Source organism: Vulcanococcus sp. CPBay_Sum15L08_68, from assembly GCF_017855895.1.
GTDB lineage: Bacteria > Cyanobacteriota > Cyanobacteriia > PCC-6307 > Cyanobiaceae > Vulcanococcus.
Genome location: NZ_JAFMFX010000006.1, coordinates 1 through 48,510, shown reverse-complemented (window position 1 = coordinate 48,510; position 48,510 = coordinate 1). Strand labels below are relative to the sequence as shown.

At 64.2% G+C, this 48,510-nt stretch carries 45 protein-coding genes and 2 tRNA genes; 24 read left to right on the top strand and 23 right to left on the bottom strand.

All coding sequences use genetic code 11. The features are described from left to right. A partial coding sequence (locus QZ189_RS02225; protein WP_296420756.1) for an ATP-dependent Clp protease adaptor ClpS occupies positions 1 to 201 on the bottom strand: 201 nt, incomplete at its 3' end. A gap of 45 nt (positions 202 to 246) precedes the next feature. After that, positions 247 to 1,497 carry an LL-diaminopimelate aminotransferase gene (locus tag QZ189_RS02220; RefSeq protein ID WP_296418724.1) on the bottom strand — a complete coding sequence of 417 codons (1,251 nt, stop codon included), beginning with the start codon at positions 1,495 to 1,497 and terminating at the stop codon, positions 247 to 249. A 110-nt stretch (positions 1,498 to 1,607) separates the two neighbouring features. On the opposite strand from QZ189_RS02220, the gene QZ189_RS02215 reads away from it, so the two are divergent. The 3 genes from QZ189_RS02215 to QZ189_RS02205 all read left to right on the top strand — a co-directional run bounded on the left by QZ189_RS02215 (position 1,608) and on the right by QZ189_RS02205 (position 7,307). Next, entirely contained in the window at positions 1,608 to 4,271 is a 2,664-nt protein-coding gene (locus tag QZ189_RS02215) for a TIGR03960 family B12-binding radical SAM protein (protein ID WP_296416230.1), read from the top strand. Positions 4,272 to 4,677: 406 nt separating this feature from the next. Continuing rightward, a complete protein-coding gene (locus tag QZ189_RS02210; protein ID WP_296420754.1) occupies positions 4,678 to 6,717 on the top strand; it encodes an Rne/Rng family ribonuclease in 2,040 nt (679 codons plus the stop codon). A 14-nt stretch (positions 6,718 to 6,731) separates the two neighbouring features. Next, a complete protein-coding gene (locus tag QZ189_RS02205; RefSeq protein WP_247476270.1) occupies positions 6,732 to 7,307 on the top strand; it encodes a ribonuclease HII in 576 nt (191 codons plus the stop codon). On the opposite strand, the gene QZ189_RS02200 is transcribed toward QZ189_RS02205, so the two are convergent. Next, positions 7,304 to 7,831, bottom strand: a complete 528-nt coding sequence (locus tag QZ189_RS02200; RefSeq protein ID WP_010314612.1) for a DUF1997 domain-containing protein — start codon at positions 7,829 to 7,831, stop codon at positions 7,304 to 7,306. The genes QZ189_RS02205 and QZ189_RS02200 overlap by 4 nt on opposite strands. Before the next feature lie 52 nt (positions 7,832 to 7,883). Here QZ189_RS02200 and pheA point away from each other — a divergent pair, with 52 nt between their 5' ends. Continuing rightward, positions 7,884 to 8,708 (top strand): prephenate dehydratase, encoded by an 825-nt coding sequence (gene pheA / locus QZ189_RS02195; protein ID WP_010314614.1) that lies wholly within the window; start codon positions 7,884 to 7,886, stop codon positions 8,706 to 8,708. Here the strand turns inward: pheA and QZ189_RS02190 are convergent. The 9 genes from QZ189_RS02190 to QZ189_RS02150 all read right to left on the bottom strand — a co-directional run bounded on the left by QZ189_RS02190 (position 8,705) and on the right by QZ189_RS02150 (position 17,487). Next, on the bottom strand, positions 8,705 to 9,691 hold the full coding sequence (locus QZ189_RS02190) for a methyltransferase domain-containing protein (RefSeq protein WP_296420751.1): 987 nt from the start codon (positions 9,689 to 9,691) through the stop codon (positions 8,705 to 8,707). The genes pheA and QZ189_RS02190 overlap by 4 nt on opposite strands. Before the next feature lie 5 nt (positions 9,692 to 9,696). After that, positions 9,697 to 10,368 (bottom strand): LON peptidase substrate-binding domain-containing protein, encoded by a 672-nt coding sequence (locus tag QZ189_RS02185; RefSeq protein WP_247476265.1) that lies wholly within the window; start codon positions 10,366 to 10,368, stop codon positions 9,697 to 9,699. Positions 10,369 to 10,492: 124 nt separating this feature from the next. Beyond that, on the bottom strand, positions 10,493 to 10,813 hold the full coding sequence (rpsJ, locus tag QZ189_RS02180) for a 30S ribosomal protein S10 (RefSeq protein WP_006910513.1): 321 nt from the start codon (positions 10,811 to 10,813) through the stop codon (positions 10,493 to 10,495). A gap of 167 nt (positions 10,814 to 10,980) precedes the next feature. Beyond that, on the bottom strand, positions 10,981 to 12,180 hold the full coding sequence (tuf, locus tag QZ189_RS02175; RefSeq protein WP_296420749.1) for an elongation factor Tu: 1,200 nt from the start codon (positions 12,178 to 12,180) through the stop codon (positions 10,981 to 10,983). 39 nt (positions 12,181 to 12,219) lie between these two features. Continuing rightward, a complete protein-coding gene (gene fusA, locus QZ189_RS02170) occupies positions 12,220 to 14,295 on the bottom strand; it encodes an elongation factor G (RefSeq protein WP_010314624.1) in 2,076 nt (691 codons plus the stop codon). 89 nt (positions 14,296 to 14,384) lie between these two features. After that, the gene (gene rpsG, locus QZ189_RS02165; protein ID WP_010314628.1) at positions 14,385 to 14,855 is read right to left on the bottom strand and encodes a 30S ribosomal protein S7; all 471 of its coding nucleotides are present in this window, start codon (positions 14,853 to 14,855) and stop codon (positions 14,385 to 14,387) included. A 42-nt stretch (positions 14,856 to 14,897) separates the two neighbouring features. Beyond that, a complete protein-coding gene (rpsL, locus tag QZ189_RS02160; protein WP_010314630.1) occupies positions 14,898 to 15,272 on the bottom strand; it encodes a 30S ribosomal protein S12 in 375 nt (124 codons plus the stop codon). 69 nt (positions 15,273 to 15,341) lie between these two features. Next, positions 15,342 to 15,710: an AIR synthase gene (locus tag QZ189_RS02155; RefSeq protein WP_296418528.1), complete on the bottom strand. Its 369-nt coding sequence runs from the start codon at positions 15,708 to 15,710 to the stop codon at positions 15,342 to 15,344. Positions 15,711 to 15,741: 31 nt separating this feature from the next. Further along, entirely contained in the window at positions 15,742 to 17,487 is a 1,746-nt protein-coding gene (locus tag QZ189_RS02150) for a phosphodiester glycosidase family protein (protein WP_296420746.1), read from the bottom strand. Positions 17,488 to 17,686: 199 nt separating this feature from the next. Between QZ189_RS02150 and gltB the strand changes: the two genes are divergently transcribed. Together gltB and QZ189_RS02140 are read left to right on the top strand one after the other, a co-directional pair. Next, entirely contained in the window at positions 17,687 to 22,270 is a 4,584-nt protein-coding gene (gene gltB / locus QZ189_RS02145) for a glutamate synthase large subunit (protein WP_296420743.1), read from the top strand. Positions 22,271 to 22,401: 131 nt separating this feature from the next. After that, on the top strand, positions 22,402 to 22,587 hold the full coding sequence (locus tag QZ189_RS02140) for a hypothetical protein (RefSeq protein ID WP_043705403.1): 186 nt from the start codon (positions 22,402 to 22,404) through the stop codon (positions 22,585 to 22,587). A gap of 7 nt (positions 22,588 to 22,594) precedes the next feature. Here QZ189_RS02140 and lipA read toward each other — a convergent pair whose 3' ends face one another. Beyond that, on the bottom strand, positions 22,595 to 23,464 hold the full coding sequence (gene lipA / locus QZ189_RS02135; RefSeq protein ID WP_296416224.1) for a lipoyl synthase: 870 nt from the start codon (positions 23,462 to 23,464) through the stop codon (positions 22,595 to 22,597). An 83-nt stretch (positions 23,465 to 23,547) separates the two neighbouring features. Here lipA and QZ189_RS02130 point away from each other — a divergent pair. Beyond that, a tRNA-Pro gene (locus QZ189_RS02130) sits at positions 23,548 to 23,621 on the top strand. Between the two features lie 3 nt (positions 23,622 to 23,624). Here the strand turns inward: QZ189_RS02130 and cobJ are convergent. Beyond that, the gene (gene cobJ / locus QZ189_RS02125; RefSeq protein WP_296420741.1) at positions 23,625 to 25,406 is read right to left on the bottom strand and encodes a precorrin-3B C(17)-methyltransferase; all 1,782 of its coding nucleotides are present in this window, start codon (positions 25,404 to 25,406) and stop codon (positions 23,625 to 23,627) included. Next, positions 25,403 to 26,518 (bottom strand): hypothetical protein, encoded by a 1,116-nt coding sequence (locus QZ189_RS02120; protein WP_296420739.1) that lies wholly within the window; start codon positions 26,516 to 26,518, stop codon positions 25,403 to 25,405. Before QZ189_RS02120 ends, cobJ begins: the two co-directional genes overlap by 4 nt. 684 nt (positions 26,519 to 27,202) lie before the next feature. Here QZ189_RS02120 and psaA point away from each other — a divergent pair. Both psaA and psaB read left to right on the top strand, forming a co-directional pair. After that, positions 27,203 to 29,506, top strand: a complete 2,304-nt coding sequence (gene psaA, locus QZ189_RS02115) for a photosystem I core protein PsaA (RefSeq protein ID WP_247476247.1) — start codon at positions 27,203 to 27,205, stop codon at positions 29,504 to 29,506. A 19-nt stretch (positions 29,507 to 29,525) separates the two neighbouring features. After that, positions 29,526 to 31,736, top strand: coding sequence for a photosystem I core protein PsaB (gene psaB, locus QZ189_RS02110; RefSeq protein ID WP_247476245.1), 2,211 nt, complete (start codon positions 29,526 to 29,528; stop codon positions 31,734 to 31,736). Between the two features lie 104 nt (positions 31,737 to 31,840). Here the strand turns inward: psaB and QZ189_RS02105 are convergent, their stop codons facing one another. The 5 genes from QZ189_RS02105 to QZ189_RS02085 are packed head-to-tail and all read right to left on the bottom strand — an operon-like array spanning position 31,841 to position 35,223. Beyond that, on the bottom strand, positions 31,841 to 32,011 hold the full coding sequence (locus tag QZ189_RS02105; RefSeq protein WP_010314664.1) for a hypothetical protein: 171 nt from the start codon (positions 32,009 to 32,011) through the stop codon (positions 31,841 to 31,843). A gap of 6 nt (positions 32,012 to 32,017) precedes the next feature. Continuing rightward, positions 32,018 to 32,605, bottom strand: a complete 588-nt coding sequence (locus QZ189_RS02100) for an L-threonylcarbamoyladenylate synthase (RefSeq protein ID WP_296420737.1) — start codon at positions 32,603 to 32,605, stop codon at positions 32,018 to 32,020. Then, positions 32,602 to 33,504, bottom strand: a complete 903-nt coding sequence (gene prmC, locus QZ189_RS02095) for a peptide chain release factor N(5)-glutamine methyltransferase (protein ID WP_296420733.1) — start codon at positions 33,502 to 33,504, stop codon at positions 32,602 to 32,604. Before prmC ends, QZ189_RS02100 begins: the two co-directional genes overlap by 4 nt. A gap of 24 nt (positions 33,505 to 33,528) precedes the next feature. After that, positions 33,529 to 34,728: a DNA-processing protein DprA gene (locus QZ189_RS02090; RefSeq protein ID WP_296420731.1), complete on the bottom strand. Its 1,200-nt coding sequence runs from the start codon at positions 34,726 to 34,728 to the stop codon at positions 33,529 to 33,531. Positions 34,729 to 34,752: 24 nt separating this feature from the next. After that, on the bottom strand, positions 34,753 to 35,223 hold the full coding sequence (locus tag QZ189_RS02085; protein WP_247476237.1) for an acyl-CoA thioesterase: 471 nt from the start codon (positions 35,221 to 35,223) through the stop codon (positions 34,753 to 34,755). 66 nt (positions 35,224 to 35,289) lie between these two features. On the opposite strand from QZ189_RS02085, the gene QZ189_RS02080 reads away from it, so the two are divergent. Next, a complete protein-coding gene (locus QZ189_RS02080) occupies positions 35,290 to 36,138 on the top strand; it encodes a universal stress protein (RefSeq protein ID WP_247476235.1) in 849 nt (282 codons plus the stop codon). Positions 36,139 to 36,302: 164 nt separating this feature from the next. On the opposite strand, the gene psbM is transcribed toward QZ189_RS02080, so the two are convergent. Next, a complete protein-coding gene (gene psbM / locus QZ189_RS02075) occupies positions 36,303 to 36,407 on the bottom strand; it encodes a photosystem II reaction center protein PsbM (RefSeq protein ID WP_010314676.1) in 105 nt (34 codons plus the stop codon). Positions 36,408 to 36,455: 48 nt separating this feature from the next. After that, positions 36,456 to 36,914, bottom strand: coding sequence for a 2Fe-2S iron-sulfur cluster-binding protein (locus tag QZ189_RS02070; protein ID WP_247476233.1), 459 nt, complete (start codon positions 36,912 to 36,914; stop codon positions 36,456 to 36,458). A gap of 278 nt (positions 36,915 to 37,192) precedes the next feature. Between QZ189_RS02070 and psbB the strand changes: the two genes are divergently transcribed. The 12 genes from psbB (at position 37,193) to QZ189_RS02010 (ending at position 46,434) form a co-directional block, all read left to right on the top strand. Further along, the gene (gene psbB / locus QZ189_RS02065) at positions 37,193 to 38,752 is read left to right on the top strand and encodes a photosystem II chlorophyll-binding protein CP47 (RefSeq protein WP_010314680.1); all 1,560 of its coding nucleotides are present in this window, start codon (positions 37,193 to 37,195) and stop codon (positions 38,750 to 38,752) included. Between the two features lie 18 nt (positions 38,753 to 38,770). Continuing rightward, the gene (locus tag QZ189_RS02060; protein WP_010314684.1) at positions 38,771 to 38,866 is read left to right on the top strand and encodes a photosystem II reaction center protein T; all 96 of its coding nucleotides are present in this window, start codon (positions 38,771 to 38,773) and stop codon (positions 38,864 to 38,866) included. A 239-nt stretch (positions 38,867 to 39,105) separates the two neighbouring features. Further along, a complete protein-coding gene (gene nrdR / locus QZ189_RS02055) occupies positions 39,106 to 39,588 on the top strand; it encodes a transcriptional regulator NrdR (protein WP_010314686.1) in 483 nt (160 codons plus the stop codon). Between the two features lie 114 nt (positions 39,589 to 39,702). Beyond that, positions 39,703 to 40,767: a 30S ribosomal protein S1 gene (locus QZ189_RS02050; RefSeq protein ID WP_247476231.1), complete on the top strand. Its 1,065-nt coding sequence runs from the start codon at positions 39,703 to 39,705 to the stop codon at positions 40,765 to 40,767. A 9-nt stretch (positions 40,768 to 40,776) separates the two neighbouring features. Then, positions 40,777 to 41,577, top strand: a complete 801-nt coding sequence (locus tag QZ189_RS02045; RefSeq protein WP_010314691.1) for an HAD-IA family hydrolase — start codon at positions 40,777 to 40,779, stop codon at positions 41,575 to 41,577. 15 nt (positions 41,578 to 41,592) lie between these two features. Then, the gene (gene metK / locus QZ189_RS02040; protein ID WP_010314693.1) at positions 41,593 to 42,828 is read left to right on the top strand and encodes a methionine adenosyltransferase; all 1,236 of its coding nucleotides are present in this window, start codon (positions 41,593 to 41,595) and stop codon (positions 42,826 to 42,828) included. Then, the gene (locus QZ189_RS02035; protein WP_296416218.1) at positions 42,825 to 44,084 is read left to right on the top strand and encodes an FGGY-family carbohydrate kinase; all 1,260 of its coding nucleotides are present in this window, start codon (positions 42,825 to 42,827) and stop codon (positions 44,082 to 44,084) included. Before metK ends, QZ189_RS02035 begins: the two co-directional genes overlap by 4 nt. 152 nt (positions 44,085 to 44,236) lie before the next feature. Beyond that, on the top strand, positions 44,237 to 44,506 hold the full coding sequence (locus QZ189_RS02030) for a DUF2470 domain-containing protein (RefSeq protein ID WP_247476228.1): 270 nt from the start codon (positions 44,237 to 44,239) through the stop codon (positions 44,504 to 44,506). 79 nt (positions 44,507 to 44,585) lie between these two features. Then, positions 44,586 to 44,658: transfer RNA gene (locus QZ189_RS02025), tRNA-Phe, on the top strand. Between the two features lie 43 nt (positions 44,659 to 44,701). Next, positions 44,702 to 44,938: a hypothetical protein gene (locus QZ189_RS02020; protein WP_247476226.1), complete on the top strand. Its 237-nt coding sequence runs from the start codon at positions 44,702 to 44,704 to the stop codon at positions 44,936 to 44,938. A gap of 38 nt (positions 44,939 to 44,976) precedes the next feature. After that, the gene (locus QZ189_RS02015; RefSeq protein ID WP_247476224.1) at positions 44,977 to 45,570 is read left to right on the top strand and encodes a chromophore lyase CpcT/CpeT; all 594 of its coding nucleotides are present in this window, start codon (positions 44,977 to 44,979) and stop codon (positions 45,568 to 45,570) included. A 117-nt stretch (positions 45,571 to 45,687) separates the two neighbouring features. After that, on the top strand, positions 45,688 to 46,434 hold the full coding sequence (locus QZ189_RS02010; RefSeq protein ID WP_296420727.1) for a phycobilisome rod-core linker polypeptide: 747 nt from the start codon (positions 45,688 to 45,690) through the stop codon (positions 46,432 to 46,434). Here the strand turns inward: QZ189_RS02010 and QZ189_RS02005 are convergent, their stop codons facing one another. Next, complete coding sequence (locus tag QZ189_RS02005; protein ID WP_247476222.1) at positions 46,435 to 46,863, bottom strand: hypothetical protein; 429 nt, start codon at positions 46,861 to 46,863, stop codon at positions 46,435 to 46,437. 186 nt (positions 46,864 to 47,049) lie between these two features. Between QZ189_RS02005 and QZ189_RS02000 the strand changes: the two genes are divergently transcribed. Together QZ189_RS02000 and QZ189_RS01995 are read left to right on the top strand one after the other, a co-directional pair. Further along, positions 47,050 to 47,895: a phycobilisome linker polypeptide gene (locus QZ189_RS02000; protein ID WP_247476221.1), complete on the top strand. Its 846-nt coding sequence runs from the start codon at positions 47,050 to 47,052 to the stop codon at positions 47,893 to 47,895. 37 nt (positions 47,896 to 47,932) lie between these two features. Further along, positions 47,933 to 48,148 carry a phycobilisome linker polypeptide gene (locus tag QZ189_RS01995; protein ID WP_247476220.1) on the top strand — a complete coding sequence of 72 codons (216 nt, stop codon included), beginning with the start codon at positions 47,933 to 47,935 and terminating at the stop codon, positions 48,146 to 48,148. Positions 48,149 to 48,510 lie beyond the last annotated feature (362 nt).

The window sequence follows — 48,510 nt, the reverse complement described above, 5'->3', positions numbered from 1 at the left end:
CATCACGGCGATGGCGTCCTGCTCACTCAGGGAGGGCACCACCTGCCGCAGGGTGGTCACCACGTATTCCATGGTGTTCACCGGGTCGTTGTGGAGCAGCACCTTGTAGCGGGGCGAGGGTTTGCGCACCCGCTCCGGCGCTTTTTCCATCACAGCGGCGCCGCCGCTCTCGCGGCCAGGCGCCTGAGTTGATCGGATCATCCTGATCAGCTCCGGTATGACGAGGTAGGGACTTTAGTCAGCGCTTTAGGCCGCAGCGGCAGCAGGGGCGAGGGCGGCCTTGATCCGGCGCATGGCTTCGTTGACGTTCTCGCGGCTGTTGAAGGCCGAAAGACGGAAATAGCCTTCGCCCGCGGCACCAAAACCACTGCCGGGGGTGCCGACCACGTTGGCTTGGCTCAAGAGCAGATCGAAGAAGCCCCAGGAGTCCACGCCGGCCGGGGTCTTGATCCAGACATAGGGAGCCTGCTCGCCGCCGTAGACCGTCAGGCCCGCACCGCTGAGTTCGCGGCGAATGATCGCGGCGTTCTCCATGTAGAAGCTGATCAGTCCTTTGACCTGGGCTTGGCCGTCTGCGGAATAAACGGCCTCGGCGCCGCGCTGGACGATGTAGCTGACACCGTTGAACTTGGTGCACTGGCGGCGGTTCCAGAGGCCCCAGAGTTCCACCTTCTCGCCATTGGCGGCCGTGCCCATCAGGCCACGGGGCACCACGGTCAGGGCGCAGCGGGTGCCGGTGAAACCGGCGTTCTTGGAGAAGGAGCGGAACTCGATGGCGCAGTCCCGGGCCCCCTCGATCTCGTAGATGGAGTGCGGCAGCGAGGGGTCCTGGATGAAGGCCTCATAGGCCGCGTCAAACAGGATCAGGGCATCGTTGGCGCGGGCGTAGTCCACCCAGGCCTTGAGCTGCTCCTTCGTTGCCACCGCCCCCGTGGGGTTATTGGGGAAGCAGAGGTAGATCAGATCCACCTTCTCGCTGGGGATCTGGGCGCTGAAGCCGTTCTCGGCGCTGATGGGCAGGTAGGTCAGGCCGCCGTACTGGCCCGCGTCATCGGCATCGCCCGTGCGGCCCGCCATGACGTTGCTGTCGACGTACACCGGGTAGACGGGATCGGTGACGGCAATGCGGTTGCCGGTGCCCAGGATGTCGAGGATGTTCGAGCTATCGCACTTCGAGCCGTCGGAGACAAAGATCTCCTCGGCGCTGATCTCGCAGCCGCGGGCCTGGAAATCATGGGTAGCGATCTTCTCGCGCAGCCAGGCGTAGCCCTGCTCGGGGCCGTAGCCATGGAAGCCCTCCCGGGTTCCCATCTCGTCGATGGCCGCCTTCATGGCATCGCGGCAGGCCTGGGGCAGGGGCTCGGTGACATCGCCAATGCCCAGGCGAATGATCGGAGCGTTGGGGTTCGCTTCGCTGAAAGCCTTGACGCGACGTGCGATTTCAGGGAAGAGGTAGCCCGCTTTGAGCTTGAGGTAGTTGCCGTTGACCTGGGCCATCTCAGCGAAGGGTCGCGCGGACCCGGTTGTACTGGCCGGATTGTCCTATGCGGAGGGGGCTCCCCTGGGGTGCCTCTGCATACGATCGAGTCAGTGCAGGGCCTGCTGTTGTGACCGCCGTTTTCGATGCACCGGTGGATTTCGACGCCCTGGTGGATCGCAGCATCGCCAAGCCAGGCCGGTATCTCGGCAACGAGTTGGGGGTGCAGGAGCGGGACTGGGATCAGGTCTGGCCGGCCGCCGCCGTGCGCTGGGCCCTGACCTATCCCGAGATCTACGAGGTCGGCTCGAGCAACACCGGCCACATCATTCTCTATTCGATCCTCAACAGCGTTCCGGGTCAGCTGTGTGACCGCAGTTACCTGCCGGGCCCGGATCTCGCCCAGCGTTTGCGTGAGCGGGGGCAGCCCCTCTTCGCGGTGGAAAGCCGCCGGCCGCTGCCCGCCTTCGACATTCTCGGCTTCTCGCTGAGTTACGAACTCGGCGCCACCAACATCCTGGCGATGTTGGAGTTGGCCCAGGTCCCTGTGCGGGCGGCCGATCGCGGTGATCTCCCCCTGGGCGATCCAGAGGCCCCGCCGCTGATTTTTGCCGGCGGCCCCACCGCCACCAGTAACCCCGAGCCCTTCGCCGCCTTTTTCGATTTCATCGTCCTGGGGGACGGCGAGGAGGTCCTCCCCGAGCTCGGCTTAGTGGTCGCGGAGGCCAAGGCTGCGGGCCTCAGTCGCCGCGCGCTGCTGTTGGATCTGGCCCAGGTGCCAGGGGTCTATGTCCCCTCCCTCTATGGGCCTGGCCCCGACGGGGTGAGCCAGCAGCCGCTGCATCCCGGGGTCCCCAAGCGGGTGATGCGCCGCACCGCGACGCCCATGCCCCACTACGCCATGGGTTTGGTGCCCCATATCGAGACGGTTCACGACCGCCTCACCGTGGAGATTCGCCGCGGCTGTACGCGGGGCTGCCGCTTCTGCCAGCCAGGGATGCTCACCCGTCCTGCCCGGGACGTGGAACCACAGGCCGTAGTGGAGGCCATCGAAACAGGCATGGAGCGCACGGGCTATTCCGATTTCTCCTTGCTGTCCCTGAGCTGCTCGGACTACCTGGCCCTGCCGGCGGTGGGGGTGGAGCTGCGCAACCGCCTCGCCGATAAGAACGTCACCTTGACCCTGCCCAGTCAGCGGGTCGACCGCTTCGACGAGAACATCGCCCACATCCTGGGCGGGACCCGCAAGGCGGGCTTGACCTTTGCGCCCGAGGCCGGCACCCAGCGCCTGCGGGACATCGTCAACAAGGGCCTGACCGACGCCGAGCTGCTGCGGGGGATCCGCACCGCCATGGAGAGCGGCTATCGCAAGGTCAAGCTCTATTTCATGATCGGCCTGCCGGGGGAGACCGATTCCGACGTCCTGGGCATTGCTGAGACCTGCCGCTCCTTGCAACAGCAGTGCCGTGATCTGGGGCGGTTGGAGCTCAACCTCACCATCAGCAATTTCACCCCCAAGCCCCACACCCCCTTCCAGTGGCACAGCGTCAGCACGGCTGAATTTGTTCGCCGGCAGCAGCTCCTGCGGGAGGCCCTGCGCCAACTGCGCGGGCTGAAGACGAATTTCACCGATGTGCGCCTCTCGGCGATGGAGGACTTTGTCGGGCGGGGGGACCGGCGCCTCGCGCCCGTGATTGAGGCGGCCTGGCGCGCCGGGGCCGGGTTGGATGCCTGGTTTGAAGCGGCGGATCGCACCTATCAGGCCTGGACCGATGCGATTGAGGCGGCCGATCTGGGCGGGCGCTACCGCGAGCTTGAGATGGGGGAGTGGAGCTCCGCCGAGGGCATGGACCCCAGTGATCTGGCGGCCTTCTGCGCTCAGCCCCTGCCCTGGGACCACATCGATTCAGGGGTCGAGAAAACCTGGCTGGCCGAGGACCTGCGCAATGCCCTGGCTGCTGCGGTGGTGCCGGACTGCTCCTTTGAGGGCTGCAGCAGCTGCGGTGTCTGTGGCCCCGAGTTGGGGCACAACGTGGTGGTGGCCCCTCCGCAGATTCCTGAGCCGAGCCCCCAGCGGCCTCCCGCCAGTGAGCGTGTGCAGCGCCTGCGCTTCCGCTTTGCCAAAACAGGGTCCTTGGCCCTGCTGAGTCACCTGGATTTGGTGCGCCTGATGGAGCGGGCCCTACGCCGTTCGCGTTTGCCGGCGAGCTTCACCGGGGGCTTCCATCCCCTGCCTCGGGTGCAATTTGCCTTGGCTCTCCCCCTGGGCGCCGAGGCCGATGGGGAATGGATGGATATCGAGTTCACGGCCACGCTCGATCCTGAGCAAGCCCGCCAGCAGTTGCAACGCCAACTTCCCCCTGGGTTTGCGCTGCTGGAGGTCTACCCCGTGGAGGTCTTCGGCTCAAGCTTGTCCCAGGAGCTCTCGGGTGCGACCTGGGCTGTGCAGTGGCGCGTCGAGCAGGGCCAGGCCATGGCTGCTCCCGAGGTGTGGGACGAGGCGGTCTCCCAACTGCTGGCTCAGGAGTCCTGGATTTGGGAGGACACCGATAAGAAAGGTCGAGCGAGGCAGCGGGATTTGCGGCCCTATCTCCAGCAGGTTGAACGGCGTCCCCGCTCGGCCGAGGACCCGGATCTTCAGGAGCTCCTGTACAGCGCGGTTGTCGATCCTGCAGGCCGCAGTTTGAAGCCGGAACAGCTGCAGCAGTGGTTCTCAACCAGCTTGGGTTTGCCGCTGGCCATGGTCGGTTTGCGGCGGCGTTCATTACTGCTGCAAAGCCCTTCTGGCTCTTGAAATCAACCGTGCTAGCTTGCGTTCAGGACGGCAGATGATTGACCGAAGTCGGTTGATTGATCTCTCCCTCGCCCGGCCAGCCGATGTTGGCTAAGAGCGATCGGAACTTCCTCAGCAGCTTTCACGAGTTTCCCTTCCTGAAAGTCGCTCCAGGCGGCGCTGTTCAGACGGGCACCAATTGGCACCCGCAACTCTTTCGTGTTCAGCCTCGATGGTTGAACGCCCCCACCTTTCGCCGCAGCTTCAGCCTCGGCGTCGCGCTCTGAGCTTTTTTCACATCCCACGGGCAGGAGTCACCCGGCATCGGCGATGCCGCGATCAGATCTCTGTCTCAGGCCAACGCGCTGCGTTGGGTTCGTCATTTCTTATCCCCTCCTGCCCTGCGCAGGTCATCTCCTGACCTTCCATGCCCCAGCAGATCGTCATCGCCGAGCAACTGCGGATTGCCGCTGTTCTCACCGATGAGCGTGTTGACGAGCTTGTCGTCGCACAGGGTCGCTACCAAATCGGCGACGTGTATCTCGGGACGATCGAGAACGTCCTGCCCGGCATTGACGCGGCCTTCGTCAACATCGGAGAGGGCGAGAAGAACGGCTTTATTCATGTCACCGACCTCGGTCCCCTTCGCCTGAAGAAGGGCACCGTCGGCATCACCGAATTGCTCGAGCCCCGCCAGAAGGTGCTGGTTCAGGTGATGAAGGAGCCCACGGGCACCAAAGGGCCCCGTCTGACCGGAAATCTCACCCTGCCGGGTCGTTTCTTGGTGCTGCAGCCCCACGGCCAAGGGGTCAATATTTCGCGCCGGATCACGGCTGAGAGTGAGCGCAATCGCCTCCGTGCCCTTGGCGTCCTGATCAAGCCCCCTGGGGCTGGCCTGCTGATCCGTACCGAAGCGGAGGGCATCAGCGAAGAGCAGCTCATTGACGATCTCGAGGCGCTGCTGCGCCAGTGGGAGGCCATTCAGACGGCCGCTGAGGCAGCGACGCCCCCGGTGCTGCTCAACCGGGATGACGACTTCATCCATCGCATCCTGCGCGATCACTACACCCCTGAGCTGGCGCGGATCGTGGTGGACGCGCCCGACGCCGTCGCCCGGGTCAACACCTTCTTGGGTAGTGACCATCAGCAGGTGCTGGTGGAGCATCACAGCGAGCCCACCGAGATCCTTGAGCACTACAAGGTCAATGCGGCGATTCGCGATGCCCTGAAGCCCCGGGTGGATCTGCCCTCGGGCGGTTACGTGATCATCGAGCCGACCGAGGCCCTGACCGTCATTGACGTCAACTCGGGTTCCTTCACCCGCTCGGCCAATGCCCGCGAGACGGTGCTCTGGACCAACTATGAGGCGGCGACAGAAATTGCGCGTCAACTGAAGCTGCGCAACATCGGTGGTGTCGTGATCATCGACTTCATCGATATGGAGTCCAGGCGCGATCAGCTCCAGCTGCTGGAGCACTTCACCTCTGAGGTGCGCTCCGATTCGGCCCGTCCCCAGATCGCCCAGATCAGCGAACTGGGCCTGGTGGAACTCACCCGCAAGCGCCAGGGGCAGAACATCTATGAGCTGTTTGGCCGGGCCTGCCCCAGTTGCGGCGGTCTGGGTCATGTGGTGGTGCTGCCTGGACAGGACACCCTCCAGCCCCTGGCCAGCGTCTCCGGCTTGGTTCGCTCGGCCGCCTCGGCCCGTGCTGAAGCTTCAACCCCGGCGGCACTGGAGAGCGGCAGTGGTGGCCGCCGCCGCGGACGTGGTCGCGGTGGCCGCGGCTCCGAGGGCGAGGTTGTGGCGGCCTACGAGGACAGCGTCTCGCTGGTCACCGGCCAGGCTGAGAGTCCTGCTGCCGCTAGCTCGGAAGGCCACAACCGCCGGCCTGAGCCTGAATTGGTCGCTGTGCCGATGGAGCCTGAGCAGGAGTTGGTCTACGGCTGGTTGGGTCTGAACCCAGCGCTGCTCCTGGATCCCGCCCCCAATCCCGACAACCTGTTGGTGCGGGTGGTGCGTCCAGGTCAAGACGCCGAGGCGGTCCTCGAGGAGGCCCGTCAGCAGTTGGCGGCTGCCGGTCCCCGCCGCCGCCGCCGTGGTCGCGGCGGAAGTACTGCCAACAGCAACGGCCATGGCGCGACACCCGCTCCGGTGGCTGTCGCCCAGGCCGAACCCACGGGTGTGGCGATCACACCCCTGCCGACGGTCTCGATTACAGAAGTGGCCATCACTGAGGCCCCGCTGCCGGCGGTGGCGATCGTTGATTCCGCGGCTTCACCCGCTCCCGCAGACGAGGCTCCGGCCCGCGCAGGCCGCACTCGGACGCGCACCCGCAGCAGTGCGGTTGCGGTCACCGAAGAAGCCCCTGTTGCTGCAGCCTCGGTCGTTGCTGTTCCTGTTGCGGAGGAGGTCGACGACAACGGTGAGCCCCGCCGCCGCCGCCGCCGTTCCTCGGCGAGCGACTGAGGCCCAAGCGGGCGATGCGGATCGCTGGGGTCGATGAAGTGGGACGGGGCTGTTGGTTTGGCCCCGTCTTCGCCGGTGCCGTCGTGTTGAGCGATGCAGCCCGGGAGACCCTCTCGGCGGCTGGACTGACCGACAGCAAGGCCCTTTCCGCGAAGCGCCGCTCGCAGCTGGTCCCTTTGATCCTGGAGCAGGCCGAGTCCTGGGCCCTGGGCCAGGCCTCGGCCCAGGAAGTCGATGGCTTCGGGATTCGCAGTGCCACTGAACGGGCCATGCTGCGGGCCCTGCAGCGTCTGGGCTCCCCGGCCCCAGATCACGTCCTGGTGGATGGCAACCTGCCCCTGCGCCTGTGGTCCGGCTCCCAGGAGACCGTCGTGCGCGGGGACAGCGCGCACCTGGAAATTGCGGCGGCCAGCGTCCTGGCCAAGCAGGCGCGGGATGCCCTACTGGTGCGGCTCGCGCAGCGCTATCCCGGCTATGGCTTCGAGCGCCACGCTGGCTATGGAACCGCCCAACACCGCGCCGCCGTCCTCTCCCTTGGGCCAACGCAGCTGCATCGCCGCAGTTTTCTGCGCAAGGTCTTGGCGGCCTAGGCCTCGACGCTGGCGTGCTGCTTGCACCAGCGCTGAAAGTCGTTGATCAGTTGCTGTCCCACCCGGGTTTTGATCCCCAGCAGGATGCCCGCGAGCAGTGAGCGCCCCGTGGCCTCCAGGACTTTGGTGGGGATCAGCTTCAACAGGCTGGGTTGGCTGACACTGACGGCCAGGCTGGCCTCCCCGACCAACTCACCGCCGCGGGCCTCCAGCCAGGAGCCCAGGCTGAGTTGGAAATCATCGACGACCCCGAGGCCTTCGAGCTGGCAGTCGATGGCCTCCAGTTCGATCCGGTTGGGGCTCCGCCGCGCCACCAGGTCCACCACCGGTTGAATCTGCAGTTGGAAGACCTGCAGCTTGGTCACCGTGTAGCGGTAGCGCCCAGGAGCGATCTTGCTGAGTTGCTGGGCCTCGAGCAGGGCTTCAATCACCTGCTCTTCATCGTCCAGGTAGGCACCCAGACGCTCGGCGTTCTGCTGCACCGGCAACTGCAACGCTTGGCTGGCACTGAAGGCCAGGGGCATCAAAAGGCGGCCGGGGCGGCATGATCCTATCGAGCACGGCCCGATCAGCCCCATGCGCATTGCTTTTCTTGGTCCGGTGGGCACCTATGGGGAGCAGGCGGCCCAGGCCTTCGCCAAGCTCGAGCAGTGGGAGGCGCCTGAACTGCTGCCCCAGACAGGAATTCGTGCGGTGATTCAGGCCCTCGCCGCCGGTCGGGTGGATGCCGCGGTGGTTCCCGTCGAGAACTCCGTCGAGGGCGGTGTCACGGCCTGTTTGGATGCGCTCTGGGAGCACCCAGAACTGGAGATCTCCCGGGCGGTGGTGTTGCCGATTCGCCATGCCCTGGTCGGCAGCGGCAGCGTGGAGGGGGTCAGCGAAGTCCTCTCCCATCCCCAGGCCCTGGCGCAGTGCAGCCTCTGGCTGAGCACCAACCTGCCCAATGCCCTGCAGCTGCCCACGAGCTCGACCGCAGAGGCGGCCCGCATGGTGGCCGGCAGTCACTTCCGTGCGGCCATCGCTTCCCAGCAGGCCGCCAAGGAGCACGGCCTCAAGGAGTTGGCCTATCCCATTAATGATGTGGCGGGCAACTGCACCCGCTTTTTGCTGCTGCGTCAGGGCGAGCGCAACTGGCATGGCGAGCTGGCCAGCTTGGCCTTCTCACTGCAGGCGAACCAACCCGGTGCTCTGCTCAAGGCCCTGGCTTGCTTTGCCCATCGGGACCTGAACATGAGCCGCATTGAGTCCCGCCCCTCCAAGCGGGAGATGGGCGAGTACATCTTTTTTGTGGACCTGGAGCTGCCCAGCGGACCCGAACCGCTGCAACAGGCCATGGAGGAGCTCAAGCCCCTATGCGAGCACCTGGCGGTGTTTGGGGCCTATCCGATGACCCAGCTCTAGGCCGCCGGTTTGCGGGTTCGGAAGACACCGAACTGCATCATCCCGGTGGCGAAGCCCCAATGCATCAGCAGCAGGGTGGGTGACTCACGCAGCCCCATCAGCACAGCTTTAGGACCCAGGCCGAGGACTGCTTTGGGCCTGCGCACCCCTTCGAGGATGGATTCAATCCAGGAGGGCAGGGTCTCGCGACTCCAATCGCCGGTCTCCACGAGGGCGCCGCTGCTCCAGGGGCTTTGCTCGAGGTTGCGGCGGAAACCCGGGATGCTGGCGAATTCCGGGTGGGCCCACTGCACCAGGAGCTGGTGCATCACCCAGCGCTCCTTGCGGTTGAGGGGTTTGACCTCCGGATCGCGGCGGTTCCAGTCGGCCACGGCCAACAGACCACCGGGTTTGAGCACCCGCAGCAGTTCATCGGCGTAGCGCTGCTTATCAGGCATGTGAGGGCCTGCTTCCACGCTCCAGACCGCATCAAAGCTGCCGTTCTCCAGCTGCAGATCGAGGGCATCCATCACCGCGAAGCGGCAGCTCAGGCCCTCGGGGGTGAGCTCCTGCGCCCGTTGAATTTGGCCTGGGCTGATGCTGATGCCGAGCACGTTCAGGCCGTAGTCGCGGGCCAGGATCCGGGCACTGCCACCGATGCCGCAGCCGACATCCAGGACGGTGCTGCCCCGGGGCAGCTGATCCAGCCCGCTCCAACGCGCCAGTTCGTGGACAAAGTCAGCCTTGGCGGCCCGAAAGTCCCGGGCTTGTGGGGGCGAGCCGTAATGCCCCAGGTGGACGTGGTCGCCCCAAAGCCGCTCCAGCAGTTGGTCGTCGGTCCAGCGGTCGTAGGCCTCCGCCACGCTGGCGGTGCTCTCGAAGGCCCGATCGCGCGCTGACCAAATCGCCAGGCCAATGAGTAACAGGACCGCCGCCACGGCGGCCGCCAGCATCAGGCCGCTCGCCCAGGGGCTGAGCAGCGCCAAAACGGCAGGGGTGGGCATCTGTCTCAGTCCTCCTCGCTCTCGCCCGTCTTCAGGTCGCGCAGGGTCGACTCCAGGACCGTTCGAGCGGCCAGCTGGCGCCGGGTCTCATCCAGCAGTTCGAATTCCTGCCGCAGCCGCTCTTCGGTGTTCGTGATCTCCAGCAGGGCCTGCTGTTGATCAGCCACGGGACCGCCCAGGTGGGAGCCAATCCAATAGGAGAGCTCCCTGGGCAGGTCCGGAAGGTCGCTGGGGAGGCTGGTGGGTTTTCCCATCAGCTTGCCGGTCAGTTCCACCACGTCCTTGAGGGCACTGCTGACCTCTCCGGAGAGTTCCTGAAGCCCGCTGTGGTCCTCGGGCTGCTCGTCCTCAATCCAGCTCACCAGGCCGACCTTGAAGGGGGCTTCGCGCACCACCTCCAGCAACCTGAAGCGCTGTTGTCCCATCGTGACGATGTAGCTGCGGTCGTCGTCCTGGGTTTGGCACTGCAGGATCTCAGCGCAACAGCCCACGCTGGCCATCGTGCCTTCCTGGGGGTCCCAGCGGACCACCCCAAAGCGCCGGTCACTCTCCAGAACCGTGCGCAGCATCATGCGGTAGCGCGGCTCAAAGATGTGCAACGGCAGCACTTCCTGGGGGAAGAGCACCACATCCGGCAGCGGGAACAGCGGTAGTTCTCTCACGGCCAGTTGCGTCACGTCGTTGCACTTCTGCCTGAGGAGGGCGAATCCTAGGCAGTGATGATTCGCTCTCGTGTGGATCGAACACACAAAAAAACCCGCCCTGAGGCGGGTTTTGGGGATCCAGCTGCAAAGCGAGGAATCAGAGCTTGACTTCGATGTCGACGCCGCTGGGCAGGTCGAGCTTCATCAGAGCGTCGATGGTCTTCGCCGAGGGGCTGTAGATATCGATAATCCGGCGGTGGGTGCGGGTCTCGAAGTGCTCACGGGAATCCTTATCCACGTGGGGCGAGCGCAGCACGCAATAGATCTTGCGCTTGGTGGGCAGGGGAATCGGACCGATCGCAGTTGCAGCGGTGTGATCAGCCGTTTCGATGATTTTTTCGCAGGACAGATCCAGCATGCGGCGGTCAAACGCCTTCAGGCGGATGCGGATCTTCTGCTGGGCGATAGCGGTGGACATGGAGTGTCTGACGTCGTTAAGCGTTCAACGGTTCTGGCTTGATCCTTGCGGGACAAGGCACAGGAAGGGAAGCGCTGGGTGCCGGGAACCGGAACAAACCCAAAGCAGCTGGATTGTCGAGGTGCGTGAGAGAGGGGTGGAGACGAGCTCCACCCCTCAACCCTAGATCAGGCGATGATCTTGGAGACCACGCCAGCACCGATGGTGCGGCCGCCTTCGCGGATAGCGAAGCGCATGCCTTGCTCGATGGCGACGGGGCAGATCAGCTCGCCGGTCATCTTGATGCGGTCACCGGGCATCACCATTTCCACGTTGGAGCCGTCGTCGGCGGTGAAAGCGGTGATTTGACCGGTCACGTCGGTCGTACGGATGTAGAACTGCGGGCGATAGCCAGCAAAGAAGGGGGTGTGGCGGCCGCCTTCTTCCTTCTTCAGCACGTACACCTCACCCTCGAACTTGGTGTGGGGCTTGATGGAGTTGGGCTTCACGAGCACCATGCCGCGCTCGATGTCTTCCTTCTGGATGCCGCGCAGCAGCAGACCCACGTTGTCGCCGGCCATGCCCTCGTCGAGGAGCTTGCGGAACATCTCCACGCCGGTGACGGTCGTTTCGCGGGTGTCCTTGATACCCACAATCTGGACGGTTTCACCCACCTTGACCACACCGCGCTCGATGCGGCCAGTGGCCACGGTGCCGCGACCGGTGATGGAGAAGACGTCTTCGACAGCCATCAGGAAGGGCTTGTCGACCTCACGCTCGGGCTCGGGGATGGCGCTGTCAACGGCGTCCATCAGCTCGTCGATCTTGGCTTCCCAGTCGGCTTCGCCTTCGATCGCCTTGAGGCCGGAGACCTTCACCACGGGGATGTCGTCGCCGGGGAAGTCGTAGCTGCTGAGCAGTTCACGCACTTCCATCTCGACGAGCTCGAGGATTTCCTCGTCGTCGACCATGTCGCACTTGTTCAGTGCAACCACCAGAGCGGGAACGCCCACCTGCTTGGCCAGGAGGATGTGCTCCTTGGTTTGGGCCATGGGGCCGTCGGTGGCTGCCACCACCAGGATGGCGCCGTCCATCTGGGCAGCACCGGTGATCATGTTCTTCACGTAGTCCGCGTGACCGGGGCAGTCCACGTGGGCGTAGTGACGACCGGCGGTCTCGTACTCAACGTGGGCGGTGTTGATGGTGATACCGCGCTCACGCTCTTCGGGAGCACCGTCGATGTCGGCGTAGTTCTGAACTTTGGCCTGACCCTTCTTGGCCAGCACGTTGGTGATGGCGGCGGTGAGGGTGGTCTTGCCGTGGTCAACGTGGCCGATGGTGCCGATGTTGACGTGGGGCTTATTCCTTTCGAACTTCTCGCGAGCCATGATGAAAAAGAATCGGGGGGTAAATGGGTAGGGAAAAGATCAGGAATTGCCCTGATTCTTGGAGATGATGGCTTCTGCCACGTTGCGAGGAATTTCCTCGTAATGGCTGAATTCCATCGAGAAGATACCCCGACCCTGGGTCATGGATCGGAGCTGGGTGGCGTAGCCGAACATCTCGGCCAGCGGCACCTTGGACTGGACTTTGGACTGACCATTGTCGATGGACTGTCCTTCGACCTGACCGCGGCGCGATGAGAGGTCACCGATGACGCTTCCGAGGAAGTCCTCAGGAACCTCAACTTCGACCTTCATCATGGGCTCAAGAAGTACGGGATTGCACTTCTTGACGCCGTCTTTGAAGGCCATGGAGCCGGCGATCTTGAACGCCATCTCCGAGGAGTCGACGTCATGGTACGACCCGTCGATCATGGTGACCTTCACATCGATCATCGGGAATCCTGCAATCACACCGGACTGGCAGGTTTCCTTCATGCCGGCTTCAGCCGGACCGATGTACTCCTTGGGCACGACGCCGCCAACAATCTTGTTGACGAACTCGAACCCGGAACCCGGCTCGCCGGGCTCCATTTCGATCACCACGTGGCCGTACTGGCCCTTACCACCGGTTTGACGGGCAAATTTGCCCTCGCCCTTGGCGCTGGCGCGAATGGTTTCGCGATAGGACACCTGAGGAGCACCGATGTTGGCCTCCACCTTGAATTCGCGCAGCATGCGGTCCACCAGGATCTCCAGGTGGAGTTCGCCCATGCCGGCGATCACGGTTTGGCCGGTCTCTGCATCCGTGCGAACCCGGAAGGTCGGGTCCTCTTCGGAGAGGGACTGCAGGGCTTTGGAGAGTTTCTCCATGTCGCCCTTGGTCTTGGGCTCGACAGCCACCGAGATCACGGGCTCGGGGATGTAGAGCGATTCCAGGATGATCGGATCGGCGTCGACGCAGAGGGTGTCGCCGGTGGTGGTGTCCTTAAGACCCAGAACGGCGCCGAGATCGCCGGCGCGGAGTTCGTCCACTTCCTCACGATCGTCGGCCTTGAGGACGATCAAGCGAGAGATGCGCTCTTTCTTGTCCTTGGTGGAGTTCAGCACGTAGCTGCCCTTCTGGAGCACACCCGAGTAGATGCGCACAAAGGTGAGCTTGCCGAAGGGGTCAGCCATGACCTTGAAGGCCAGTGCGCTGAAGGGGGCGTTGTCGTCGGCGGGACGCACCGCTTCGCTGCCATCAGCCAGAAGACCCTGGATCGGGGGCACATCCACCGGGGCGGGCATGTAGTCCACCACGGCATCCAGCAGCAGCTGAACGCCCTTGTTCTTGAAGGCGGAGCCGCAGAGCATGGGCACCAGGCCGTGCTTCAGCACGCCCTCGCGGATGCCCTTGGCCAGTTCTGCCTCGCTCAGCTCGCCTTCCTCGAGGAACTTCTCGATCAGCGCTTCATCGGTTTCAGCGATGGTCTCCATCAGAGTGGCGCGCCACTCATCAACGAGATCCTTCATGTCCGCAGGGACATCGGTCTCTTCGATGTCCTTGCCGAGGTCGTCCTTGTAGATGAAGGCGCGGTTCTTGACCAGGTCGATAATCCCGCTCAGTTCACCCTCAGCGCCGATGGGCAGCTGAATCGGAACGGCGTTGGCCTTCAGGCGGTCCTTGATTTGACCGTGCACCTTGAGGAAGTCAGCGCCGGTGCGGTCCATCTTGTTGACGAACACCATGCGCGGAACGCTGTAGCGGTCCGCTTGACGCCAGACGGTTTCCGACTGGGGCTGAACACCACCGACGGCGCAGAAGACGGCGATCACGCCATCGAGCACACGCATGGAGCGCTCCACCTCAATGGTGAAGTCCACGTGGCCGGGGGTATCAATGATGTTGATGCGGTGATCGTTCCAGCTGGTGGAGATCGCCGCAGCAGTGATGGTGATGCCCCGCTCGCGCTCCTGGGCCATCCAGTCGGTCACGGCGGCGCCGTCATGCACCTCACCGATCTTGTGCACCACACCTGAATAAAACAGGATTCGTTCAGTGGTGGTGGTTTTACCGGCATCAATGTGTGCCGCAATACCAATATTTCTGACGCGTTCCAGGGGAATAGCGCGAGCCACGGGGCAGGTCTCCGGAGGGTGGAATCGACAAAAAAGCGGGCGTCACTCTACAAGTCGGTCACATCCGACCTGAGATGCCGCAGTTCCGCTTAGTAGCGGTAGTGAGCGAAGGCCTTGTTGGCTTCGGCCATCTTGTGGGTCTCTTCGCGCTTGCGAACGGCGCTGCCAGCTTCGTTGGCGGCATCCATCAGTTCGCCGGCCAGCTTCTGGGCCATGCTCCGGCCATTGCGGGCGCGCGAGAAATTCACGAGCCAGCGCAGGGCCATGGCGGTGCCACGCTCCTGACGGACTTCCATGGGCACCTGGTAGGTGGCACCACCGACGCGGCGGGCACGCACTTCCACGAGGGGAGTGGCGTTCTTCACCGCGGTTTCGAACAGCTCGAGGGCGTCACTGCCGGTCCGCTCGTTGATCAGCGTGAAGGCGTCGGAAAGAATCCGCTGAGCGGTGGACTTCTTGCCGTGCTTCATCAGACGGGCAACCATCATGGTTGCCAGACGGCTGTTGAACTGGGGATCGGGAAGAACCGGGCGCTTCTCGGCGGCGTTGCGGCGTGACATAGAGCTAAGGGGAGGAAGTCAGAAACGAACGTCGAAAGGAAATCAATCCTTGGGGGTTTTGGCGCCGTACTTGGAGCGGGACTGACGACGGTCCTTCACACCCGCGGTGTCGAGGGTGCCGCGAATGATGTGGTAGCGGACACCGGGCAGGTCCTTCACACGACCGCCGCGGATCATCACCACGGAGTGTTCCTGCAGGTTGTGGCCGATACCGGGGATATAGGCGGTCACCTCAAAGCCGGAGGTCAGGCGCACACGGGCCACCTTCCGCAGAGCCGAGTTCGGCTTCTTCGGGGTTGAGGTGTACACGCGGGTGCAGACACCACGGCGCTCAGGGCAGGAGCGCAGTGCGGGCGACTTGGTCTTGCGGGTAAGGCGCGTCCGCTCACTGCGGATCAGCTGCTGAATCGTGGGCATCGAGGGCCGGGAGTTTTCGAGGGGCCGGAAGCGAGGTCGGAGAGCCGACCGTTTCGACAATCCGCCACATTACTTTGTCGAGGTGCTGCCACCCAGAACGGGTTCGTCAGCGGGGCCAAAGGCCGCACCACAAGCGCAAACGCGGTGCTCTCGGCCGGTGCGGATCAAGAATCCGCCCCCGCTGAGGTCACCTCGATAGTCGAGCTCGAGGGTGTTGAGTCGCTCGCCCTGGTCGCCGGGGGCAAACAGAGTGATCCCGTCGGCGCGTGCCACGGGAACTCCGGCCAGACGGCCCGGACGAATGCGAATCACCCAGCGCTCGCAGGTGCCATCCACCAGGTCAAGGTGCATCATCCCCGGGGTGCCGGCGACGGCCGCTTGGCGGCCGAGCTCTGCGGCAGCCGCTGCGGTGAGTTGCATGCCTTGGCCCTTGGGCATGGCAAAGAAAAGGCTGGGTCGACCCAGTGTGTCAGGGCGGGCTGGAGGCCAGCCGCGCCGGCGGACGGTTGGGCCGTGGCATCGGTGCGCGGGGGATCAAGCCAATGCCGTTGTGGACCGAACCAGCGATGCCCCGCCCTTTCACGGTTTGGACATCCGCCAGAACCAGGCCGGTGGAGCTGCCTCCGTCGAGGTTCAGCGCCTCCTTGAGGCCGCGCTGTTTCAGGAGTAACGCCGTTTCCATCAAGGTCGGCCCGGCGTTATTGACCCCCTGCAGGGTGATCAGCCACAGCTGACGTCCGTCGCTGGCGATCACGGTTCTTGGGGCGCCCTGACGGATGAAGCCAGGGCTGAATCCCTCCGCTTGGCCGTTGAGGGCCACCAGCCCAGAGCGCAGCAGCAGCGGGCCACCGCCGACCACAAAGGGTTTGTCCCCAACGACGGAAGTCGATCGGCTGCTGAGCACGAGGCGTTCTCCCGGCTGCCAGTCGACCTGAACCCCGCCGCGGGCCACCAACAGTTCATCCCCGGCGCGCAAGGGGACCCCGGGTTGGGGAATGCCCTCGATGCGCTGTTGCACAACGCCATTGCGGAGCACGAACCCCAGTTCTTGGCCGGTTAACGGCTGATAGCGCGGACCCCAGGCTTCGGTGTAGCGGGCCAGTCCCTTCTGGACGTAGCCGCTGTTCAGGCTGATCAGCGACCAGCGCCGTTGGCGTGGATCGAGCACGCTCTCCTGAAGCCTGAGTCGATCGAACTGGGGAAGTTCACCATCGCCCCAGCCCACCGCCCCCCGATTCAGGATCGGTCCTGAGAGCCACTGGCCGTTGTCCTTGAGCGCCCCCAGGGGAAGCCGGTTCACGCGATTGAAAAAGCCGCCATTGATGGCGATCAGGGCCGATTCATTGCGGGCCAGCTGACTGAGGCTGCTGAGGCCCTTCATCCCGTTGCTTCGGTTGAGCGGGCGCAGGTCGACCGGGACTCGGCGTGGATCGAGCTGGACGCTGTTGATCAGGACCTGGCGGTTGCCGATGCGGTCCACCGTTCGATTGAGGGCTAGCCCCTGGCGCTGCAGGCTCGCAAGGGCGGTGTTGGGGCTGGTGCCGCTCGGGCGATTGAGGCTGGTGAGTGCGGTGTCGCTGGGCAGGTCGAGGACCAGGCGCCAAGGCCGGCCCAGGGTTAGGCGTTCCCCTTTGGCCTCCAGCTGCAGCCAGCCGTTCTCTTGACGGGGTTTCAGCCCCAGCCCTGCCAGTTGCCGCAGTTGCTCTGGGTTGCCTTCGGCACTGATGGCCAGTTGGCCGTCATCGCTGCGCACCAGCGCCGGGGCCTTGAGGTCAAGGACCACGCGCCGGCCGCTGATGCCGTTGTCCCTGGCGCGGATCGCTTGCAGGGGGCGAACCGGGAGCTCCAGGCTCAGTTCGTTTTTCCCGAAGGGCTCAAAGCTCACGCCGACGCGGCGCAGCAGGTCGCTGACTGGAACAGCGACCTCATCCCCCAGGCTCTGTTGTCGCCTGGCGGGAAGGCTGATTTCGCTGCCAAACCATTCCAGTTGCAGCATGCCCCGCTCTCCGCTGGAGCGCTGGACGCCGAGCTGGTTCTCCAGGAATTCGAGGGTGAGCCAGAGCTCGCCCCGTTCGATGCGCCAGCGGGCTGGTTGCGTGCGTCCGTTGGCGCGAATCAGTGACCCTTCCGCCTGCCGGATCGGTCTCACCTCGGCCGGTGGCGGAGGCGGTGGAATGAGCGGGATCCCGGGATGCAGGGCTGCCAGGACGGGCATCAAAGCCATGAAGCAGCCCGCTCAGTCTCGAAACGCTAGCGACCTTGGAGCGGTCCGCCAGCACTTGCTTGAGTTGCAGGTGGTCCAGCTTTTAGATTCAGAAGCTCGCAGCGGGACCGAGGTTTAGGGCGATCCGTCGCCTTCCGTTCGGTCGACCCGGCTGCTTCGTTACTACCGATAGACCTGTTGTCGCTGGGCTATGCCGCTGTCTTCTCGTCCTGTTTGGCCCCATTGCGACAGCCCCGCCCCGGCAGAGGTGGCCGGCGAGAAGGATGCCTGCGGCGTTGGTTTTCTGGCGAACCTCAAAGGTGAGACCAGCCACTGGGTCCTGAAGCAGGCCCTGCGCGGTCTGGACTGCATGGAGCACCGCGGCGGCTGCGGCGGCGATGGCGATTCCGGCGATGGCGCCGGTGTGCTCTGCGGCATCCCCTGGACCTATCTCGAGGCGGTTTGGCCTGAAGCTGCCGCCGCCTCAGCTGCAACCCGTGGTTTGGGCATGGTGTTCCTGCCTGCCGAGGCGGGCAAGCGCGATCAAGCCAAGGCCTTTTGCGATGAGGAAGCCCAGGCCCTGGGACTGCGCAGCCTGGGCTGGCGCAGCGTTCCCGTGGACCCCAGCGTCTTGGGTCCCCTGGCCCGCGGCACGGCTCCAGTGATTGAGCAGTGGCTGCTCGCTGCCGATTGCGATGGTGACGCCCTCGAGGCCCTGCTGTTCCGCCTGCGGCGCCGCTGCGGCGATCGTGCGCGCAGTGTCTGGGGTGCCGTCCCAAGCGACCTTTACTTCGCGTCCTTGAGCAGCCGGACGGTTGTCTACAAGGGCATGGTCCGCTCGGAGGTCCTCTCCGCCTACTACGGGGACCTTCGCGATGAACGCTTCGCGGTCAGTTTCGCGGTTTATCACCGTCGTTTCAGCACCAACACGCTGCCCCGCTGGCCCCTGGCCCAGCCGATGCGTCTCCTGGGCCACAACGGCGAGATCAACACCCTTCTGGGCAACCTGAATTGGGCCCGCGCCGCCGAGGCTGATCTCGATGCGGTTTGGGGCGAGGCCGCTTCGGACCTCAAGCCGGTGGTGAATTCCGCCTTCAGCGATTCGGCCAACCTTGATGCCACCCTCGAGCTGCTGGTTCGCAGTGGTCGCCCGATCACCGAGAGCCTGCTGACCCTGGTGCCGGAGGCCTTCCGCGATCAGCCGGCCCTGGCTGACAAGCCAGCGGTCCAGGCCTTCTATGAGTACTCGGCCTGCACCCAGGAGCCCTGGGATGGCCCAGCGCTTCTGGTCTTCGCCGATGGCCGCAGCGTTGGCGCCACCTTGGATCGCAATGGCCTGCGCCCGGCTCGCTACTGCATCACCAGCGACGGCTTTGTGGTGATGGGCTCGGAAACCGGCGTGGTGGAGCTCGAGGAAAGCCGGATCATCGAGAAGGGTCGCCTGGGCCCCGGCCAGATGTTGGCCGTTGATCTGGAGAACGGTCGCCTGCTTCATAACTGGGACGTCAAGCAAGAGGTGGCCGCGCGTCACCCCTACGGCCAGTGGTTGGCGGAGCACCGCCGCACCCTGACGGCCCAGCCCTGGACCCAGGAGCGCCAGCTGGCTGACCTGGAGCTGCTCCAGCAGCAAACCGCCTTTGGTTTCACCGCCGAGGACTTCGATCTGGTGATCGAGGACATGGCCGGTGCGGCCAAGGAGCCCACCTACTGCATGGGTGATGACATCCCCTTGGCGGTGCTCTCCGATAAGCCCCACCTTCTGTACGACTACTTCAAGCAGCGCTTCGCCCAGGTCACCAACCCGCCGATTGACCCCCTGCGGGAGAAGTTGGTGATGAGCCTGGAGATGCATCTGGGCAAGCGGGGCTCTCCCCTGAAGCCCGAGGCCTCCGCGGCAGCGGTTCTGCATCTCAACAGCCCGATTCTCAATGAGGCCGAGTTGGCGGCGGCCACCCAGCAGGGCATTGCCAGCCGCACGCTCTCGACCCTGATGCCGATCACCGGCGGACCGGCCGGCCTTGAGGCGGCACTGACCCAGCTCTGCAGCGACGCTGAAGCCGCCGTGCGCAGCGGCAACCAAATCCTGGTGCTCTCTGACCGGGGAATCACGGCGACCACGTCCTATATCCCCCCGCTCCTGGCGGTGGGTGCGGTGCACCATCACCTGCTGAACCAGGGACTGCGCCTGCAGACCTCCCTGGTGGCTGAGACCGCCCAGTGCTGGAGCACCCACCACCTGGCTTGCCTGATCGGCTACGGCGCCAGCGCTGTTTGCCCCTGGCTCACCTGGGAGACCACGCGTCATTGGCTGGCCCATCCCAAGACGCAGAAATTGATTGAGCGGGGCAAGCTCCCCGCCCTGACCCCCGATCAGGTCCAGGCCAATGTGCGCAAGGCCCTCGAAGACGGTCTACGCAAGATCCTCTCCAAGATCGGTATCTCCCTGCTGGCCAGCTACCACGGAGCCCAGATCTTCGAGGCGATCGGTGTCGGTGCCGATCTGATCGAGCGGGCCTTCAAGGGCACCACCAGCCGCGTGGCTGGTCTGAGCCTGGCGGAATTGGCCAGCGAGACGCTGACCTTCCACGCCAAGGCGTTCCCAGAACTCAACCGCACCAAGCTCGAGTTCATGGGCTTTGTGCAGTACCGGACCGGCGGGGAATACCACCTCAACAGCCCGGAGATGACCAAGGCGCTCCATGCGGCGATCAAGCAGGGGCCCGGCTACGACCACTTCTCCACCTACAAAACCCTGGTGGAGAACCGTCCGGTGACGGCCCTGCGGGACCTCCTGGAGCTGCAACCCGCCGCCACTCCGCTGCCCCTCGATCAGGTCGAGAGCATCGAGAGCATCTGTGAGCGCTTCTGCACCGGCGGCATGAGCTTGGGTGCGCTCTCGCGCGAAGCCCATGAAGTCTTGGCCGTCGCGATGAACCGCATCGGCGGCAAGAGCAACAGCGGTGAGGGCGGCGAGGACCCGGCTCGCTTCAAGGTCCTGGGGGATGTGAATGCGGAGGGCCTCTCCGCCACCCTGCCCTCGATCAAGGGTCTGAAAAACGGGGACACCGCCTGCTCTGCGATCAAGCAGATCGCCTCGGGCCGCTTTGGCGTGACCCCCGAGTACCTGCGCAGCGGCAAGCAGCTCGAGATCAAGGTGGCCCAAGGGGCCAAGCCCGGTGAAGGCGGCCAGCTCCCCGGTCCGAAGGTCGATCCCTACATCGCCTGGTTGCGCAACAGCAAGCCTGGGGTGGCCTTGATCTCACCGCCGCCTCACCACGACATCTATTCGATCGAGGATCTGGCGCAGCTCATCCATGACCTGCACCAGGTGCATCCCGCCGCCAAGGTCAGCGTCAAGCTGGTGGCTGAGATCGGCATCGGCACCATCGCGGCAGGTGTGGCCAAGGCCAATGCCGATGTCATCCAGATCTCTGGCCATGACGGCGGCACCGGTGCCTCGCCCCTGAGCTCGATCAAGCATGCCGGCGGTCCCTGGGAACTCGGTCTGACCGAGGTTCACCGGGCTCTGCTGGAGAACGGCCTGCGTGATCGCGTGCTGCTGCGGGCCGATGGCGGCCTGAAGACCGGCTGGGACGTGGTCATCGCCGCCCTGCTGGGCGCTGAGGAATACGGCTTCGGTTCGATCGCGATGATCGCCGAGGGCTGCATCATGGCCCGCGTTTGCCACACCAATAACTGCCCGGTCGGCGTGGCCACCCAGAAGGAGGCCCTGCGCAAGCGCTTCACCGGTCTGCCTGAGCAGGTGGTGAACTTCTTCCTGTTCGTCGCCGAGGAAGTGCGTCAGCTGATGAGCGTGCTGGGCGTGGCCCGTCTGGAGGATCTGATTGGTCGCTCGGACCTGCTGAAGCCCCGCGCTGTGCAGCTGGCTAAAACCAAGGCCCTGGATCTCTCCTGCCTGCTGGATCCCATCCCCCAGGCGGCCGATCGCGCCTGGTTGCGCCACGCCGAGGCGGCCCATGGCAACGGCGTGATCCTTGAGGATCAGCTGCTGGCTGATGCCGAGCTGATGGCGGCCATTGAGAACCACGGCCAGCTCGCCAGGACCCTGCCGATCATCAATACCGATCGCAGCGTCTGCGCCCGTCTGGGCGGTGAGATCGCGGCTCGCCATGGCAACACCGGCTTCCAGGGACAACTCGACCTCACCTATGAGGGTGCGGCGGGACAGAGCTTTGGCGCATTCACCGTTCAGGGCATGAATGTGCGCCTGGTGGGTGAGGCCAACGACTACGTCGGCAAAGGCATCAACGGTGGTCGCATCACCGTCGTTCCCCCTGCCGGTGGCAATGATCCCGGTGCCCAGGTGATCCTGGGGAACACCTGCCTCTATGGCGCCACCGGTGGTGAGCTCTTTGCCCTCGGCCGTGCCGGTGAGCGTTTCGCTGTGCGCAACAGCGGCGTCAAGACCGTGGTGGAAGGCGCCGGCGACCACTGCTGCGAATACATGACCGGTGGTGTGGTCGTGGTGCTCGGCAGCACGGGCCGCAACGTGGGCGCCGGCATGACCGGTGGCGTCACCTTCATCCTCGATGAGAACGGTGGTCTGCGCGATCGCGTCAACCCTGAGATCGTCGAGATCTGTGAGCTCACGACCCCTGAGCAGGAGGCCATGCTCAAGCCTCTGCTCGAGGCCCATCTCGCGGCCACCGGCAGCAGCAAGGCGTCCACGATCCTGGGCGACTGGTCCAGCTGGAAAGGGCGCTTCAAGGTGCTGGTTCCCCCCAGCGAGAAGGCCAACGTCGGCCTGGCGGAGCGGGAGGCGGTGGCGGCCTGAGCCGCCGGTTCTCCGCTCCTTCGGGTTCGGTTGCTGCACCACTGGGTCGGCTCACCCCACCCTTTGGTTCGGCTGGCCCGACCGCTGCAATCCGAGACCGTCCATAGCGTTTGGGCAACCGCAACGGAGCCATGCCTCCTGAGTTCGCCCAACCCTTTCAACAGCTCTTTGCCCGCCAGATGACCCTGGCCCTGCTCGAGCACTGTGTCCGCCTGGATGCTCCCGTGAGCCTGGTGAACCAGCGCCTGGATGCCCTTGGGGACTGCCCTGAGGCCCAGGCTCTGGAAGCTGAATTTCTGCTGGAGCCCCAGGCTTAAGCCAGGCCTAGCGGGGGTGCAGCTGCATCAGGCGCTGCACCTCACCGGCGTGATAGCTGCTGCGGGTCAGGGGAGTGCTGACCACCTGCAGGAAGCCCAGCTCCTGCTCGCCGTGGAGACGGAAGCGCTCGAATTGCTCGGGGGTGACGAACCGATCCACCGGCAGGTGCTTCGGCCCCGGGGAGAGGTACTGGCCGATCGTGACGATGTCGACCCGGTGTTCCCTGAGATCCAGCAGGGTCTCGATCACTTCCTCGTCGCTTTCCCCAAGGCCGACCATCAGGCCGGACTTGCTGTAGGCCTTCGGCCAGCGCTCCCGCACCTGCAGCAGCAGCTCGAGCGAGCGTTCGTAGATCCCCTGGGGTCTGGCTTTTTTGTAGAGCCTGGGCACCGTCTCGATGTTGTGGTTCAGCACATCGGGGCCGGCCTCCATCACCGTGGCCAGGGCATCCCAGTCCCCGCAGAAATCAGGGATCAGCAGCTCAATGGTGGTCTGGGGAGAGCGCTGGCGGACCGCCTCGATGCAGGCCACAAATTGGCTGGCTCCGCCATCGCTCAGGTCGTCGCGATTCACCGAGGTGATCACCACATGCTTCAGGCCCAGCCGCGCGGTGGCTTCCCCCAGGCGCTCGGGCTCGGTCGGATCGAGGCTGCGGACGCTCTTATCGAAATCGATGTCGCAGTAGGGGCAGGCCCGGGTGCAGCCCGGCCCCATGATCAAAAAGGTCGCCGTGCCCCCGGCGAAGCACTCGCCGATGTTCGGGCAGCTGGCCTCCTGGCAGACGGTGTTGAGCTTGAGATCCAGCAGCAGATCGGCCACTTCCCCGATCCGTTCCCGCTGGGGAGCTTTGACGCGCAGCCAGTCGGGTTTCAGCAAGGGATGAGGAGCGCGCCGAAGGCACCAAAGGGCTGGCTGACTCTAGGAAGCGACTGGTCCACCATCTCCTACACTCCGCCCATCGGGATGTAGCGCAGCTTGGTAGCGCACTTCGTTCGGGACGAAGGGGCCGCAGGTTCGAATCCTGTCATCCCGATTCTTATTGCAGCTCTGCGCCTGGATATCCCCTCGGGGTGACCATTCGGCCGTCCTCGGCGCGACTGCTGCTGTTGCCGATCAGCACCAGGGTGAGCATGTCCACCTGCTCGATCGGAAGACCGCCGAGTTCGTGCAGGGTCACCTGCTCTTCGGGGCGCCCGAGTTGGCGAGCGAGGACCACAGGCGTGCTGGCAGGCCGTCCGGAGAGCAGAAGCTGCTGGGCCCGCTCCAGCTGCCAATCCCTGCCCTTGGAGCGCGGGTTGTAGAGGGCGACGACAAAGTCGCCTGCCGCCGCTGCCACCAGGCGCTTTTCGATCACCTCCCAAGGGGTCAGACGGTCGCTCAGGCTGATGGTGCAGAAGTCGTGCATCAACGGTGCTCCGGCCCGGGCCGCGGCAACCTGCAGGGCTGAGATTCCGGGATGGACCTCGAAGCCCGGACGGTCCAGGGGATCGAGCTCGAGCCAGAGCTCCAGGGCCAGTCCCGCCATCCCATAGATGCCGCTATCCCCCGAGGAGACCAAGGAGACGGTCTGTCCCTCGCAGGCCAGGCGCAGCGCCTGCCTGCAGCGTTCTCGCTCTTGGGTCAGCTGACCGTCACTGCGCAGTTGATCGGGGCGGCGCAGCGGTTCAAGCAAATCCAGGTAGAGCCCGTAGCCGACCCAAACGCAGCTCTGGCTGAGGGCCGCTTTGGCGTCCGGGGTCAGGAGGTCCAGCCGTCCTGGCCCACTGCCGATCAGATGCAACTGGCCGCGATGGGGTGCCCATTGACTGGCGGCCAGGGCCAGGGCTGCAGTCGCCGCTCCCTGCTCCCCTGCTTCGGCGCGGCTGATCTGCTTTTCGGCCAGCAGCGTTGCCTCCGGGCCTGCCGCCAGAAGGGCCGAGGCCTCCGCCACGCTGGCGGTTCCCAGTTCGGCCGCGACCACCGCCGAGGGGTTGGGAACCTCCACCGGTGCCAGGCGCTCAGCGCTGAAGCAGCGCAGGGGCCAGCCGCGCTGTTTGGCCAGCGCCAAGAGCGCCGGCTCATCCGCTTTGCGATCGGCACTGGCCAGGCCTGCGATCGCCTCCGGTGCGATCTGGTGTTGCGCGATTAATTGGTCGCAGCAGCGCTCCAGCAGGCTCAGGCTGGTGTTGCGCTCGCAGCCCATTCCCAGCCAGACGCTGGGCGGGTGCCAGCGGCAGCCCGGATCCGCCCCGACCCCGACTGAAATCCTTTGTGTGGCGGCCTCGGCCCCTGGCGCCAGGCCGGGGAGTTCTTGCCAGCGGGAATTGCCCTGCAGGTGTTGGGCCTCCAGCGCCTCGCCGCGGGCGGCGGCCTTCATGAGCGCGTCCCAGGGGCCGTTGTTGCGTCTCCAGCCCCAGGCCTGACCAAAGCTGTCCAAGGCAACCCGGCCCTCGCCATGGGCGGCACCGGTGATCACCGCCTCCCCCTGGCAGCGGGCCGCCAGGGTCTGAGCCAGGGCCTCGCCACCAGCCCCGTGGCCTCCCAGTAGGGGGATGGCAAAGCGTCCGCTTGGATCCAGAACGACCACCGCTGGGTCGCTGGCCTTGCTCTCGAGCTGAGGCGCGATCAGTCGGGTGATGGCCCCACAGGCCCCGACGGCCACAAAGGCCCGACTTGTGCTCCAGTTGGCCTCGAGCAGGGCCTGCAGTTCCCCAGGCCCCCAGTGGTTTCCATCGGCCGGGCTGGCCAGACGGTCAATCTCACCTGATTGCAGGAGGCGTCGCAGCAGCGGGAGGCCGCTGGCGCTGAGGCTGAATCCCCAAATCAGGCTGTCGTTCATCCCCCCAGCTTCGCCTTCAGGCCGGCCAAGGGACCCTTGGGCTGCGCTTCGATCAGGGACCCGTCACTGCTGACCAAATCCCGCGCCGATCCACCCAGGCGACTGCTCGGAGCTGTGCGCTCTGCGGGCACAGTTGTTACTGGTGCTGGCGTGGGTGCCACCGCAGTGGCTGCAGGGGGCGCCGGTTCTTGTTCGGGTACCGGGCGGGGCTCCGCAGGAGCAGGTTCCGGCTCGGGATCGGCTGGGGCGGGTGTCGCCTCAGCTGCCATTGGCAGTTCGGTGGGATCCGGGCGTGTCTCCTCCAGGGGAGCTGGCTGGGGCTTAGGGCGCTCCGGTTCGCTCGCTTCAGGCGGCGCAGCCTGAGGTGGAGCGGCCTCGGGTTCCTTGGTCTGAATCTCGGCGGCTGGCGGCTCGACGGGTTCTGGCTCCGGGCTGCCACTGAGGGCCGCGAGGCCTTGAGCGCTGAGGCTGGCCTGTTGCCAGCTCGGCCTGGGGCTGGAGTCGATCACCACCTCACGCACCACGCTGTTGAAGGGTGGGTTGAGGGGGTCTCCTCGGCCGTCCAGCAATTCCAGTTGCACCGCATTGCTGCCCCGCTTGAGGCCCTTGAGCCAAAGCGGTGTCTGCCGGTCCACCAGAAAGCTGTCGCCGTTCACGCTGACCCGCAGGCGCCAACGGGCATCGTCATCGCGCAGGTGCTGCAGCGGTGCGTCGATCAACAACCAGTCGATCAGGACCGGCTCGTTGTGCTGCAGGTCCGAGGGACTGGCCGCAATCAGCTGCGGGGAGCCCGAGGCCGGCAGTTGGGACGGATTGCGGGCGACCCGATGCAGTCGCAATTGCTGACTGGCTCCTGGGGCTTTGACCACTTCCCCCCAGGGCCTGGCGGCGAAGACCGTCAGGCGATGGCTGCCAGGGCTGAGCTCCGGCATGGAGAGTCCCTGGGCTTCGGCTGCGCTGCTGATGCGCCTAGGGGGTTGATCGTCGAGTTGAACGACCAGGTGGGGGCCCAGTCCGTTGGTTTCGTCGTCGTAGAGGGGCCAGTCCTGAACCTTCAGCTTCAGCGTCCAGGGGCCGGCCGGAAGAGTGCTGTCATTTGCAGGGGACAACACCTCGATCTGTGGCGCCAGGTCGTTCAACCTTTCGCGGACTTGTTGCACTGCTCCTGGTGGGGCAACTTCCTGCAGCTGTCCACTTGGTTTGGAGCTGGTGACTGGAGAGGGTTCTGAGCTGCTCCCTCTTGCGCTGGTCCCGGATGTGCAGCCACTGGCGACCATGAGCAACACCGAGAGCACCACGGCCGAGATGGCCTTTAGTGCTGACTGGCGCATGCGCTTGCCTCTCCCCACTCGTTTGGGCGAATGACTGAACACATTCTGCAGGTTTGCGGACTATTTGACCGGAAGGACTAGCGGATTCTCGATAAATAGGGCTATGGAAATGGCCTTATTTGCTTAACAAGACGGGGGCAATCTGAGAAAACTTGATGATTCTTTGCTCCCGCGAGAACTCAGTCCCTGACTGGTCCGACTCCGGGTTGAACCTTTGTAACTGCTGGGCCGAGAGGCTTGGATTCCGCTTTTATACTTCCGCCAGCGGTCCCCTTATTGGGGCCCAAAGCGCCAGTCAGGAAGAGCAGTTTCGACCTCGGTCGAAGCGGGTTTTCTTGGCCCGGCGCCCATGGCGCGAGTCCTTGGCTTGCGTCCGTGGCTCCACTGGAGATCCCTCGCTTCGTCGAAGGATCAGCCCAGAAGGGTGGACCTCCACCTCGACCCCGTCCCTCGAGGAACCTCTCGATGACCATCAGCCCACCAGAGCGTGGGAAAACGGCGAAGGCCCAGGTCGACCGGGTGAACAACCCGGCCACCTTCGAACTGTTCGGTAAGCCCGGCCATTTCGATCGCAGCCTTGCCAAAGGTCCCAAAACCACAACCTGGGTTTGGAACCTCCACGCCAACGCTCACGACTTCGACAGCCACACCAGCGATCTCGAAGAGGTCAGCCGGAAGATTTTTTCGGCCCACTTCGGTCACCTGGCTGTGATCTTTGTTTGGCTGAGCGGCGCCTTCTTCCACGGTGCTCGCTTCTCCAACTACTCCGGCTGGCTCGCCGACCCCACGCACGTGAAACCCAGTGCGCAGGTGGTTTGGCCTGTCTTTGGCCAAGAAATCCTTAACGGCGATGTGGGTGCCGGCTTCCACGGCATCCAGATCACTTCAGGCCTCTTCCACGTGTGGCGGGCCTGGGGCATCACCACTGAAACCCAGCTCATGGCCCTGGCCATCGGTGCTCTGGTGATGGCCGGTTTGATGCTCAATGCGGGCGTCTTCCACTACCACAAGGCAGCTCCCAAGCTCGAGTGGTTCCAGAACGTTGAGTCGATGCTCAACCACCATCTGGCCGGTCTGCTTGGTCTGGGTTCCCTGTCCTGGGCGGGTCACTTGATCCACGTGTCTCTGCCCACCACTGCGCTGATGGACGCCATCGATGCCGGCAGCCCCCTGTCGCTCAATGGCAAGACCATCGCCACCGTGGCGGACATCCCCCTGCCCCACGAGTTCTTTAACCAGGACCTGCTGGCTCAGCTGTTCCCCGGTTTCGGCGCTGGCATCAATGCCTTCTTCACCGGTAACTGGGCGGCCTACAGCGATTTCCTCACCTTTAAAGGTGGTCTGAATCCTGTGACCGGCAGCATGTGGATGAGCGACATCGCTCACCACCACCTGGCGATCGCCGTGCTCTTCATCGTTGCCGGTCACATGTACCGGACCAACTGGGGCATCGGCCACAGCATCAAGGAGATCCTCGAGGGCCAGAAGGGCGACCCCCTGCTCTTCCCCGCCAGCAAGGGCCACGACGGCCTTTACGAGTTCATGACCACCAGCTGGCACGCCCAGTTGGCTGTGAACCTGGCGCTGCTGGGCTCGCTGAGCATCATCGTTGCTCAGCACATGTACGCGATGCCTGCGTATCCCTACATCGGCATCGACTACCCCACGCAGCTGTCGATCTTCACCCACCACACCTGGATTGGTGGCTTCCTGATCGTTGGTGCTGGCGCCCACGCCGCCATCGCCATGATTCGCGACTACGACCCCGCCAAGCATGTGGACAACGTGCTCGACCGGGTGCTCAAGGCTCGCGATGCCCTGATCAGCCACCTGAACTGGGTGTGCATCTGGCTGGGCTTCCACAGCTTCGGCCTCTACATCCACAACGACACCATGCGTGCCCTGGGCCGTCCCCAGGACATGTTCAGCGACTCCGCCATTGCCCTGAAGCCCGTCTTCGCGCAGTGGATCCAGGGTCTGCACGCTGCTGCAGCCGGTAGCACCGCTCCCAACGCCCTCGCTGGCGTGAGCGAAGTGTTCAACGGCTCCGTGGTTGCCGTCGGCGGCAAGGTGGCCGCCGGTCCGATCCCCCTGGGGACGGCCGACTTCATGGTCCACCACATCCACGCCTTCACGATTCACGTGACGGTGCTGATCCTGCTGAAGGGTGTGCTCTATGCCCGCAGCAGCCGTCTGGTTCCCGACAAGGCGAACCTCGGTTTCCGCTTCCCCTGCGACGGCCCCGGCCGTGGCGGTACCTGCCAGGTGTCGGCTTGGGACCACGTGTTCCTGGGCCTGTTCTGGATGTACAACTCCCTGTCGATCGTCATCTTCCACTTCTCCTGGAAGATGCAGAGCGACGTGTGGGGCACCGTCAATGCTGACGGCTCCGTCTCCCACATCACCAATGGCAACTTTGCCAATAGCGCACTGACCATCAATGGCTGGCTGCGTGACTTCCTGTGGGCTCAGGCCGCACAGGTGATCAACAGCTATGGCTCTGCCACCAGTGCCTATGGCCTGATGTTCCTGGGTGCCCACTTCGTTTGGGCGTTCAGCTTGATGTTCCTGTTCAGTGGCCGCGGCTACTGGCAAGAGCTGATTGAGTCCATCGTCTGGGCTCACAACAAGCTGAAGGTTGCTCCCGCCATTCAGCCGCGGGCGCTCTCCATCACCCAGGGCCGTGCCGTTGGTGTTGCCCACTATCTGCTGGGCGGCATCGCGACCACCTGGTCGTTCTTCCTGGCCCGCATCATTGCGGTCGGCTGACCTCTCCTGACCTTTCCCAATGGCAACGAAATTTCCTTCGTTCAGCCAGGGTCTGGCACAGGACCCGACAACCCGTCGTATTTGGTACGGGATCGCCACGGCTCACGACTTCGAGAGCCATGACGGAATGACGGAGGAAAAGCTTTACCAAAAGCTTTTCTCCACCCATTTCGGTCACCTCGCGATCATCGGCCTCTGGGTTTCGGGCAACCTGTTCCACGTCGCCTGGCAGGGCAACTTCGAGCAGTGGGTCGCCGATCCTCTGCATGTCCGTCCCATCGCTCACGCGATCTGGGATCCCCACTTCGGCCAAGGCGCCATCACTGCCTTCACCCAGGCAGGCGCCTCCTCCCCGGTGAACATTGCGTACTCCGGCGTGTACCACTGGTGGTACACGATCGGCATGCGCACCAACGCCGAGCTGTACCAGGGTTCCATCTTCATGATGATCCTGTCGGCTTGGGCCCTGTTCGCTGGCTGGCTCCACCTTCAGCCCAAGTTCCGGCCTTCCCTGGCCTGGTTCAAGAACGCTGAGTCCCGCCTGAACCACCACCTCGCGGTGCTGTTCGGCTTCAGCTCCATCGCTTGGGCCGGTCACCTGGTTCACGTGGCCATTCCCGAATCCCGTGGTCAACACGTGGGTTGGGACAACTTCCTGAACGTGCTGCCTCACCCGGCAGGCCTGGCTCCCTTCTTCACTGGTAACTGGGGCGTCTACGCCCAGAACCCCGACACCGCCTATCAGGTGTTTGGTACCTCAGAAGGCGCTGGCACCGCGATCCTCACCTTCCTCGGTGGTTTCCACCCCCAAAGTGAGGCCCTCTGGCTGACCGACATTGCCCATCACCACCTGGCGATTGGCTGTCTGTTCGTGATCGCCGGTCACATGTACCGGACCAACTTCGGTATCGGTCACTCGATCCGCGAGATCCTCGAGGCTCACAACCCCCCCAACGGCACCCCTGGTGACCTGGGCGCTGGCCACAAGGGTCTTTACGACACCATCAACAACTCGCTCCACTTCCAGCTCGGTCTGGCCCTGGCTTCCCTGGGCGTTGTGACCAGCCTGGTGGCGCAGCACATGTATTCGATGCCGTCCTACGCGTTTATCGCCAAGGACTACACGACGCAGGCTGCCCTCTACACCCACCACCAGTACATCGCCATCTTCCTGATGTGCGGTGCCTTCGCTCACGGTGCGATCTTCTTCATCCGTGACTACGACCCCGAGGCCAACAAGAACAACGTTCTTGCTCGGATGCTCGAGCACAAAGAAGCGATCATCAGCCACCTGAGCTGGGTCTCCCTGTTCCTCGGCTTCCACACCCTGGGCCTCTACGTCCACAACGACGTGGTTGTTGCCTTCGGTACCCCCGAGAAGCAGATCCTGGTTGAGCCCGTCTTCGCACAGTTCGTGCAGGCCGCCTCTGGTAAGGCCATGTACGGCTTCGACGTGCTCCTCTCCAATGGCGCTAGCGCCGCTAGCAATGCCAGCGCCGCCTACATGGGCGGTTGGATGAACGCCATCAACGACGGTGGCAACGATCTGTTCCTGCAGATCGGCCCTGGTGACTTCCTGGTGCACCACGCCATCGCCCTGGGTCTGCACACCACCACCCTGATCCTGGTCAAGGGTGCTCTGGATGCCCGTGGCTCGAAGCTGATGCCCGACAAGAAGGACTTCGGCTACTCCTTCCCCTGCGACGGCCCCGGCCGTGGCGGTACCTGCGACATCAGTGCCTGGGACGCCTTCTACCTGGCTGTCTTCTGGGCCCTGAACACCGTGGGTTGGCTCACCTTCTACTGGCACTGGAAGCACCTCGCCATCTGGCAGGGCAACGTGGCTCAGTTCAACGAATCCAGCACCTACCTGATGGGCTGGTTCCGCGACTACCTGTGGCTCAACTCCTCTCAGCTGATCAACGGTTACAACCCGTTCGGCACGAACAACCTCGCCGTCTGGGCCTGGATGTTCCTGTTCGGTCACCTGATCTGGGCCACCGGCTTCATGTTCCTGATCTCCTGGCGCGGTTACTGGCAGGAACTGATCGAGACCATCGTCTGGGCTCACCAGCGCACCCCGCTCGCCAACCTGGTGGGCTGGCGCGACAAGCCTGTGGCTCTCTCGATCGTTCAGGCCCGTGTGGTTGGTCTGGCTCACTTCACCGTGGGCTACTTCGTGACCTACGCCGCCTTCTTGATCGCTTCCACCTCTGGCAAGTTCGGCTGATCCATAGCGATCACCCGCACACTTGCATCCCTTGAGGGACGACCAAGCGCCCCCGGCTCAGCCGGGGGCTTTTTTTTGGCTTCTCTCGCGGTTTGGGGCCTGAGCTAAGGCTTCGCAGTCGGTCCGTTGCCGGCGAGTAGCCAGGCCAGGCCAGCAAGGATCAGCCAAGGCAGCGGCCTGAGTTCAAACACAGCAGCGCTGAGCACCAGCAGGGGCTGAAACAGCCATTGATGCAGGCTCAGCAGGACCACCAGTAGAAGGGGCAACCAAGCCATGGCCGCTTAGCTCAGGAGCTCTTGGGGCATCACAGCACCAGCGCGCAGCAAGCGCCAACCGCCTCCTGGCTCCAGTGCGATCACTGTGCTGGCCTGCCCCGAGGGCGCTGGCCAGGGTTCGGGGGCCAAGCGCAGCAACTGGGGGAATCGCGCCTGCACCTCTTCAGCGCTTGTGCAGGGGTCTTCTCCCGAGCGATTGGTGCTCGTGGTGGCGAGGGGTCCGCTCAATCGCAGCAGCTCTCGGGCCTGCTCGCAGGCCGGAACGCGAAGGCCCAGGGCTGATCCCCCCGGATTGAGTTGCTCCAGCCGCTCCCCTTCAGCCGGTACCACCAGCGTCAGGGCTCCGGGCCAGTGCAGTTCGATTAGCCGCAACCAGCTCGGTTCAGGCGTCATCCCCAGGTTGCTGAAGAGCTGTTCAGCATCAGCACCCATCAGGATCACCGGCTTGTTTTGAGGCCGCTCCTTGATTGTCCAGAGCAGCGAGGCGTGCTCTGGTCTGGTGGCCAGCGCCGGCAGGGTGTCCGTCGGGAAGACCCCGGCTTGGCCTTGCTGCAGTTCAGCGGCGAATTGACCGGCCTCAAGGGATTGGTTCATGGCCGGTTCTGCTCTGGTTGGAGCGGCCGCTGCGCCCTGGCGAAGCGCTGCACCCCCTCGAGGTCTTTGTGGGCCTGCACATTCACCAGTCCAGCCGCTTCGAGCAACTCCAGTACAGCCTTGCTCTGGTCGTAGTGGTGCTCAAGCAGTAGCCATCCCCCTGGCGCTAGGCCAAGTGCTGCTCCGCCAGCAATGGTTCGTAGGGCCTCCAAGCCATCGCTGCCCCCATTGAGTGCAAGTTCGGGCTCGTGCTCACGCACCACAGGTTCGAGCTGCGCCCAGACCGCAGCCGGGATGTAGGGCGGGTTGCTCACCACCAGATCCAGCTGGCCCCACTGATCTCGGATCGCGTCCCACCAGTCACCTTCTCTGAAGTCCAGGCAGGCCGAGCCCAGGATTGCTCTGGCGTTCCTCTCTGCCTGACGTAGCGCTTCGGCAGAACGATCGACGGCGAACCCCTGGGCGTTCGGTAGTCCCTTCGCCAGAGCGATGGCGATGCAGCCCGAGCCAGTGCCGAGGTCCGCCCAGCGCGGGGCTGAACCCAGTTGATCCCCCTTGGCACAGTCCAAGGCCAGATCAACCAGCACTTCAGTTTCTTGCCGAGGGATCAGCACGCCTGGTGCGACTTCGAGTTCGATGTCCCTCCAGGGACAGCGGCCAACGAGGTACTGAAGGGGGATGGCCTGCTCGAGGTGTTGCCTCCAGATCTGCTCGAGCGTGCCGAGGTCCTGCTCCAGCACAATCTCGGATTCGGGGTAGAGCCTGAGCGCCTGTAACTGCTGCCAGCGCAGCCCGCCCTTGAGATCGAGTAGCCAATCGAGCGCGCTGCTCTCGCCTCCCTGGCCGAGCATCGCCTGCCTCCAGCTCAGCACTGCCTTAGCCGTGAGCAACTCAGCCATTGGATCAGCCTATGAAGCCCTGTCTCAGCAGGGATGCCACCACAGCCCCGGTGCGCTGCGCACCAATCCGGCCAGCTCCAGTTGCAGCAGCCGTTGACTGATTCCCACCGGGCTCAGCCGCAGTGAATGGCAGAGCTGCTCAAGCGTTGCACCCTGACCGAGGGCTCCCATGAGGGCCGCTTCGCGCTGCAGCAACGTCGCGTGCGCCCTTGGCATCGCGGGTCGAACCGGCTTGCTCCTCGGCCCAGATCCCAGATGCTTGACCAGGTCCGCTGGATCCAGCAGGGGCGTTCCCCCTCTGGCCAGCAGGCGATTGCTGCCTGCCGCACTGCTGCGTCCGGCATCGGCGGGGACGACCCAAAGTGGAATCCCTTGCGCCCAGCCCAACTCCGCGGTGTGGAGTGCTGCGCTCTGCTGCGGGCATTCGACCAGGACCAGGGCCTGCACCAGGCCCACCTCCAGGCGTTGTCTCAAGCTGAAGTGGGCAGCCCGTGATGCCGTCCCCTCAGGCCATTCGGAGAGCAACAGCCCCTGGGCTGAGATGTCCTGTTGCAACCCGGCCAACCCCCGTGGCGATGACTGATTGATCGGTGTTCCAAGGACAGCCACCGGCGTTCCACCCGCCTGGAGGCAGCTTTGATGGGCCGCCGCCTGAATGCCCTCCGATAGCCCAGCCACCACCGGCCATCCCGCCTGCGCTAGGGCTCGGCCAATGGCCTGGGCCATGGCGAGCCCATGTTTCGACGGGCGCCGGGTTCCGAGGACGGCAACGGCGCGGCGCTGCCGCAGCGGAGCCCAGATGCTCCCTTGCCCGGCCCAATGCAGGGCCAGAGGGGGTTGATCGATCTCACCCAAAGTCCGTGGAAAAGCGGGATCTCCAGGCATGAGGCAGCGCTGGCCGCCCCACCGACGCCGTTCATTGGGGGTGGGTGGATCGCTCAGGGGGGCTGGCCCGAGCTGTTGGCGATAGAGCTCGATGCGCTGCAGATCTCTGGCGTTGATCTGCGTTCCGCTCAGGGCGTGTTCCAGCTCTTGGCCGGTTGCCTGCCAAGCCTGATGCAGGCTTCCAAACAGGCCTTCGAGTTGCTCCAGCCGCCGCCGGCCCACACCGGGACAGCGGCTCCAGATCGATCGCCAGAGCCGGGAGGTCTCCCCCGAGTGGATCCTGAGGGGCCGCCCTCGCTCCTGGCTGGCGCAGAAGGGGGCATGAACGAGCTGACCCACCTGAATCGCTGCAGTACGTCTGTACTATAGCGAGACGGTTGAGTCTGGTCCTGGGCCTGCCCTGAGTTGCGCGAGGGCCTCGCGCAGATCTTCAGGTGCCCTGCGCAGCAATCGCCGCTGCCCTGGGCCTTGGCTGAGGTCCACCAGGACCAGCTCCACGCGCGCCTCGGCGGCGACGCTGCCGTCCGTCTTGATGAACTGGCTGCGCCAGGGCAGCTTGACCCCCTGTTGCGGCAGAACCCAGCTCAGCACTTGTACGTGCTCGCCATGAAGGAGGGCTTGGCGGTAATCGATCTGCAGTGAGACAACCGGCAGTTCCAGGCCGCGCTCAGAGAGGGCGCTGTAGGCCAGTCCCGCCTGACGGAGGGCTTCGACCCGGGCTTCCTCAAGCCAGGCCAAGTAGCTGCCATGCCACATCACTCCGGCATGGTCGGTGTGTTGCGGCAGGACCGAGCGCTTGAGGCGCCAGGGGCGGTCATGTTGCTGCTCCGTCACGGTCTCTGGCACAAGTCGAGGTTGCGCGCAATTCAGCCATAGGCTGCCCCAACGCGCTCCTGGGATGTGTTTCGCAATCTTCTGATCGCCGATTCAGGCAAAGGTCACGTTGAGGAAATGGTGCGCATGCTGCGCGACATTCCAACCGTGCGTCAGGCCCGCATCAATCTGCTCCATGTCGTCGCTGAGCAGGCTGGTCAGGACTATGCCGAGCACTCCCAAAAAGCCGCTGGAATTGTTGCTGAAGCCGTTCAGCGGCTGGGGCTGAATCCTTCGGAGGTCAACACGATCATTCGCCAGGGCGACACCAAGCAAACGGTCTTGAAGGTGGCCGATGAGCTTGATGCCGACCTGATCGTGATGGGCTCGCGGGGCCTGGGCCGGCTCCAGTCGATCCTGAGCAACAGCGCCAGCCAGTACGTCTTCCAGCTCTCGACTCGCCCGATGTTGCTGGTGCGTGACGACCTTTATGTCCGTCACATCAACCGCGTGATGGTGGCGATCGATGGCACTGGCGTTGGCGACGATGCCCTGAAGCTGGCCTGTGAATTAGTGCGCGATGTGCCCGGCAGCAGCCTGCTCGGCGTTCACATCAGCCGCCAGGACATCGCGCCGTCCCGTGGCGGTTCAACCCCTGCCGACGAGTTGCTCGATAAGGCTGTCCAGCGCGCCCGCGGCTTTGGTGTGGAGATGAAGGCGATCCACGGCACCGGTGACATCGGACGCGGCTTCTGTCAGGCCGCTGAAGAGCACAAGGCTGACTTGGTCGTGATTGCTTCGCAGGACCGTCGTCCCCTGGTGGCCCGCGGGCTGGTCGATATCGATCGTCTGCTCGGGTCCTCGGTGAGTGACTACATCAGGGTCCATGCACCGGCTCCGGTTCTTCTGGTGCGCGAACCCGAAGGGCGTCAGTAGCCGCCTGCAGTCGCGGCTGACTCGAGTAAGAAGAAACCCCCTAGGACTCCAGGCCCTAGGGGGTTTTCGCTGTTCTGCTGCTGATTCAGAACTGAGACAAAGAAAACCCCGGATGCATCACATGGATGCGTCCAGGGTTTTTCGGAACCATTGAACTGGAGCGGTCAGCTCTGGCGGCTGCTGGTCTGGATGTACAGAACAATCAGGAACACCGTCGGAACCAGCACGAACATCAGGCTGGCGACGAAGCCGAGGTCGTTGGTTTCCATCGCAAAAGTCTTGAGCTCGGTGACCGTATCACCGCCAACGGGGCTTGATCAGGCCTCTTCATCCCTCGTTGTGCTTTCGGCGTCCTCAGCGGATTCCAGGCTGTCCTCGTCTTGGGGCTCCGGCTCGGGCCAGGCCGTGGGTCCGGCGGGTAGAGGGCTGGCTTTGGCCGCAGCGATGCGCGCCTCGGCGTCCCCAAAACGCACCTGGGGCCGGGTCAGCACCAGCACCGATTGTTGGACCAGGGTTTGGCAGGCCAGGCGCCAGGTCTGGGGACGGCGGCGCAGTTTCTGCTCCTCGACGGCGGTCCGGCCACTGAGGCTGCCGGGACTGCTTTCGCCCACCACATCAACAAAACAGGTGATGCACTGCCCGCAGCCGCCGCAGTTCCCGAGCTGTCCTTTCAGGCCATAGAGCTCAAGTCCCTCGCGCAGGGCGACCTCGCGCAGGTTCTCGCCCGGATAGCACTCCACATCCCGCCCCTCGCGAACAAAACGAATGACGGGCATGGCTGGAGGTTCGGAATTCCTCCATTCTGAGGGAATGGATTGCGATTTGTAACCGCGCCGCCGCGGGTGGGGCCACGCCTTTGGGCCCCAGCGTCGTTTTCCCGTCACGGCACGTTTCAGCTCGGCGGCGATCAAAACGTTCCGTCAGCTGAACCCCTTACGATCGCGAGCACGGATCAAGTGTCTGCTGGCTTTCGCTGGCAAACCCTGATCGCGCTGACTTCCGATTTCGGTTTTCTGAAGCGGAAGGCTGGATTGTTTCCTCGGACCTGACCCCCATGGGATTGCCCTGGTATCGGGTGCACACGGTCGTGATTAACGACCCGGGCCGTTTGCTCGCCGTGCACCTCATGCACACTGCCTTGGTTGCTGGCTGGGCCGGCTCCATGGCGCTCTATGAGCTGGCCATCTTCGATCCCTCCGACCCGGTGCTCAACCCCATGTGGCGCCAGGGCATGTTCGTCATGCCGTTCATGGCTCGCCTGGGCGTGACGGATAGCTGGGGCGGCTGGAGCATCACCGGTGCCACCGGTGTTGACCCCGGCTTCTGGAGCTTCGAAGGTGTGGCAGCTGCTCACATCGTTTTTAGTGGCCTCTTGATGCTGGCCGCCATCTGGCACTGGACCTACTGGGATCTGGAGATCTGGCAGGACCCTCGCACTGGCGAGCCTGCTCTGGACCTCCCCAAGATCTTCGGCATCCACCTGCTGCTGGCTGGCCTTGGCTGCTTTGGTTTTGGTGCGTTCCACCTGACCGGTGTGTTCGGCCCCGGTATGTGGGTCTCTGACCCCTACGGCGTCACCGGCCACCTTGAAGCGGTTCAACCCTCTTGGGGACCTGAGGGCTTCAACCCCTTCAACCCCGGTGGCATCGTTGCCCACCACATCGCCGCAGGCATCGTCGGCATCATTGCCGGCATCTTCCACATCACCACCCGTCCGCCCGAGCGCCTCTACAAGGCTCTTCGGATGGGCAACATCGAGACCGTTCTCGCCAGCGCCATTGCCGCTGTGTTCTTTGCCGCATTCATCGTGGCCGGAACCATGTGGTACGGCGCTGCAGCGACCCCGATCGAACTCTTTGGCCCGACCCGCTACCAGTGGGACCAGGGTTACTTCAAGACCGAGATCAACCGCCGCGTTCAGACCGCTCTGGACAACGGTGCCACCAAGGAACAGGCCTACGCCCAGATTCCTGAGAAGCTCGCCTTCTACGACTACGTCGGCAACAGCCCTGCCAAAGGCGGCCTGTTCCGCGTGGGTCCGATGGTGAACGGTGATGGCCTGCCCACCGGCTGGCTCGGACACGTGTCCTTCACCGATAGCCAGGGTCGTGATCTCGAGGTGCGTCGTCTGCCCAACTTCTTCGAGAACTTCCCTGTGGTTCTGGAAGACAGCCAGGGCATCGTCCGCGCTGACATTCCTTTCCGCCGCGCTGAAGCGAAGTACTCCTTCGAGCAGACCGGCGTGACCGCCACCGTCTATGGCGGCGCCCTCAACGGTCAGACCTTCACCGATCCTGCTGACGTGAAGCGCCTGGCTCGTAAGGCCCAGCTCGGCGAAGCCTTCGAGTTCGACCGTGAGACCTATCACTCTGACGGCACCTTCCGCAGTTCACCCCGCGGCTGGTTCACCTTCGGACACGCCTGCTTCGCGCTGCTGTTCTTCTTCGGTCACATCTGGCACGGTGCTCGCACCCTCTACCGCGATGTGTTCGCCGGTATCGACCCCGATCTCGGTGAGCAGGTTGAGTTCGGTCTGTTCCAGAAACTGGGCGACCGTTCCACCCGTCGTCTGCCGGAGGGCTACGTGCCCCCCGCAGGCACCACCCTCAGCTGAGCGCCTCGGAGGTAACTCATGGAAAGCTTCGCTTACATCCTGATCCTGGCGTTAGCCATCTCCACCCTGTTTTTCGCGATCGCCTTCCGCGATCCCCCGAAGATCGGCAAGTGATTTGACTCTCAGGAGTTCAACGACCCCCGCCAAAAGCGGGGGTTTTTTGTTGCTTGAACGCCGTGGCTTCCCTTAAGGCAATCTCATTTCGACTTGGCGGGATCTTGATTGACACCTGAGTCTCACCGGCTCGCGCCGGGAGTTGGCCTGTTGCTTGGCAAGACCCAAGTTGCGGCAGCCCTTCTCAAAGGCAATTGTTCTGTCTAAACTTGAGCATCTTCTCGGGCGGAATCTCGGGCATGCAGTGCCCCTCCTGTCAGCACACCGATAGCCGCGTTCTCGAATCGCGTTCCGCGGACACCGGCCGGAGTGTGCGTCGCCGTCGGGAGTGCCTGAATTGCGAGTTCCGCTTCACCACCTACGAGCGGGTGGAGACGGCGCCGATCACGGTCTTGAAGCGCAGCGGCAATCGTGAGGCCTTCAACCGCAGCAAGTTGCTGCATGGTCTGCTGCGGGCTTGCGATAAAACCGGGCTCGAGCCCAGCCGTCTTGAGCTGGTCGTCGATGAACTGGAGTTGGAGCTTCAGGGGCGCACGGGCCGCGAAGTCTCCAGCAAGGACATCGGCGAATTAGCCCTGCAGCACCTGGCGGGGATGAGCGATGTGGCCTACATCCGGTTTGCCTCGGTCTACCGCCAGTTTCAGAGCGTTGCCGATTTCGTCGCCACCTTGGACGGTCTGAACCGCAAGCCCAAGGGCAAATCCTTGGCAGCGGTTGGTTAGAGACGCCTGAAGGGCCCGTCCGCAGCTGACCTCTATAGTTTTGGATTCCCCTGCGTCGGTGGCGGCTGACGCATCGGTTCCTTCGCGCTGCCTCGGGCAGTCCGCCGACTCTCCATGACCGTGACCCCTTCCGATCTCAACACCAGCGAGACCGACGTGGCCGTTGAGGCTGTCGATCAAGACGTGGTTGACGCTGCTGCTGAGCTCGATCTGGATATTCCGGAAGAGGTGCCCAGCGCCGACGACCCCAGCAGCCGTGCTGTGGCCCGCGATCTCGACGGCGTTGGCTTCACCCTGGATGAGTTCGCGTCGCTGCTGAGCAAGTACGACTACAACTTCAAGCCTGGCGACGTGGTGAAGGGCACCGTGTTCGCCATCGAGCCCAAGGGCTCGATGATTGACATCGGCGCCAAGACCGCCGCCTTCATGCCCATGCAGGAGGTGTCGATCAACCGTGTTGAGCACATCAGCGACGTGCTCGAGCCCGGCGAAGAGCGCGAGTTCTTCATCCTCAGCGAAGAGAACGAGGACGGTCAGCTCACCCTTTCGATCCGCCGGATCGAGTACCAGCGCGCCTGGGAGCGTGTTCGTCAGCTGCAGAAGGAAGACGCCACCATCTACAGCGAAGTGTTTGCCACCAACCGTGGTGGTGCACTGGTGCGTGTGGAAGGTCTGCGTGGCTTTATCCCCGGCAGCCACATCAGCACCCGCAAGCCCAAGGAAGAGCTGGTTGCTGAGTTCCTGCCCCTGAAGTTCCTTGAGGTGGACGAAGAGCGCAACCGCCTCGTCCTCAGCCATCGCCGCGCCCTGGTGGAGCGCAAGATGAACCGCCTGGAAGTGGGCGAAGTGGTCATCGGTACCGTCCGCGGCATCAAGCCCTACGGCGCCTTCATCGACATCGGTGGTGTCAGCGGCCTGCTGCACATCTCTGAGATCAGCCACGAGCACATTGAGACCCCTCACACGGTCCTCAATGTCAATGACCAGATGAAGGTCATGATCATCGACCTCGACGCCGAGCGTGGTCGTATCTCCCTCTCGACCAAAGCCCTCGAGCCCGAGCCCGGTGACATGCTCACCGATCCCCAGAAGGTCTTCGAGAAGGCTGAGGAAATGGCCGCTCGCTACAAGCAGATGCTGCTTGAGCAGGCTGAAGACGGCGAAATGGGTTACGAGTGAAGCTGAGCCATGGCTGAGCTCCTGTTGCGTGGCACGGAGCTTGGAGCCATTGATGCGGTGCTGTTCGACAAGGACGGCACCCTCAGCATCAGTGAGCCCCAGCTACTCACCCTGGCGGAAGCCAGGGTTTTTCTCTGTCTGGAGCTGGTCAGCTCCGAGCGGCGTGAGCCGCTCAAGGATTTGCTGCAACGGGCCTATGGCCTGCGTGCCGATTCCGTCTGTCCCGCGGGGATCACGGCGGTGGCTAGCCGCGATCACAACCTGATCGCGACGGCCACCGCCTTGGTTCAGGTCGGTCTGGGCTGGCCCGAGGCGCTGGCCCTGAGTGAGCGGGTCTTTGCCGAGGCTGATGCCGTGGATGCCCGCCGCTCCACGGATGCCCCGCTGCCCACGAGCGCGACGACCGAGGGCCTTCTGCCTTGGCTTGAGCAGTTGCGATTGGCCGGGGTGCGTTGCGCTGTGATCAGCAACGACGACATGGCCGGCATTGAGCACTTCCTCAGGGCCCATGGACTGCGGGATTACTTCTGCGGGCTCTGGAGCGCCGAGCATCGACCGCGCAAACCCGACCCGGCGGCGGTCCACGGGCTGTGCGCGGAGCTCGGCGTTGAACCGCGCCGCTGCGCCCTGATCGGCGACGCCAACAGTGATCTGCGCATGGCCGTCGCTGCAGGGATTCCCCATCCCTTGGCGCTGGGTTACACCGCGGCCTGGCGCACGCCACCGCCCTTGGCGGAGCCGCATCCGTTGGTGCATGCCTGGAGTGAGTTGAGCGTGCGTCGCTCCCCTAAGTTGGCCCCTACGCATTAGTGGCTTCACTCGGGAATGAGTCGTTACGTCTTCACCTCGGAGTCGGTGACCGAAGGTCATCCCGACAAGATCTGCGACCAGGTGAGTGATGCGGTGCTGGACGCCCTGCTGGCTCAGGACCCGGCGTCCCGGGTGGCCTGCGAAACCGTAGTCAACACCGGGCTTTGCCTGATTACTGGTGAGGTCACCACCACCGCCAAGGTCGATTACATCGGCCTGGTGCGCGGTGTGATCGAGAAGATCGGCTACTCCGGCGCTCGCGCAGGTGGTTTCGATGCCAATAGCTGTGCCGTGTTGGTGGCCCTGGATCAGCAGTCGCCGGACATTGCCCAGGGCGTGAACGAGGCCGACGACCACGCCGGTGACCCCCTGGATCTGGTCGGTGCGGGTGACCAGGGAATCATGTTTGGTTTCGCCTGCAACGAGACCCCGGAGCTGATGCCGCTCCCCATCAGCCTGGCCCACCGCCTCTCGCGGCGCCTGGCTGAGGTGCGCCACAACGGCACCCTCCCCTATCTGCTGCCTGACGGCAAAACCCAGGTCAGCGTCGTTTACGAGAACGACCAGCCCGTGGCGATCGACACGATCTTGATCTCCACCCAGCACATCTCTGAGATCGATGGGGTGAGCGAAGAGAAGGCCATCCGTGAGCGCATCTCGGCGGACCTCTGGAGCCATGTGGTGGAGCCCGCCACCGCGGACCTCAGCCTGAAGCCCTCTAAGGACAGCACCCGCTTCCTGGTGAACCCCACCGGCAAGTTCGTGGTCGGTGGTCCCCAAGGGGATGCCGGTCTCACCGGCCGCAAGATCATCGTTGACACCTATGGCGGCTATGCCCGCCATGGCGGTGGTGCCTTCTCCGGCAAAGATCCCACCAAGGTGGACCGCTCCGCGGCTTATGCCGCTCGCTACGTGGCGAAGGCCCTGGTGGCCGCGGGTCTGGCCCGCAAGGCTGAGGTTCAGCTGAGCTATGCCATCGGTGTGGCCAAGCCGGTCAGCATCCTGGTCGAGAGCTTCGGCACCGGCGTGGTCAGCAATGACGCCCTCACCGCCCTGGTTCAGGAGAACTTCGATCTGCGCCCCGGCGCGATCATCGACACCTTCGGCCTGCGCAACCTGCCCCAGCAGCGCGGCGGAGACTTCTACCAGGACGTCGCTGCTTACGGCCACTTCGGCCGCAGTGACCTGAACCTCCCCTGGGAGAACGTCGAGGCCGTCGCTGCAACCCTCAAGCAAGCTGCCGCCGCTTGATTGCAGCCAGCCGTGAGCCCCTGGGCCTAGGGATTGACCTGGGTACCAGTGGCCTGCGTCTGGCACTGATGGATCCCTCCGGCACCCTGCTGGCGGAGCGATCTGCGAACTACCCCCGCTGTTTTGAGGACCCCCAGGGCTGGCGCGAGGGGGTGGTTTCCCTCTGCGCAGAGTTGCCTCAAGAGCTGCGTGATCGGGTGGCCGCTGTCGCGGTCGATGGCACCTCGGGCACCGTGCTGGCCTGCGCCGCCAATGGCGATCCCAGGGGCCAGGCCCTGCCCTATTTCCTGGCCTGCCCTGAGCAGGCCTCGGCGGCAGCCGTGCTGGCGGGCAGCGCTTCTGCTCCAGCCGCCAGTGCCAGTGGCAGCCTGGCCCGGGTGCTGCGCTTGCTCGAGGGGAGTGGCTCTAGCTCCCTCCTGATGCGTCATCAGGCCGACTGGCTGAGCGGGTGGTTGCTTGGGGACTGGCGCTTCGGCGAGGAAGGCAACAACCTCCGCCTGGGATGGGACCTGGGCCGGCAGTGCTGGCAAGGCGCCATTGCTGAGCAACCCTGGAGTGCGGCGCTGCCGGAGGTGGTGCGCTCCGGCGCGGTCCTTGGGCCCCTCTCGCAGAACGCCCGGAGCGCCCTGGGGTTACCGGCCCCGTGCCAGGTGGTGGCGGGCAGCACCGATGCCAATGCCGCGGTCCTGGCGGCTGATCCCCAGCCCGGTGATGGGGTGACGGTGCTCGGCACCACCTTGGTGCTCAAGCAATTTGCGGCGCAACCGCTAGCGGGACCGGGCATCAGTTGTCATCGGGTGGCGGGCCGGTGGCTCGTGGGGGGCGCCTCCAATGCCGGGGCTGGGGTCCTGCGCCAGTTCTTCTCCGATGCCCTCCTCGTTGAGTTGAGTCGTCAGATTGATCCGCGCTCCAGCAGCGGCCTGGCGCTTCGGCCCCTGCCTCGGCCCGGCGAGCGCTTCCCGGTGGACGATCCGACCCTGGAGCCGGTCCTGGAGCCCCGGCCCATCAGCGATGCGCTCTACCTGCAGGGATTGCTGGAGGGTTTGGCGCGGATTGAGGCCCAGGGCTGGGCGGCCCTGCAGCGCCTGGGCGCTGAGCCGGTTCAGCGGGTGATCAGCTTGGGCGGTGGGGCCCGCAATCCCCAGTGGCGGCTGATCCGTCAACGCATCCTGGGGGTTCCGGTGCTGAACCGGCCCCAGTGCAGCGCGGCCTCGGGCATGGCCAGACTGGCGCTCTCTGCTGTCTGCCCCCCGTGAAGGAACGCCTCGCCTCCTGGCTCTCGATTGGCTTGTTTGTGATCCTGGCGGGCTACGTGGGCTTCTCGGGAATCCGTCTGGGTCTTCTGCTCTGGCAGCGCTTCGCAGGGGCCTAGGGCAGGCTTCAGAATCAGCCGATCCGCAGGATCCCGATGGCCGCTGACCCTCTCACCTCCGCCGTGAGTGATCGGATCTGTAAGCACATGAATGACGACCACGCTGAGGCGGTCCTGGCCTACGCCCGCCACTACGGCGGCATCGAGGCCCCAGGGGCGGCGCGGATGGTGGCTGTCCGTCCGGAGGCCATGGAGTTGGAGGTCGACGGGGCCAGCGTCGAAGTTCGCTTCGATCACACCCTGAGTGACAGTGAGGATGCCCACCGCACCCTGGTGGCGATGTTGCGGGCGATGCCGCAGGCCTGAAACGGCTGATCCAGATGGCCCTTCTCCCCGAAGCCGAGGGGGGCCGTGATCTAAGATCCGCAGGTCGCGCGAGCGACGGGCCGGGATAGCTCAGTTGGTAGAGCAGGCGATTGAAAATCGCCGTGTCCCCAGTTCAAATCTGGGTCCTGGCATCTTCAACCTCGTAGCCTTCAAGCGTCAGCTTGTCCGCTTGTCATGCCGATCCATATCCCTGAGAAGCCGGGTGAGCTGTTCGATAACGCCGACAGCTTTGGCATGGTGTTTGACGCGGCCTGGAAGCGTCATCAGTCGACCGGTCGCCACGAGGGGCTGTCCACCGACGAAAAAAAGCAGCAGGCCATCGCGGAGTGCAGTGAGCACCCCTTCATGTTGAGTAATCCCGATCGGGCCAGCCAGGTGGCTGACTTTCGAATTCGTCTCCTGGGCCTTTAGCCGGCAGCCCATAGGATCCCGGCAACCACCAGTTGCTGATGAGCAGCCCCTTTGCCCGCCTTCTGCGTCAATTGAGTGCTGGGTTCAGCAACGAGCATCAGGCCTTCGAGAACCCGCCGCTTTACGCCCACATCCTGGTGAAGTTCCGGCCGCTGCCCCAGCTGGAGCCGGGCTCTCTGCTGCTCGATCAGTCCTATGCGATCAACCCTGCGGCGCCCTACCGGTTGCGGGTGCTGAAGGCTGAGCAGCGCGGCAATGGTCTGGTGATTCACAACCAGGCGATCCGCGACGACCAACGCTTCTGGGGGGCGATCGATAACGCGGAGCTCCGCGCTCAGATCACCGCCGCTGATCTGACTCCCCTGGAGGGCTGTGCCTATGTGGTGGAGGAAACCCCCGAGGGCTTCAAAGGAGAAGTTGAGCCCGGCTGCCGCTGCTTGGTGGAGCGCAAAGGCGCGACCTCCTATCTGGTGAGCAGCTTTGAGCTGGGAGCGCGCGGCATGCGAACCATTGATCGCGGCCATGACCCTCAGACCCATGAGCAGCTCTGGGGCTCCCTGGCGGGGCCGTTTGAATTTGAACGGGTGGCGGACTACAGCGCTGAATTACCCGCGGACTGGCTCACCCTCTAGAGCTGCTTGTTGGTGAAGCTTGATTGCGGGGAATGAAGCTGTATGTGATCTTCGCGGCCGCAGTGCGTTCAGCGAAAACCCATCGATAGGTTCGCCGGCGAGGTTTTTTCCCTTGATATGGCATTACCGCTGCTAGATCCGAAGCCGATTACCCAGAACGCCCGGGTCGACAACTTCGCCATCGGTGGTGATGAAGCCCCACGGAGCCACGGGGATGTGGAGGAGCAGATCGAGCGTGCCTATCGCCAGATCCTGTTCCATGCCTTCAAGGTGGATCGCGAGCCGATGCTCGAGAGCCAACTGCGCAATGGCGACATCACCGTCCGTGACTTTGTGCGCGGGTTGTTGCTCTCCCGCAAATTTCAGCAGGGCTTCTACCAGTGCAACAGCAACTACCGGGTGGTGGAGCAGTTGGTCGGCCGGGTCCTGGGCCGTGAGGTCAACGGTGATCAAGAGCGCATTGCCTGGTCAATCGTGATTGCCAACCAGGGTCTTGAGGGCCTGGTGAACACCCTGCTGGACTCCCAGGAATACCTGGAGAACTTCGGCTTTGATGAGGTTCCCTATCAGCGCGGACGGGCCCTGGCCGGCCATGCCAAGGCCCAGATGCCTTTCAACCAACAGGCACCTCGCTACGACGCCTACTGGCGTGAGGTCTCCGCACGCCGTGCCCCGGCTAATCCGTTTGCTGGTGGCGGTGCCCAGTTCAGTGGCGGTCAGATGTCAGCGGCTTGGGCCGGCGGTCAGCCTCCGGCCTTTGCACAGAAGGCCTGGCTGGCTCTGGCGGCCATCGGCGGCCTCGAGGTGCTGCGCGTGATCCTGACCTCGGCAGGGTCGATGCTCAGCACCGGTGCAGCCGGCTGATCAGGCGATTAGCTCGTCCATAAAGGGTTGTTCCTCGTCCTGCGGGAAGGGATCGTGATCCAGCTGCTCCTCCTCTGGCTCAAAGCCGGCGGAGGGGCTTTCTGTTTGGGGATCCATGTGCCCCAGGGGGCGCACCAGGTTGAGGCGTTGCGGTTGTTGCGGGGTGCTTAGCAGCTCTTCCAGGCGGGCGATGCGCTCTTCGGTTCCCGCCAGCATCTCGGCGGCGTCGCTGGCCTGGAGCTCGGGGCCACTGCTGGTGCTGAGCTCCTCCAGCTGCGCTTCGATGGCCGTCAAGCGCTCTTCCAGCTCAAGCAGGCGGAAGGTCAGGGTCTCTCCGACTTGACTCAGGGCCTCGAGCTGGCTGCTGAGCCGCAAGGGCATGGAGCCTTCCGTTGCGGAACCTGCGGCGGTGGATGGAGTGGCAGACATCCCTGGACGCAATGCATTTGGCCGGATGGTATCGGCGTTCCACCCTGACGCCAGGGCTGATTTTTGTAACGTTTCTGAAAGGGCCTAGAGGATGGCAAACGGCCCCCATAGGATCCGGTCTTGGCATCAATTTGCGCAGGTTGCCAACCGGCGCGTCACCACGCCCTCAGCACGCACCCCAAGCCCATGACCCTTGCCAACGCTGCCTATCTGGGCATCGAGCGTTACGCCAACAACCGCGTCAATGAGAACTGGACCACCGGTTCCTGCGACGACAAGGCCGCTCTGATCCGTGCCGTCTACCAGCAGGTGCTCGGCAACCAGTACGTCATGGCCAGCGAGCGTCTCGAGGGCCCTGAATCGCTCTTCAAGCGCGGTTATCTGAGCGTGCGTGAGTTTGTGCGCCAGGTGGCCAAGAGTGGCCTCTACCGCACCAAGTTCTTCGAGAGCACGAACGCTTACCGCTTCATCGAGCTCAACTTCAAGCATCTGCTGGGCCGCGCTCCCCAGAACAAGGCCGAGATGCTGCACCACTTCACGATCCTGCAGGAGCAGGGTTTTGAAGCCGAGATCGACTCTTACCTGGATAGCGCCGAGTACCAGGAGCGCTTTGGTGAGGAAGGTGTTCCCTACCTGCATGGTTGGAACTACTCCGTCGGCCAGCAGGGCCTGCAGTTCTCTTACATGCTGCAGCTCGCCCGTGGCGCTGCTGCGTCCGTCAAGGGTGATCTGACCAAGAACCAGTCCCGCCTGAACCCCTCCGTTCACGCCGAGCAGCCGGTTCCCGTCGTGAGCCCCAACGCCAAGGGCAACGCCTTCCGCAAGGTCACCGCCGATGGCGTCACCCGCCAGGGCGTCGGTGCCGGCGAAGAGGGTCGCACCTTCCGCGTGGAGATCGCAGGCTTCAACAACTACCGCCTGCACAAGCGCAGCAACCGCGTGCGCTTCATCCCCTTCAACAAGCTGCTCCAGTACCAGCAGCAGATCCACCGCGAGGGCGGCCGGATCGCCAGCATCACTCCGGTCAACTGATCGGTTCCTGTTCTGATCTGATTACCCCCGCATTCCGATGAAGGTTTCTGCAGGCAACCGCGGCACCAGCTTCAGCAACGACCGTCAGGTGTCCTTCACCGTGACCGGTCTGGCCAACAACGACTACTCCCGCACTGCGGATGTGGTCATGAACGTGCCCTACACCCGGATGAACGAAACCATGCGCATGGTTCAGCGCATGGGCGGCAAGATCACCGGCGTCCAGGTCAGCGGCGGCGTCGACGCCGACTGAGTTTTGAGGCACCCAGCGGTTTGATCGCCGCGTCCTTTAGCCCCCTGCATGCAGGGGGCTTTTTTGTTGGCGTTTGTGGGCGCGCGAGCCGCGCCTGCGACCCTTCTCTCATTCGGGAGATCCATTGCAGGCCAGTCGATCTGGGCTCTCCGATGACCGTTTGTTAAGCAGATCTGATGACAGCCATAGGCATGTCCAACAATGGTCGGGCCAAGCGATGGGGCGGCCTTCCGGTCTGCTTGCTCGGTTGGTTCCGTGATCAGTGCTCAGCCCCCTGGGTTCCCTGATTCACTTCCCCCTCATCCCTTCTCCCCGACTCACGTCGAGAACAGGAGTTAATCAATGTTCGACGCCTTCACCAA

Bases quoted from the DNA above. Each gene is read 5' to 3' on its own strand.
- QZ189_RS02220 (WP_296418724.1), bottom strand. From the start codon at position 1,497: ATGGCCCAGGTCAACGGCAACTACCTCAAGCTCAAAGCGGGCTACCTC.
- QZ189_RS02210 (WP_296420754.1), top strand. From the start codon at position 4,678: ATGCCCCAGCAGATCGTCATCGCCGAGCAACTGCGGATTGCCGCTGTT.
- QZ189_RS02205 (WP_247476270.1), top strand. From the start codon at position 6,732: ATGCGGATCGCTGGGGTCGATGAAGTGGGACGGGGCTGTTGGTTTGGC.
- QZ189_RS02200 (WP_010314612.1), bottom strand. From the start codon at position 7,831: ATGCCCCTGGCCTTCAGTGCCAGCCAAGCGTTGCAGTTGCCGGTGCAG.
- pheA (WP_010314614.1), top strand. From the start codon at position 7,884: ATGCGCATTGCTTTTCTTGGTCCGGTGGGCACCTATGGGGAGCAGGCG.
- QZ189_RS02190 (WP_296420751.1), bottom strand. From the start codon at position 9,691: ATGCCCACCCCTGCCGTTTTGGCGCTGCTCAGCCCCTGGGCGAGCGGC.
- rpsJ (WP_006910513.1), bottom strand. From the start codon at position 10,813: ATGTCCACCGCTATCGCCCAGCAGAAGATCCGCATCCGCCTGAAGGCG.
- tuf (WP_296420749.1), bottom strand. From the start codon at position 12,180: ATGGCTCGCGAGAAGTTCGAAAGGAATAAGCCCCACGTCAACATCGGC.
- rpsG (WP_010314628.1), bottom strand. From the start codon at position 14,855: ATGTCACGCCGCAACGCCGCCGAGAAGCGCCCGGTTCTTCCCGATCCC.
- rpsL (WP_010314630.1), bottom strand. From the start codon at position 15,272: ATGCCCACGATTCAGCAGCTGATCCGCAGTGAGCGGACGCGCCTTACC.
- QZ189_RS02155 (WP_296418528.1), bottom strand. From the start codon at position 15,710: ATGCCCAAGGGCCAAGGCATGCAACTCACCGCAGCGGCTGCCGCAGAG.
- QZ189_RS02150 (WP_296420746.1), bottom strand. From the start codon at position 17,487: ATGCCCGTCCTGGCAGCCCTGCATCCCGGGATCCCGCTCATTCCACCG.
- gltB (WP_296420743.1), top strand. From the start codon at position 17,687: ATGCCGCTGTCTTCTCGTCCTGTTTGGCCCCATTGCGACAGCCCCGCC.
- QZ189_RS02140 (WP_043705403.1), top strand. From the start codon at position 22,402: ATGCCTCCTGAGTTCGCCCAACCCTTTCAACAGCTCTTTGCCCGCCAG.
- cobJ (WP_296420741.1), bottom strand. From the start codon at position 25,406: ATGAACGACAGCCTGATTTGGGGATTCAGCCTCAGCGCCAGCGGCCTC.
- psaA (WP_247476247.1), top strand. From the start codon at position 27,203: ATGACCATCAGCCCACCAGAGCGTGGGAAAACGGCGAAGGCCCAGGTC.
- psaB (WP_247476245.1), top strand. From the start codon at position 29,526: ATGGCAACGAAATTTCCTTCGTTCAGCCAGGGTCTGGCACAGGACCCG.
- QZ189_RS02105 (WP_010314664.1), bottom strand. From the start codon at position 32,011: ATGGCTTGGTTGCCCCTTCTACTGGTGGTCCTGCTGAGCCTGCATCAA.
- QZ189_RS02100 (WP_296420737.1), bottom strand. From the start codon at position 32,605: ATGAACCAATCCCTTGAGGCCGGTCAATTCGCCGCTGAACTGCAGCAA.
- prmC (WP_296420733.1), bottom strand. From the start codon at position 33,504: ATGGCTGAGTTGCTCACGGCTAAGGCAGTGCTGAGCTGGAGGCAGGCG.
- psbM (WP_010314676.1), bottom strand. From the start codon at position 36,407: ATGGAAACCAACGACCTCGGCTTCGTCGCCAGCCTGATGTTCGTGCTG.
- QZ189_RS02070 (WP_247476233.1), bottom strand. From the start codon at position 36,914: ATGCCCGTCATTCGTTTTGTTCGCGAGGGGCGGGATGTGGAGTGCTAT.
- psbB (WP_010314680.1), top strand. From the start codon at position 37,193: ATGGGATTGCCCTGGTATCGGGTGCACACGGTCGTGATTAACGACCCG.
- QZ189_RS02060 (WP_010314684.1), top strand. From the start codon at position 38,771: ATGGAAAGCTTCGCTTACATCCTGATCCTGGCGTTAGCCATCTCCACC.
- nrdR (WP_010314686.1), top strand. From the start codon at position 39,106: ATGCAGTGCCCCTCCTGTCAGCACACCGATAGCCGCGTTCTCGAATCG.
- QZ189_RS02050 (WP_247476231.1), top strand. From the start codon at position 39,703: ATGACCGTGACCCCTTCCGATCTCAACACCAGCGAGACCGACGTGGCC.
- QZ189_RS02045 (WP_010314691.1), top strand. From the start codon at position 40,777: ATGGCTGAGCTCCTGTTGCGTGGCACGGAGCTTGGAGCCATTGATGCG.
- metK (WP_010314693.1), top strand. From the start codon at position 41,593: ATGAGTCGTTACGTCTTCACCTCGGAGTCGGTGACCGAAGGTCATCCC.
- QZ189_RS02030 (WP_247476228.1), top strand. From the start codon at position 44,237: ATGGCCGCTGACCCTCTCACCTCCGCCGTGAGTGATCGGATCTGTAAG.
- QZ189_RS02020 (WP_247476226.1), top strand. From the start codon at position 44,702: ATGCCGATCCATATCCCTGAGAAGCCGGGTGAGCTGTTCGATAACGCC.
- QZ189_RS02015 (WP_247476224.1), top strand. From the start codon at position 44,977: ATGAGCAGCCCCTTTGCCCGCCTTCTGCGTCAATTGAGTGCTGGGTTC.
- QZ189_RS02010 (WP_296420727.1), top strand. From the start codon at position 45,688: ATGGCATTACCGCTGCTAGATCCGAAGCCGATTACCCAGAACGCCCGG.
- QZ189_RS02005 (WP_247476222.1), bottom strand. From the start codon at position 46,863: ATGTCTGCCACTCCATCCACCGCCGCAGGTTCCGCAACGGAAGGCTCC.
- QZ189_RS02000 (WP_247476221.1), top strand. From the start codon at position 47,050: ATGACCCTTGCCAACGCTGCCTATCTGGGCATCGAGCGTTACGCCAAC.
- QZ189_RS01995 (WP_247476220.1), top strand. From the start codon at position 47,933: ATGAAGGTTTCTGCAGGCAACCGCGGCACCAGCTTCAGCAACGACCGT.